This is a genomic window from Clostridium sulfidigenes, from assembly GCF_052067195.1.
Classification (GTDB): Bacteria; Bacillota; Clostridia; order Clostridiales; family Clostridiaceae; genus Clostridium_J; species Clostridium_J sulfidigenes.
This window is the reverse complement of sequence record NZ_JBQHQR010000005.1, coordinates 115344-173014: the sequence shown is the minus strand read 5'-3', so window position 1 is coordinate 173014 and position 57671 is coordinate 115344. Positions and strand designations below refer to the sequence as shown.

Genomic DNA, 57671 nt, shown 5'->3' with positions numbered 1-57671 from the left:
GGGTTCTCTATACTTTATATTTTTTAATACGGTATATCGCATATCTAAAACTTCTAGCAATTCAGGCACTACCTTCTGCTGTAATTTTAATAACTTCTCCATCTTTCACCTCATTGACAAATCGTGTCCCTATGGACACATTTTGTCCCATAAACATTTTAAATTCCTATTTATATTATATGACAATATTCATTGTTTGTGAAGTACTTATGTTAATTTTAGTTTTATATAAGTTATATTTCTACATTCATCTACAATTTATTCAAAAAAAATTAATTCCATATAAATCATAATAATAAATTAATGTTTCATATGGAATATCAAAATCTATATTAATCTTTTTCGTTGAGATGAGGATTTTATTCCTAACTCCTCTCGATATTTGGCTATAGTACGTCTAGATATATCTATGCCTTTTTCATTAACAAGTTTACATATAACTGAGTCAGATAGTGGTTTTGACTTGTCTTCAGATTCTATTATATTCTTTATCATATCTTTTACACTAACAGATGATATATCTTGACTTAAAATGTTTACACTATTAGTAAATAAATCCTTTATTCTCTTAATTTCCCCTGTATGAAGAGCTACATATTTATCTCTAATAGCTCTACCAACCGTAGATTCATGCATATTTAAACTATTAGCTATATATTTAATAGTCATAGGTTTTATATAATTATTACCCTTATCTAGATACTCCTCTTGATTTTTAACTATTTCCTCCATGACTTTACACAAAGTATTTTTTCTATTTTGTATACTTTTAATCAAAAACATCGCACTACTTATTTTGTCTTTTACATAATCTATAGCTTCCGAATCATTACTGCTTTTAATTACATCTTTATATGTATTATTAATTATTAATTTAGGTAATAAATTATCATTCATTAAAACTACATAATCACCACTTATTTTTTTTATATAAACATCTGGAACCAAATATCCAATCTCTTCACCAGTAAAAAATCCCCTGGTAGGTTTAGGTTCCAATTTTTTTATTATATCTTCACATTCTTGAACTATTTTAGCCGCAACTCCAAGTTTTTTCCCTATTAATTGATATTTTCCTTTTGATAACTCATATAAATAATTATTTATTATTTCCTCAACATAATTATTCATTATATTTTTCCTATGCAGTTGAAGTATTAAACATTCACTCAGTGACCTAGCACATATTCCAGGCGGTTCAAGTCCCTGAACTATATCTACACATCTCATAGCAGAATCTTTTGGAATACTGAGTTCTTCCATTAAATTATCTATAATCTTTTCATCTAAATATCCTCTATGATCAATATTATCTACAATATATCTACAAATACACTCATCTTGTCTATCTAAATTACTATGCATAACTTGTTCTCTTAAATAATCCTTAATAGTAGGTTTGCTACTTATAAAATTAAAAGGTGATACCAAATCATCTTCTTCATGTTTGTAGTATGATCTATCATTATAATTATCCATGGCCATGTCTCTAATTAATTCTCTATACTCTCTCAACTCATTATCAACTATTTCTTCTTTAGCTGTTTCTAAATTATTTTCTACTTCCAAAACTACATTTTCTTGTAATTCCTTATCAATATGTTGTAAAAGTTCATAGGATGACATTTGTAATAACTTTATTGATTGTTGCATCTCCATTGTCATAATCAATTTTTGTTCCTGTGATAGCCTTAAATCAAAGCCTAAATTCATAAATATCCCTCCTACTCATCTTAACTAATCATATCATAAATTATATGATATTTCTAACTAAATAGAGTCAATCCATATTTCCCCGACAATAATTTATAAAAAGAGAGTTAGCCTATAACAAACTAACTCTCTAAACTATATTCAATTTAAATTGATTTAAATATTATCTACCATTCTTTTCATATGCTTCTCCCGAAGCAGCTGGTGCATTTGTTTTCCCTACAAAGCCAGCAAGTGCTAACATAGTTAATAGATATGGTATGATTGTAAACACTTCAGATGGTAATGACCATCCAAGCCCTTGGGCAAATATCTGGAATGATTCACCAAAAGCAAATAACAAACATGCTCCAAAGGAACCGATAGGTGTCCAGTTACCAAAGATTACAGCTGCTAAAGCAATGAATCCTCTACCTGCTATCATTCCCTCTCTATATATTGGTGTAATACCAATTGATAAAGCAGCTCCACCAAGACCAGCTAACATGCCTGATAATATTACACAAATGTATCTTACTAGGTATACATTTATTCCCAGTGTATCTGCAGCTTTTGGATGTTCTCCTACAGATCTAATTCTAAGTCCAATAGAAGTTTTGTAAAGTACAAAATGGGCTACAAATACCAATACTACCGCCATTATTACAAACCAGTTTAATCCAGATAAAATATCACCAATAATAGGAATATTCACAATGAATTCTGGTAAGTTGTAAGGAAGAAGGGTTACCAAGTCTGTTTGACCGCCCTTTCCATTGAATAATATATATATCAAGAAACTAGCTAGAGCTGTAGCAAACAAGTTAATAGCTGTACCAGAAATAACCTGGTCTGATTTTAAGTGGATACTAAGAACTGCATGAATTAATGCAAGTAATCCACCCGCTACTAAAGCAAATACTATTCCTACTACAGGACTACCTGTTATATATGTTCCATATACAGCAAAAAATGCTCCTATGGTCATCATACCTTCAAGACCTATATTTACTACTCCTGAACGCTCAGAAAACACTCCTCCTAAGGATGTGAAGATAAGAGGTGTAGCTATTCTTAAAGTAGCTGTTATTAATGAAATGATACTAACAACAATTATATTATCCATTCATTATCTCCCCTTTCTTTTTCTTATTTCCAAAGTAAGTCACAATGTAATCTGTTGCTACAAATATAATAATTACTGATTGAATTAAAAATACTATTTCTTTTGGTATTCCACTAATTTGAAGAGCTCTTGAACTACTATTTAAAGCTCCGAACAATATGGCTGATAAAATACATGCTACTGGATTTTTCTTAGCTAACAATGCTACTGCTATACCATCAAACCCATAGCTAGGAACTACCATAAAATCTTGAATTAAATGTTTCACACCAGCTACATGTGTAGCTCCACCAAGTCCAGCTATAGCTCCTGATAAAACCATAGCTAAAACTGCATTCTTAGCAACATTTACTCCACCATATTCTGCACCATGAGGATTTATACCAACGGCTCTTATCTCATATCCAATGGTAGTTTTCCATAATATAAATGCCATAATAATAGCTGTTATAATACCTATAAATAAACTTATATTAGCTGAGCTTCCTTGAACAAACCTTGCAAGTTTTGCACTTTCTTGTATCATTGGAGTTGCAGCCTTTCCTGGAACTCCGAAGGCCGTTCTAAGTATAATATAGTTGGCTAAAGCGATAGAAATATAGTTCATCATAATTGTATTTATAACTTCACTAGTTCCAAATTTCGCTTTAAGAAATCCTGGTATTCCTCCCCAAATTCCTCCAGCAACTATACCACTTACAATTATTAATGGAATGTGTACTATAGGACTTAATCCTGGTATGGTTCCTACTATAGCAGCTGCAACCATACCTAGTACAAATTGACCACCTACACCAATATTAAATAGTCCACATCTAAAGGCTACAGCATTAGCTACACCAGTAAAAATTAAAGGTGTCACTTCCGCTAGTGTAGCCATGGTATTTCTTTGTGTTCCAAAACTACCAGTCCATATAGTTGAAACTAAATCAGTCAAAGCTGTAAAATATTGAGTTATTGAATACCCTTTTGCCCACATAACAAAAAATACTGATATAAATAAAGAAAGTATAACTGCTACTACAGGAAAGAGTATAGCCTTTATTGTATCCTTAACTTTACTACTCATTTTATTTCTCTTCCCCTTTCTTATCTAAGCTTCCACCAGCCATTAATATACCCAGTTTTTGCTCATCTGCATCTTTTCTGTCTAAAATATCTACTATTTCACCATCATACATAACAGCAATTCTATCTGAAAGAGCTAAAATTTCATCTAATTCTAAAGATACTAAAAGTACTGCTTTTCCTTTATCTCTCTCATCCACAAGTCTACTATGAATATATTCAATAGCACCTACATCTATACCTCTTGTAGGCTGAGCTGCAATTAATAATGTTGGGTCTTTAGAAATTTCTCTAGCTGCAATTAATTTTTGTTGGTTACCTCCAGATAAAGCAGATGCATTTACTTCATTACTCGGTGTTCTTACATCAAACTCTTCTATAAGTGTGTCACAATGTTTTTTGATAGCCTTATAGTCCATCATAATACCTTTATTAAATTCTTTGTTTTTATGAATTCCAAGAATAGAGTTTTCAAATAATGAATATTTTAGTATAAGTCCTCTTTTATGTCTATCTTCAGGAATATGTCCAATACCTGAGTCAATAATTTCTCTAGGAGATTTTCCATATAAATCTTTTCCATTTAATAATATTTTCCCATTATGACCTTTTCTAAGACCTGTAAGTACTTCTAGTAGTTCTGTTTGTCCATTCCCATCTACTCCTGCAATCCCTAAAATTTCGCCTCCATTAACAGTAAATGAAACATTTTTCACAGCAGGAATTCCTCTTTGATCATTTGCAGATAGATTTTCAACCTTAAGAACTTCTCCTGTTAATTCAGATTCTCTTTTTTCTACTACTAAATTTACCTTTCTTCCAACCATCAACTCAGCTAATTCATCAATACTAGTATCAGCAGTATTAACGATACCAGTAACCTTACCTCTTCTAATTATAGTAACCCTATCACTCATACTCATAACTTCTTTCAATTTATGAGTTATAAGAATAACAGATTTTCCTTCTTTTTTCAAATTATCTAATATTTTGCCTAATTCCTCAATTTCTTGTGGAGTTAAAACCGCTGTTGGTTCATCAAGAATTAATATCTTTGCTCCTCTATAAAGAGCCTTAAGAATTTCTACCTTTTGCTGCTGTCCTACAGATATATCTTCAATAACAGCATTAGGATCTATGGAAAATCCATATTTATCTGACAGTTCTTTCACATCATTATAGGCTTTTTTTCTGTCTATACGTAATCCTTTATTGGGTTCACATCCAAGTACAATATTTTCAGCTATTGTAAAGTTGTGAACTAACATAAAGTGTTGGTGAACCATTCCTATTCCAAGCTTTATCGCTTCACTAGGGTTGTTAATTTTAACTAAATTTCCATTAACATAAATATCACCTTTTTCTTGCTGATACAAGCCATAAAGTATATTCATTAAGGTAGTTTTTCCTGCACCATTTTCACCCAACAATACGTGTGTTTCTCCCTGCAATAAATCAAAGTCCACACTGTCGTTTGCAATGGTACCAGGGAAAACTTTAGTTATACCTTTCATTTCAATTACTTTTTCCATTTCCCTTCCTCCTTATAATATTACCTACGTTTACATACTACATTAAAATGCTTAATATTAGTTAAAATACCTATATGTACTTTATAGAATCCATCTCCCATTATACCATAAAAATATTTTATTGAATATTTTTTTTTCATACAACGTCATTCTAATAAAAACATATTAACAAAACTAATAAAAAAAAGCTAGATGTAAAATCTAGCTTTTTTCTTACTCTCTTCTTGCTTATTTATAATCAATAGCTTCTTGTCTTGTAGCAGGTACTTTAATTTTACCTTCTTTAATTTTAGCTTCAAACTCTTCTGCTTTCTTAATTACATCAGCAGCAGTATTGTCTTTAGTTGTTGCAGCCATACCTACTCCGCCTTCAGCAATACCTAACTCAACATGACCTGCTTTGAATGTTCCATCTATAACTGCTTTTGTTGCATCGTAAGTAGCATTATCAACTCTCTTCATCATAGAAGAAAGGATAACATCTTTAAAGTCTGGAAGAGAAACCGCTTGGTCCATATCAACACCAATAGCCCAAACATCTTTTCCTTCTTTCTTTAATTCTTGTGCTCTTTGGAATAAACCAATACCACATCCACCAGCTGCATGATAAATTACGTCACATCCAGCTCCATATAATGATGTAGCAAGTTCCTTACCTTTATTTGTATCAGCAAAAGAATCTGCATATTTAACAGTTGTTCCTGGATTTTTACCATCTGCACTTAAAAGACCTTCAGCAGCTTTTGGGTTAACAGCTTTAACACCAGCAGCAAAACCAGCTTCAAATTTATTAATTGTATCGAAGTCTTTTCCACCTATAAATCCAACTTTGTTAGTTTTAGTAGTTAATCCAGCTATAACTCCCATTAAGAAAGAACCCTCTTCTTCTTTAAAAGTTACTGACATTACGTTATTAGCTTCAACTACAGAGTCTATAATACAAAGTTTTGAATCTTGGTTGTTTTTAGCTACATTAGTAACTGCATCTGCTAATTGGAAACCAATAGCTAGGGTTAAATCAGAACCACCATCTATTAAAGCTTGTAGGTTTGGTTCATAGTCTTCTTTCTTTTGAGCTTCAACTGAAGTGTATTTAACTCCAAACTCTTCTACTGCTTTTTTAACTCCTTCATCAGCTGATTGGTTAAATGATTTGTCATTTAATCCACCTTCATCTGTTGAAAGACCTACTGATACTTCTGATTTAGGAGTATCTTTGCCTTCACTTGCTGTGCCTTTGTCATCGTTTCCGTTACCAGCGCAACCTACAAGTAGGGATGCAGTCATAGCAACCGTTGCCATAAGAGCAACTATTTTTTTCATTTTCATCTTAAACCCTCCTGAAATAAATAAGTAATATAAATATATAAAAATTTTTATTATAGTATGTATTATAACCTAATAAAAAATTTTTATCATGTAAATAAATATATTCAGTATTATTTAATTTCATATATTTATATGCTGAATATACCATAATTATCCGTAAAAATCAAATAAAATTGACTGTAAGACTACAGTCAATTTTATTTTTATTACTTATATTTTAAGATACAAACTCTGCATTCTTTAATACCTGTTGAGCTTTTTCACCGTCTTCATCAGCTACAAGTACTATTGGCCCAGTACAACCCATTCCACTCTCTGAGTATATACCCTCTTTCCAAAGCGCTTTACATGCATTTTCAAGCTCTAGTATATCTATACCTGCTATAGAGAAAGTTACTACCTTTTTAGGTGGCATTTTTACCTCTTCCTCTTCTTGAGGTTTGTTAGCTTTTTTTGTAGTCTTATCTATAAATTCTTTTAATCCAGCTACATTAGCTGACTTAAACTCCTCCCTAGCTATATCCAAAACCTTGTTTTCTGCACAAGTTGCACAGAATCTTAATGCTTCTGCAATAAGCGGTGCTCCTGAAGCTCTAGAAACTATATTAACTAACTTATCATAGTTTTCTCCAATTCCAGGACCATATCCAGCTCCTACAGTTTCATAATTCCCACCTGTAGTAAATGAAGAGAATATCTTAATTAAAAGATTTCCTGTTAATGAATCACAAACCATAACGTCCGGTGTTCCTGCTAAAAGGTCATTTCCTCTCATTACAGCTCCACCATCAGCTCTTAATGATTCAGTAAAGGATATGTCATATCCCCCTTCTTGAGTTTCTCTTAGAATTCTTTCTACTTGTCTAGCACCATCAAGATTTAGTATTCCAACTTTTGGATTTTTAATACCACTAGCTTTAGCTACAGATATCCCAGATATAGCATTTTTAACCATACCCTCAACTCTATTTGTAGAAGTAGTTCCTGTAGTTGTAGCAATTATCATTTCTTTTCCTTTTCCAGGAGTCATTACTTTACCTACTGTAGAAACTCCTATTGGAAAATCAAAGTGTTGTGTAACACAACCATCTAATTCTCCACATTCCAACATAGATGTCATTTTTTTATGACCTTCCTCAGCTGATTCTACTTCTATTACTTCAAAATCAGCATCTACTTTAGGTCCAATTAAAACTATATCAAAATCGCCATATTTTACTTTTGCAAGTTCAGCAGCTTTAACCATCTCTTCGACTCCATGTTCAGAACCTAGTATAGTTAAACCTATTCTAACTTTTTTCTTGAATTGTCCGCTTTTTATTCCTGTTGCTATATCATTAAATACTTCAGCAATCATTGCTTTAGTAGCATTTTGACTCATTTCTACACCCCGTTTCTTTAATAACCTCTTATATTTAAAGAGATAAATTAGTAATTGTTAAGCTTCAGTAGGAGCAATTATCCTTCTGAGTTTTAAGGCTCTATTTATCAGAGTTCATTAAAAAGCTTGCAAAATCCTTCATGGCATCTGCTACCATTGATTTAACTTCTTCTTTACTAACACCTGACTCATTGTCTAGTTTTCCAGTATTCTTTTCAACTAGTATAGAAACTCCATCAAATAAGTTAGTCATTCTTCCTAAGAATAAACTTCCTTTTCCTATAATCATAAAGTTATTTAAAACGCCATCTTTAATGTGATCTATTCCATGTCCGACTATTGGCACTCCAGATGGGATATGTCCTTGAGTTGGAGCGTAACCTTGATATCCATGTTCTTTTATAAATCCTGGTAATTCTTTTCTATCTAATTGCCCCTTCTTAACAGCTAAAGCACCAATCATTTTATAGTTTTGAGTTGGAACATCTCCAGCTCCTGCTGGTTCAGTTATATCTGGAGTTTGCATTTCTGGTGCATACTTATCTACATCTGTTACTTTTAATCCAGCTGCTGTTAATGGATCAAGTACTAATGCTTCAAGTACAGCTTGTGGAGAAGCACCATGACCAATTGTATGTCTTCCAATTATGTCAGTTCTTAAAATTGGACTTACTCCATCATTTTCTGAAACAAGAATAGCAAATCCTCCTAAACAGTCTTCAAGTACTGGTAATTCTTTTTTTATGTGATCCTTACCATTCATTCCAAGCTTAGCAGTAGCTCCACCTGCAATTACTAATACATTTTTAAATATTCCACTCTTAACAAGTGACGCTGCATTTATTAATGCATGAGTAGGTCCTGCACAGAATCCTCTCATATCTGAACCAGTAGCTCCAGAAAGACCTACAACTTCACCTATAGATTTAGCTACGTTTCCGCCACCTCTTTGGTTCATATCTCCTATTGCTTCTTCTGAACATTCTATTATATAACCTATTTCTTCTACAGGAATATCTAAATTGTCAACTAGATGCATTCCAGCAAGTACTCCTGATGATTTAACTGCTAAATTTTCAAGCATATAGTGAGCTGAAAGGTTTGGATCAAACTCATGTGCTCTTCTTACACAACCAACAAGGTTTCCATCTACATATAATCCTTCTGCTCCAGCATTATTAACTAACTCTTCAATTTTAGCCATTTCATCCCCAGTAATTTTTCCTGCTTTTTCTTTTAATAATGGATGCTTAGCTAATTTTTCTTTTATAGTCTCAACAAAAGACTCTTCTAATAAAACTAAGTCAAATACATCAGATATCTTCATTAATCCATAGAATTCATCTTGTGGCATTATTTCGCCGTATTTACCAAATCTATTAGCATTTTCTACATTCTTTCCAACCCATGGTCTTGGCATTTCGCCTAACTCTTCTGGTGTAATGTTTCCTATATAAGTTTGATTTGGTGCATAAGCTACAACATCCTCAAAACTTCTTAAATTATTTTTTATAGCCTTTAAATATTCTGAATCTGGATTTGTTTGTTTTTCTAATGTTTGTGTAGTTCCATTATGTATTACCATATCTGGAGTATTCACTAAAATATAAGATGCTTTCTTTATAACTGGAAAATTCATTTTTAATTCAACCTCCCTTAATAATGTGCCTTTATAATAATTTATTTTGTAATTTGCACAATCTATAATAAATAGGTACAAACTATTCATTGTACATTGTGCAAACTAGGCAATGTCTTATCAATATATTTAGTAATTAGGGGTAATCCCCTAATTACTAAATTATTAATTTTAATTATTCAAATATTTTTTGTCCATCAACTTCTGTTTCAAGAGCTTTTAAAGCTTTTTCAACAAGTTTTCTTCTTAATGCATATTCATCCTCTTTTGTTAAGTTTGGATTTCCAAGTGGATGAGGAATAGCTACTGTAGGAATTATTCTGTTAGCTCCAACAGTTAAAGATACCGGAGTAATAGTACACATGTGAACTACTGGAAGTCCAGCTCTTTCTATTTCTTTAACAAGCGTTGCACCGCAACGTGTACAAGTTCCTCACGTAGAAGTTAATACAACTGCATCTACGCCGTCAGCTATTAATTCTTTAGCTGCAAACTCACCATATTTTTTAGAAGATGCAACAGCTGTACCATTTCCAACTGTAGAATAGAAGTATCTGTGTAATGATCCTATTTTTCCTTCTTTTTCAAGATTTCTTAGAACATCTACTGGGATAACTCTATCTGGATCTTCATTAGCATACACTGGATCATGACCACCGTGTGCTGTTTCAAAAGTTTCTCCAGTTAAATCATTAATTCCTTCTATATCATATTTACCAATTTTAGAAGCTGAAGATGACTCTATGTGATCTGGGTTTCCTTTTGGAACTATACCACCAGATGTAACTATAGCAATTTTAGCTTTAGTTATATCTTTTATTGCTGGCATTGGATCAACTCTATCAAAGTCAGGCATTTTAAATTCTGTAACGAATTCTTCACCTTTTAATTTTTTAACAAGCATATCAACTGCTCTTTTAGATCCTCTTTCAGTTGCAAAATAGTTCTTTCTTATGCCTCTCTCAATGTAGTTCTCTTCTACTGGAGAACCTATTTCTTCTCCCTTAGCTAATTTAATAGCTAATTTAGCCATTTTAGGTAATGCATCTCTCATACCTACAGCACTATTTCTTGTAGATATAAGATATACATCTTTTTTATACATGTCTGCACCTGGATTTTCAATGTACATTCCAGATAATACAGGTATATTTAACTCTTCTTTAACTGATTTACATACATCTCCACATGCAACACCATATCTTCCAGCGTTAAATGCAGGTCCAGCTATAAATAAATCTGGATTATATTTTTTAACCATTTCGATAATTTCAGCTTTTGCATCTTTTGTGTTCTCAGCAAAGTAAGAATCACCGCAAATAACTGTAGCTACTATCTCAACATCTTCTTTCTTTAATAACCCATTTAATCCAAGTCCAGGTCCTACAAACCCTTCACGAACCTCAGGTTTAAAATCAGCTTTTTCTTCTCCGCCTATTCCTGCGTAGAATTGGTTTATATAATGAACAACTTTTAACATAGGTGTTCCCCCTTTCATGGGACTTGCCCTCTAGAAATTCTATTTCTTAGGTCAATTAATTTAACATTTTCTATTAAAATTATTTATTAAAGATATTTACAGAATTGATCTCTTACAGTTTTAACTTCATTGATGATAGCATCAACATCAAGAACCATTTCCATCATTCCGCATTGTTCGTCATAAATAGTTTCATCACACTCTGCTTTTATTTCTGGCTCTACAACGTGGAATACAGATAATCCAAGGTCAACGCCTGCTAAAGGACCTGCAAATGTTGGGTCTCCAGCGGCAACTGTTTCAGCAGATAATCCAGATGCTTCTGCTTCTGCTCCTCCGATTACTACCACCATGTTTTCTGCACCATATTTTTCAGTTAAATCTTTAACTCTTTGTTGGATCTCCAGATCCATTGCACCTGCAGCTGTTCAGACAAAGCACTCTGTTGATGCAAAAACAACTTCTGCTCCTGCTGATTTAACACAAGCCTCTATAGCTGGTCCTGGTATTCCGTCTCTATCTCCTATACAGATAGCTTTTTTTCCTTGTAACATAGTATCTATCTCCTTTTCAATGTACTCATAATCATTAAACTAAACTTTTTAGTTATATTTTAAAATTAATATCCTTTTGCTGTTAAGTAGTTAAATCCTACTTCGCTAGTTGCTCCAGTAATAACTTGGATTTCAGCTTCAATTGATCCATCTTCTCTTAAGCTTCCCATGTGTCCACCAGCAATAGTATTTGCAGCATCTACATGACCAATTACTCTTTTCATAGGTGGTAAAATAACAACTTCGTTAGCATTACCTCCAGTTACTACAGCATCACCCTTTGGAGTTGAGTCTGCTAATGATTGAGACATACCATCTTGGCCAGCATACTCATCTGTAACTAGAACAGTTTTAACACCTTTAGCTGTAACCTTATTACAGTTCATAACTAAGTCCGCATCTGGATTTCCAAATCCTTCTTCAGAAATTATAGCAGCATCTGCTCCTAAGAATTCTACTAACTTAGCAACCATATTTGATGATCTCTCTTTATCAGCTAGATATACGTTTTCATTTGTTATAACGCAACCTAAGAAGTTAAAGTCCTTGCCATGTCTCTCATATAAATCTTCTATTATTGGATGATTCATATGAACATAAGAAGGGTTCTTATCACAAGCAGATACACAGTTTCCACTTACGATAGCTCCGTCAAATACTTCTGTTGGATAAATAAATGTAGGAATTATTTTCTTAGCATCTACACCATATACATAAGTATCATGTAATAATCCTTGTGTTTGAAGCATATATACATATACTACCTTAGGTAACTCTGGATATTGTTGAACTTGTTGTAAAAGTGGTAATGTCTCATAAGATTTCACTTCATCAGGTTCCACATTCTTACCTGCTTTTCCAAGGTATGTAGCTGCTTTAAATCCTATAGTTCTTACTGCTTCTTCATGATCGTGTTGTAAAATTCCTTCTTTTGGTTCACATATAATCACAAGGTTATTTGTTTTTGAGAACGGTGTATATTTAGCACCTTCTCCACTCATATCAACTATACCTTCTTGGAACCCAACTATTTTACCAGTAGTTACAACTGCAGCTCCTTTTAAAACATGTGTTCTTCCAGAACCTACTGTATCTACCTTACTAATGAAACCTGGAAATATTCCACCATTTCCTTCTACTTTAACTCTTGGTTCAACTACGTCTTTTACAGGTATTATTCTAACTTCCTCACCTGGTCTTGCAATATCAAAATCGATACTTGCAATTCTTTCGTCACCAGATACCTCGTTTAATAACTCCTCTTTGTTTACATAAAGAACTCCGTTCTCAACTTTTGTTTCTGGTCCAAATTGAAGATCCTTAATAAATATCTTTCCAATCTCTAGACGCAAAACCTTCACCTCCTAAAAATATATAGGTCACTTTTTATTTATTAGAAGATGGGAGGTAATCCTCCTCATCTAATAACCTTTTAAACCTTGAAAATTGAAATTATAATGTTTCGTAGTATTCTTTAATAAATCCTTCGATATCATCTAGTGTAGCAATTTTATCTGGAGTTATTGTAGCTACACAAGCTCCACCATTGTAAATTTTCATAGTTGGAAGTCCTAGAACTTTTTGTCCTATAGCAACTCTTCTTGCTCCACCTATGTTTAAGCTAGCAAATTTTATTTTATCTTCATACTTAGGTTCTAAATCGTGAACACCTGGCATTAAAGCTATACATATTTCACATTTATCTCCCCAAAAATCTACGAAAACTGGTTTATCACTGTTTAAAACTTCTGACTCAAAATTATCTTTGTTTAATTCTATCATTGTATTTTACCTACCTTTCAGATTATAAATATTTATTAATATATAATTTACCTAAAGTAAATAAATTATATTCTAATGTGAATTTTCTATATAATGCTCTGCATTAGTAGCTGCAATAGCTCCATCTGCTGCTGCTGTAATAACTTGTCTTAATGATTTTTCTCTAACATCTCCAGCTGCAAATACTCCTGGTATGTTAGTTCTCATTTCTTCATCAGTTATTATATCTCCTCTTTCAGTCATGTTTACTTTACCTTTAAACAGTTCTGATATTGGTAAATATCCAACAAATACAAAGCATCCATTAACTTCTAAAGTACTAACTTCACCAGTTTTTCTATTTTTTATAGTTAAGCTTTCTAGAATTTCATCTCCGTTAGCTTCTTCTACAACAGAGTCCCAAATAAATTTGATTTTTGGATTTGCAAAAGCTTTTTCTTGTAGTGATTTAGCTGCTCTTAATGAATCTCTTCTATGAATTACAGTAACAGTTTCACCGAATTTAGCAAGATATATAGCTTCAGTAATAGCTGAGTCTCCACCGCCAATTACAGCGATATCAAGATCAGTAAAGAAATCTGCATCACATGTAGCACAATAAGAAACTCCTCTACCTCTTAACTCTATCTCATTTTTAAATCCACCAAGTCTTGGAGTTGCTCCAGTTGCAATTATTATTGTTTTAGCTTGATATTCACCTTTTCTACATTTAATAACTTTAATATCACCTTCTAAAACAGTTTCAACTACTTCATCTTTAACAAACTCAGTACCAAAATCTTCTGCTTGTTGTCTCATTCTTTGACTTAACGTTGTTCCAGTACATTCTTCAATTGAACCTGGATAATTCTCTAATTCGTCAGTTGTTGTTGCCTGACCACCATATTTTGCTCTCTCAATGATTAACGTTTTCATTCGTGATCTTGAAGCATATAATCCTGCTGATAATCCTGCAGGTCCTCCTCCAATTATTATAGTGTCATAAATTTGTGACATATCAATATACCTCCCTTAGTTAATAGCATGATCTATTAAGTCTGAATCTATTACTTGAAAATCTGTTAATATTTTTTCACTCCATTTTGGAGTGTTAAAATCTCTTAAAAATTTTTCTGTTGTAACTATAGCATTTTCTATAATTTCTAAAGACTGTAAATCAACCCCATTGACAACCTCCGTTGAAACACAAACAGTTCTGTAAGGAGTTTCATTTGGCTTTACACTTCCCATCAATGGATGAGTAAGTATTCTATTACCTTTATGAATATAATTTCTTACCTTTTTTAGTATATCCAACTGCGGTACATCTATAAACTCAACTTTAAACTTTTCTTCAAACTTTTCTTTTGACATAGGATTGTTAGTTACAATAAATAATGGTTCTATCATTTAAATTCCTCCTATTAGGTGCATATAAAAAAGCATAGCGCAAAATATTAATATATTTTGCCCTATGCCTCTGTATTTTAACCTGAGAGTTTTGCTCCTTCGGTGCATATACGCTTTCCAGAGTTTTGTCCGTTTTCGGTCCTTTTGCCTGAGAGTTTCATATTTATTTGGCGAAATAAATACTTGCTTCTTCGGCTACCTAATTTAATAGATTCTCTCCCGAAAATATCATCCAAATTATTATTTTCTTTACTTGCTATCTTTAATACCAGTATATAATATATTTGTCTAATATTCTACATATTTTTATTGTTTTGTTATTTGATTTTTCTATAGTTTCTATAAAGTTTTTTTAATGAAAATATTCTGTCAATTATATCCTACATATATATCCCCTATTAATATGGATAAATTCGTTGCATACCAACGCTTAGAGCATACTCATATACCTATTTTTTTCATTTTTAAAAAAATTCAAAATAAATTTACTTATGATATATTCAAATGATTATGCATATAAACGTAAAAACACATTGATATTTTTTTAACTTTTTAAATATGGTTATTATTTTTTCTATAAATCAATTTCTGTACTTTATTGTTATTAAAATATATTTGAACCGCCCAATGTACAATAAATTTATTTGTATATTATAATTTAAATTATAAATTTTTATTCTGTTTATAATAATATGAAAGGATATGACCTTAAATCATATCCTTTTTAATACACTACTTCATATTTTTAAATCCTATTTGTCTCAATCCCTCATAAGCAATTATAGCAACTGTGTTGGAAAGGTTAAGAGATCTAGTTGTAGTATCTACCATAGGCACCTTTATAAGATTATCTTTATTTTCTTCTCTTATATAATCAGGTAATCCTTTAGATTCTCTACCAAATACTAAAAAATCTCCTTCTTTAAAATTGGGTTCATTATAATATTTAGTTCCTTTAGTAGTACAAAAATAAAATGTTCCATTCTTATATTTTTCCCTTAAAGCTTCATAACTTTCATGAATTTCTAACTCTAACTGTGGCCAATAGTCAAGTCCAGCCCTTCTTACTGCTTTTTCATCCAAGCTAAATCCTAAAGGTTTTATTAAATGCAGCTTACAGTTAGTAAGTACACAAGTTCTACCTATATTCCCAGTATTTTGAGGAATTTCTGGTTGAAATAATACTATGTTTAAGTTCACTATTACGTCCTCCTAAAAATAAGCCTGTTCAGGCTTGATAAAGATATAATACTTCATTTCTATTTCTATGTAAAGTTTATAACTTTAAAAACTTTGTCTAACATTCTATTTTAATATAAACTCTTCAATGACATGAGCAACTCCATCATCTTCATTACTAAGAGTCACATAATCTGCTTGTTTTTTTACAAATTCTTCAGCATTTCCCATAGCTACACCTACCCCAGCAAATTTAATCATAGAAATGTCGTTTTCGTTGTCTCCCATACAAATTACTTCCTCTCTATGAATTCCATAATACTCGCATATTTTCTTTACTGCTTCTCCCTTGGATGTCCCCTTTTTCATAATCTCAAAGCTACTCTCCATAGAACTTACTACTTCAAAGCTTTTTAGATTTAAAAATTCTTCCTTTGCAGCTATAACTCTCTCTTTATCCTCATGTACTACCATAACCTTAATCATATTTCCATTTTCTTCAAATAACTTTTCCCATTCATTTATAATTCTTATGGCTACCTGTCTATTTTTAGGTAAGGTTTCATTTGCTTTACTATATATTAATGCTGAATGCTTTATCTCTTCTGTATATATTGTGTCAGTACTATAAAATTGAGGCATAATATCATACTTTTTTAATAATTTTAAAATGACTCTACATTCTTCTTTATTTAGATACTCTTCATATATAGCTTTATCTAAATCTTTTTCTCTAATATAAGCTCCATTTGAAGCTATAATAGGAGTTTTCACCCCTATTATATCCCCATAATAATTGGCTGACACAAATATTCTTCCTGTGGCAACTACAAATTTAACTCCTTTATTATGAGCTTCATTGATTGCATTTAAATTTCTTTCAGATATTTTCTTTTTACTATTTAATAATGTGCCATCCATATCAACACAAATTAATTTATATTTCATTAGTCCCTCCATAGATTAAATACAAAATACTTATTAATAATGTATTTATACCATTTTTCTCTTTCCTTAATATAATTCTCAATATACATGAAATATTCTTTTTTTTCAAATGTACTTGATAATATTTCTCCATAAAATTCATCATAGACCAAATTTACAATATCTCTTAATCTATTTTGTAGTTCTCTATCCCTTATAGAATCTACAAATTCTAAATCTCCACTACTTTTACTTTTTACTATACCTTGAGTTCTTAGTCTTTTTAAATAATAATTATATAATGGTATCATGCTTTTATTATTAACTATTCTCATCTTATTAATCTCATACAGTCCAGTAAATATAGCTATCATTACAGCTAATGCTCCTGTAGTTACATATATTCCTATATATCTATTTAATTTATCATCTTCTCCTATTTCACTTTCCTCTTCATTAAATCCTGGCTTATTTTTATTAATTTTATTATTATTAGATTCATTATTGGAATTACTTTCTGCTTCTGTATTTTCTAATTCAATTTCTTCTTGAGATTCTTCGTATTCTGTGGGAGTTGGTGCCGAATCTACTATGGCCCATTGATTCCTATAAGGGTTTATAAGTATTTCTGCCCATGCATGAGCGTCAGCATTAGTTACCTTATAGCTACCATCTTCTCCTTTATCATCTGACATCTTAAATCCTTCTACATATCTAGCTGGAACACCTGCAATTCTACACATCATTACTGTTGCAGACGCAAAATAAGTACAATATCCTTTCTTATCTAACAGTATAAAATTACTTACAAAATCGTTATATTCATCATTATCTCCAACATTAGTAACATACTTATAATTTTTCATCAAATAACTTCTTATAGCTAAGGCTTTTTCGTGAGTGGTTAGTTCCTCCACAGTCTTTTCTTTTGCTTGTGCTTCACCAATTAATATATCATCAACTATTTTATATACTTCATCATTAATCGGAGCATCAAGCTGAAGATAATTCATGTAATGTAGCATAAAGTTATTTAAAAAGGAACTTTCTTTGTTTACATACTCCATACCTTTAGATGTATCTATTGATGACATTAAATTTTCTCTATAAGAATAATCATCAACTCCAAACTCCCTTTGAGGCATTATATAATTTTCATTCAATGGAGTTTTTTTATACATAGAATTTTGAATTCCTTCAAGATAATTATCAAAATCACCATAAGATATATAACTAACCTTGTAAGGTTCTTTTATCTCTACATCACTCATAAATATAGGAATTAAATCTACAAACAAATCCTTACTATCATTAATAATATTATTACTATTATTAGGAGTAAAATAAGAAGTAGTTTTAAAGTTTTTTCCTGGAATTATAGTTAATGTTTTTTCTTGAGTCTGAAAACTTTCATCTTTTGTTGGTTGCATAAGTTTATGCATGGGCATATTGGAAGCTTCATTAATCTCAACCTTTCTCATCACTTTATCTTCAGATTTTATCCATGATCTTCCTGTATAATAATCCATAGCCTTTCCTCTTAAATAAAAAGGCTTATCTGATATTACTTTAAACACCTCTCTACGATTTAATGCTATTGATCCTCCTAAAATTGTAGATGAATCACTATACCCACTTTGCTTCATTGAAAAGCTTCCCTTCAAAGCTTCTAAAGAAGGATTTTTTTCCTTTTCTTTTTTTCTTGCAAATTCATTTCTAAAAAAAGTAGTAACACTGTCTACAGTTTTCCCTTTGTATTCCTGTGGTAGCATAAATACTAATCCAGGAATTAGTAAAGCAAGTATTAGTATTAACGTAATCATATATGTTATATTAATATCTATTTTAACTTCTCTTCCTCTATATTCTCTGCATTTTTTAATATATTCTCCTGTTCCTAATGTTATAATAACAGCTGCTAAAAAATAAGGAATGTTAGGAATAACATTTTTATAGAATATTTGATACCAGAAAATCACAAAAACACCTATTGAAAAAAACAAAGGAGTATATATGAATTTTTGAGTTATAGATATAAGCACAGCTATAAGTAAAGGAATTCCTATTGAAAATATATGAATAAACTCCTCAAAGTTAATATTTTTAGCCTTGAGGGCTGCATTATTTATATTTTTTAAATTAAGTGATATTACTTCAATTTCCTTCAATACAAATATTCCAGAAGTTTTATAGCTAATTATCCCTATTAAAATAAAAACAATAATAAAAAAGATTATTTTTTTCCTTATACTATTAAGTACTTTAGAAAAAAACAGGTAAATTAGTATACCCATGGCAAATAGTAGAAGTAAAAATACAAAATTTAGTTCCTCTATTTTAAAACAATCTACTATAAGCTTTATTACTAATGTAAAATTTATAATAACTAAAAAAGATTTTAATATTTTTTCTTCAATCACTCTCATGGCATCACCTTATTTCTTCTATGCTATAACAATTTATACCTTTATTTAACATATGTGAAATAGCATCATCACTAACCTTCGGTATTTTATCTAAATAAAATAATGTAACCTCATATCCCTCTGTAGATAAATTTATAAAGTAATCTATATTTTCTTTACTCATATCATAGGTTACTATGACAACAGCACTTTTCTTATTCACATTATACATAAACTTCTTCATAAAAAGAGGCAACTTACCTCTTCCCTCACTGTACTTACTTACCATATGAGTTTTTAACCCTTCTAAATGCTCTTTATTGCTAATATTAAAAACTTCAGTATTTTCTCCTATAATTATAGCTTGTGAATTAGCGCTTTTCTCCTGCATATATTTTATTAGAGATAAGAAAAACTCTACAAGTTCTTCCTCTCTTACTCCATCTTTATCCATACTAAAAGGATCTTTTCTTAAGTCTAAAAACACATGTATACGAGGACTTTCACTACTTTCATATTCCTTTACAAATAATTTTCCATGTTTTGCAGTAACCTTCCAGTTTACCCTTCTATAACTATCTCCAATTCTATATTCTCTAATATTTTTGATAGTTTCTAAGCTTTCTGGTCCTTTGTTTAGCTCCTGCATTATTGTTTTAGTATTAAACTCTCTTAAATTAGCTCCTTTAATTTTAATGCTCTTCAAAGGGTATATGCTAGGATATACCTTTATAGTTTCTTTATGGCTATAGGAACATTTCCAAGTAAAAACTCCAAATATATCACTAACTATACTCGTTGTGCTACCTAACCTATAGTCACCTCTAATTGGTATTTTTATATCTTTCTTTATAAATTTATTACCATTTATTTTTATAGAAATAATATCTCCTCTATATTTATTCATAATTCTTTTTAAAAGAGAATTTTCAATTTCCATATATGATATTGGAAATATTGAATCATTGTATACCTTTATAATTATATTATTATTTTCACCAGCAATTATTTCCTTTTTATCACTAACTACATCAATATTTAAATTTTTACTTACAAAATAAATATATATACTTGTAATGATCAACACTAAGAGAAGGCAATAAAAAATAGAATAGGGTAAATTTCCTCCTGAAAACAGAGCAAATATATAAGACAGAATAGTTAATATAAAATAGGACTTTTTAATCTTCAACATATACTCTCACCTTTGGAGCTATTACCACATTTAAAATTTCTTCTAAAACATTTTCAGCCTTTATTCCCCTTGCAATGGAGCCATTGGTTAATATTATCCTATGAGAAAGAACTAACTTAACATTTTCTTTAACATCTTCTGGTATTACATAATTTCTATTCTTTATTAAGGCTGTAGCCTGTGCAACCCTAAGTAATGCTAATGAAGCTCTTGTACTTCCACCTAATACTATCTCTTTATGGTTTCTTGTGGCATCAATAATATTTACTATATACTTGTTAATCTCATCATTAACCTTTATCTCCTTAACCTGTTTTTGAATATTTATTATATCTTCTTTTGAAGCCACTGGCATTAATTTATCTAATGGATTTTCTTGTCTATACAAATTTAAAATATAAGCTTCATCCATTTTGCTTGGATAACCAAGATGTACTTTTATCATAAATCTATCCAGTTGAGCCTCAGGTAAAGAAAAAGTTCCCTCATATTCGATAGGATTTTCTGTAGCCATTATAAAAAATGGCTTCTCTACCTCATAGGTTATGCCTCCTTCTGAAACTTGCATTTCTTCCATGACTTCTAATAGTGCAGACTGTGTTTTTGGTGATGTTCTATTAATCTCATCTGCTAACACTATATTTGAAAATATAGGTCCCTTATTAAAAGTAAACTTCCCTGTACCAGCATTGTAAATTGAGATACCAGTAATATCTGATGGAAGTAAGTCAGGTGTAAATTGAATTCTACTATATGTTAAGCTCAAACTTTCTTTTATGGCTTTTATCAAAGTTGTCTTTCCAACTCCTGGTACATCTTCTATTAAAATATGACCTCCTGAAATCATACCTTTCATGATATCATAAATCTCCTTTTGTTTTCCAACTATAACTTTTTCTATATTAGTAACAATATTTTCAATAAGTTCTACATTGTTTTTCATTTTAATCCTCCCAATTTTGTCCCTTATTTTATTCTTACTATTTCGGTAACATGACCAAAAAAACCTTTTAATTTTTTGAATTTTTTAAAAATTTTACCCAGATATAGACATTCTATGCCTATATCTGGGTAATAATTTTAATCTTTTCCTATTCTAACAACAGTATTTTTACTAGCATATATACTTTCACCAACTAAAATCTTTTCTACTATTTCACCATTTTCATATCTAATTCTATAGGTATTTACTATATATCCATTTACACCATTTTTTTCTATCACCATTTTGCCCTCTTCTAAACTATAATCATAAATAATTTCTTTTTTAGGCTTTATTTCCTTTTCAATTTCACTTCTTATTTCATAATGGGGGTCCCGTTCTTCTTCATTAGAAAATATATTAAAAGTTATTTCTTTGTTTTTGACAATAACTTCAAGTAAAATAGGATAGCTATAATTATTTTTAAACTTAAAATCTGAAGCTCCATAAGCTATCATGGCATCCTGTCCCATGGGCACATATGATATTATCTTACTATGATTTTTTCTTTCCGTTATATATAAATTGCTTTTTAGTACGGCATTATATAAAGTTGAAGAAACTTGACATACCCCTCCTCCAATTTCATCTATAAAAACTCCGTTTTTAATTACCTTTGCATATTCAAAACCCTTTCCCGGGGTGGTTGCTCCTACAACTTTATTGAAACTAAATTCATCTCCTGGCATAATTATGGTATTATCTATATACTTAGCTGCCATTTCAATATTCCTACACCTTCCAAAACTAGAATTTATAAAACTAGTTGTATAGGATGCTATCTTAGTATTTATACTTTTTAAGTCATCTTCCATAATCTTAGGAAACACCTTATTAAAATCTGCATTTACAATAATATCACCATCATCCACACTATTATCTATAGCTTCTATAATACTTTTATTTAATGCATCTCCATTTATCTTTCTACCTATTTCATGAGGAGTTATAAGAAATCCACTCCAATCATGGTCTACTGTTGCATTTACTGGTGACTTATTTTGTTCTTTTTCTATACCCTTTAAAAACTTGTTAAAACTATCAACCTTTAGACTTGTTTCCGTATAAAACTCCCCATTTATACCGTTCTTAATATTTTTATATTTACCTATAAACCCACCTTCCTTTCCCCAAAGTAATGCCTTATCAACAACATCTTCTACATTCTCACTAACACCTAGTTCACTAAAAGATATTTCATAACTCTTTTCATCAATTTGAACTTTTACATTTCTATTTACATTTATATCTGTTATATCTTTATCTACTTTAAAAATAGCTTCTTCTTTACTTAAAAGTGAAACATCTATTTTATTAATACTAATTCCTTTATATATTAGATTTTCATGATTTCTAATAATAATTTGTACCTTTATTAATATGAAAGAACTAACAATAAACAATATTGTTAGTAATAGGAAAGTTATTTTCATAAACTTTTTTTTCAAACCATTCACCTCCATATATAAAATATATGAGTCTAAGTAAGTCATTATAATATGTAGTTATAAATTTTCAAAAATAGGCACTTAGATTAAATCCTTAATCTAAGTGCCTATTAAAATTATTTAAGATATATTATATTGTACTATGACATTCTTTTTATTCTTCGCTTCCAGCTTGGAGATAAAATTTCATCTATAATATCTCCCATAACCGCAATCCCGCATAGCCTATCTTCTTCATCCACAACAGGTACAGAGTATAAATCATACTTTACAGCTATAGCTATAGCAACATCGATTTCATCTGTGTCCACCACTTTAAATGGTTGTGTATTCATCATTGACTTTAGTTTAGCATCTGAATCAGATATCACTAAATCAATTAGAGGAACAGCGCCTTGTAGCCTTTCTTCTTTGTCAACAATATATATATAATGAGCTATTTCTTCATCTGGTCTAAGCTCTTTTAGTATATTAATGGTTTCTTTTACAGTTATATCTATATTAAAGGATATAAAATCAGTATTCATTATATTACCAACTACTTCATCCTCATATTTCATAAGATCTCTAATTTCAGTTTCATCATCATCATCTAAATTCACTAATACACGATTGGTAGTTTCTTCGTCCATATCATCTAGCATATTAGCAATTTCATCATTGGGCATAATATCCAATATTTCCCTTGCCTTATCTTCACTCAAATTTTTTAAAATATCCTTTACCATATCATGGTCAACTTCTTCTAAGGTATCTGAAGCTAAATCTATATCTAGTCCATCTATTACTTTAACTCTGTCTTCTAATGATAAATCTTCAAGAATTTTAGCAATATCTGCTGGATGTAACTTACTTAACTTATTGTATGGAGTTGTTAGCTTTAAAGAAGAATCTACCATCTCTAAAGATTGAACACTCTCCCAACTTATTAAATTTTCTTTTGGCTCTTTATTAAATAGAGCATATACATGCTTTATTGGATTCTCAATTTTCATTTTTCTAGCAATTGCTAAAGTACCCGACTCTACTCCAATCACAGTTAAATAGCCATTTCTTTTAACCATTTTCAAATCAACAACTCTAACTATTTTTTTACCATTTACATCTACTATATCTTTATCTAATAAATGTTGAGATAAAAGATATGAATATTTCCTTGGAATTATATCTTTAACTTGTACAACCTTTATAATGAATTTACCATTTTCTTTATACACATCAATATTTCTAAATTCAAAGTTTTCAATTTCTCTTCCATTTTTAATCTTGTATCCAATAGCCCTTGGATATCCATAATCTGTAGTTACATAAATATCTTCTAACTTTCCTATACAATAATTTAATTCATCATAAACCCATCTGTTTAAAATACTACTTAGATAAAATTCTGATAGTCTATCCATGTTATTCCTCCTTCAATAGAGGAATATGTATATAAGTGTCTATAACTTAATAAACAGTACTCCTCTATTTCTATTCGATTTATAAATGTCATCACAGTCCTTACACAACAAAGGCCCACCGTCCATTAATTTCTCACCACCTAATTAAATATATTTATATTACTTATTATAGTCTACATCTTTAATTTTGTAACTATATTATTCAAATTTGGTTGAATTTCTTCATATTTATTTAATATCATGACTTTTCTCTATTTTTATTCAATTTACTATCTTATTCTAAGTCAATCTAATTTTTATATAAAATTTTCCTATGATAGTCCTATTCATATTTGTCTCTTATTATGATAATATAGTTTAATGTACAAATTAGTGCGAGAAAGGAGGTATCTTATTATAAACTTGCTGATATTATTGAAATTAATATTGTCATTAGTATTCTCTTTAAGAATTTAATTACTCGAAGTAAGTTTATATAAGAAAACCTATGAAAAGTAATACACAATTTTTACCTATTTCTAGAGAAGATATGAAAAAAAATCATATTTCTCAACTTGATTTTATAATAATAACTGGAGATGCATATATAGATCATCCATCCTTTGGAACTGCGATAATTGGAAGACTTTTAGAAAGCGAAGGTTTTTCTGTGGGAATTATAGCTCAACCTAGTTGGGACTCTTGTGAAGACTTTAAAAAACTTGGTGAACCTAAATATGGATTTCTTATAAACTCCGGAAATATAGATTCTATGGTAAACCACTATACTGTTGCTAAAAAGAAAAGACATGATGATCTTTATTCTCCTGGTGGTAAGGGTGGTTATAGACCAAATAGAGCTGTTATAGTGTATTCAAACAGAGCTAGAGAAGCATATAAAAATACACCTATAATTATTGGTGGTATAGAAGCTAGTCTTAGAAGATTTGCCCACTATGACTATTGGGATGATAAAATTAGAAAAAGTATAATTCTTGATTCCAAGGCCGATCTTTTAATATATGGTATGGGTGAAAAACCTATAGTTGAAATTGCCAATTTATTAAGATATGGAAAACCAATTAATCATATTACTTCAGTTAGAGGAACTTCTTACGTGACCAATAAATTAGATGACATTAAAGACTATATATTGTTGCCTTCATTTGACGAAATTACTTCTGATAAAAAAGCTTATGCTAACAGCTATTTTCTTTCTTCTAGAGAACAAGACTCCGTATGGGGTAAGCCCTTAGTAGAGCCTTATGGTGATAGATTTGTAGTTCAGAATCCACCTCAAAAACCTTTAAGTACTAGGGAAATGGATAGGGTTTATAATTTACCTTATACTAGAACTTATCATCCTATTTATGAAGAAGCTGGTGGTATACCTGCTCTTAAAGAAGTTAAGTTTTCTATAACTAGTCATAGAGGTTGTTATGGAAGTTGTTCCTTTTGTGCTCTAACTTACCATCAAGGTAGAGTTATTCAAAATAGGAGTCAAGATTCTATAGTATCGGAAGCTAAACTTTTAACTGAAGATAAAGATTTTAAAGGATATATACATGATATTGGTGGTCCAACAGCTAATTTTAGACAGAGGGCTTGTAAAAAACAAATTGAACATGGAGTTTGTAAGGATAGGCAGTGTATGTTTCCTACACCTTGTAAAAACTTAATAGTAGATCATACTGAATATTTAAGTCTTCTAAAAAAAGTTAGAACCTTACCTAAGGTAAAAAAAGTTTTTATTCGTTCTGGTATCAGATATGATTATCTAATATACGATAAAAATCCAAAATTTTTTAATGAACTATGTGAACACCATATAAGTGGTCAACTAAAAGTAGCTCCTGAACATATAAGTGATAAGGTACTTTGTGAAATGGGTAAACCTTCTAAAGATGTTTACGAAAGGTTTATAACAAAATATCATGCCATTAATAAAAAATTAGGAAAGAAACAGTTTGTGGTACCCTATCTTATGTCTAGTCATCCTGGTAGTGATTTAAATGCTGCCATAGAGCTAGGACAATATATAAAATCCATGGGACATATGCCAGAACAAGTTCAAGACTTTTATCCTACACCAGGTAGTTTATCAACTACCATATATTATACTGGTATAAATCCATTTACTAATAAAAAAGTTTATGTAACCAAAAGTCAAAAGGAAAAAAATATGCAAAGAGCTCTTTTACAATTTGGGAACCCTGAAAATCACAATCTAGTTAAATCAGCTTTAACTAGTTGTCATAGAGAAGATTTAATAGGTAACGGTAAGAATTGTCTAATTCCAACTAATCCTATTATAAAAAGAAAGTCTTCTCAAACTCCTAATAATAAGGAAAAAAGTAATGTAAAGAACACTAATTTAAAAAAATCATCTAAAAATACTACCCCAAATAAAAGAGCTAAGAAAACTTCTTATAGAAAATAACTTATTATCATTCATCTAACTGATAAAGGCTATTTAAGATTTTAATTAAACATAAATCTCAAATAGCCTTTTATTTTATATCTATCTTATGCCTTTTACTATTCTCTGTTTAAAAGTTCCAATGCTTCCATAAAGTACTATCATCCATGATAAATCACCTAACAACAAATAACCTATATTCTCACTGCTTTGTAATGTTACTGCAGTGGTTCCTACAAATACTAGAGAAGCTATACCAATTAATGCTGCCCCCCACTTTACACTATGCTTATACCTAAAGCTTTTTATCCCCATAAAAAACGATAATCCATTAATACACAATAATATTTTATATGGTAACAGATTACTTAGAATAACATTATATCCATAGGATAATGATATATAATACTCCATAGGAACTTTAAACATACATATCAAATAAATAACTATGCCCATAATAAAAATTCCATAAAACCATTTTATATCCATCCTTGTATTTCTATAAAAAACATATAAACAAGTATATATAATTATAGGAATATATATAATGTTTAAAAACACTAAATTCTTCATTAAGTATACACTTTTCATGTTATCTGCTAGAAGAAGCACTAGTAAGCTAACTATTCTTAATATAATTAGGATAAAAGATATGGTAAGTACTTCTTTTATTTTAACAGGGCAATACCTTATGCTTGAGGTTATAGACTCATAACTCAAAAATATCATGGCTAAAATTAAAAACAAATATATATAAATATTCAAAATCCACACTCCAAAATAATAATTATACTTATATATATTACTTTTTGATATGTTTTATGAAAACATTACTCCTCTTTATATCCTATTATTTTAATAGACCTACGTTCACAGGTGATTTCAAGTGGAAAATCAGGGCCTTTTTCTCCATCAATATCTGTAGCTATATTCTCATTACACTCTATGGTTAGCTCTTTACATTTGAAATAAAGTATTCCATCCATATCAGCAACTTGACCTTTTTTCATCATAATAATTAAATTATTAAAAGCATTTTTCAAAATTTCCTTTTTTATAACAACCACATCTAATAATCCATCATCTGCTTCTGAGTAATCTGCAAATTTAATATTTCCTGCTGTTTGACCATTAAATACTAGTATAGTATATATTTTACCTTCAAAATTTACTACTGGAGAAGTAATCTTAACATCTATTTTTTTTAGATTTTTAACCTCTTCTGCAGCTTTTACATAATAAGCTAGCTTTCCCATTGCATTTTTAAGACTATTATCAGTTTTTTGAGATATATCTGTAAACAGTCCTGCACTAGCCACATTTACAAAGTATTTATCATTTATTCTACCAAGATCAAAACGCTTGACTTTTCCATCTAAAATTTGCTTACAAGCAGCAGATATATCATTAGGCACTCCTAAGTATTTAGCAAAATCATTAGCTGTACCTACTGGTAAAAAACCTACAGGAATATCCACATTATTTTGCTTCATTTTATTTATTACTGAATCAATAGTCCCATCTCCACCTGCTATTAGTATATACTTATAGCTTTCATCTATTTCAATGAGCGCATCTCTAATATCAGAATCATGACTAATTCTAAAAGGTTCTATAGTATATCCATACTGTTGATGAATTTTGATTACCTTATCTATGTTGTTTATTATTGAATTTTCTCCCGAGTAAGGATTATAAATAAATTTAACTCTTTTCATAATTTCCTCCTATATCATTTATAAACAATATAACTTAATTATGCCCATGAATATTATTTATAATTATATATAATACTTTATTTACCTTAATCTATATCATATTACCATTTTAAAAACCTTTTTTCAAATTTTAAAATTTATTCATACTTTTTTATATTTAACAATTAATTTTTACTTTCACTGCATATATATTTTACAATGGTAACCAAAATGTATATAATAAAATAGAGGTGATAGTGTGAATAAATCTATTATCCCAAATTCTATGACTTTGGGTAACTTAATTTGTGGAGTTTTATCAATACAATTTACTATAAATAATGATTTTACTACAGCTGGAATTTTAATCTTATTAGGAGGAATCCTTGATAGATACGATGGTACTGTAGCACGTTTTTTAAACACTCATAGTGAACTGGGAAAAGAACTTGATTCTCTAGCGGACTTAGTTTCCTTTGGCGTAGCTCCATCAATTTTAGCCTTTTCCCTATATGGATTTAGTAATTTTGGACTTTTAGGTAAAATTTTATTAGTATTATTCCCTGTGGCAGGAGCTTTTCGTTTAGCTAGATATAATTGTACAGATTTTAATAATGTTTTTACTGGCATACCTATAACTATAGCTGGTAGTTTACTAGCTGTACTTGAGATTTTTTCTACGGTAAGACCCATCCCATCAATCATTCCAATGGTATTTATGACATTGCTTTCATACCTTATGGTTAGTCATTTTCAAATTAAGAAAAAATAAAATAGTAATATTAAAAGCGACTATTAAAAATAGTCGCTTTTAATATTACTCATGAATATATTCTAAACCACATAATAGTATGAAAGAGTAACCACTAAATATACTGCTATAAGTAACGCCCCTTCAAACCAATAGGTCTTACCATCTTGAAACACAAAATAAGACATTCCCATAGCTATAGACATGGTTACTATTTGAAAAGTTGAAAACAGTAGGTTTACTTGGAACCCCATAAAGGAAGAGCAAATAACTAATATAGGAATCACAAACATAGTAATTTGTATACTAGAACCTATGGCAGTTTCTAGACTAGCATCTATTTTATTTTCTAAAGCACATACTATGCTTGATGCATTTTCACCAAAGGAGCCTAAAAGTGGAATCAATATTATTCCTAAAAATTCTTGTGAAATTTTATATTCTTCAACAATGGCATTTACACCACCAACTAATCTTTCACTTATAAAATATAAAAGTATAGTTACAATAATAATTAACCCAAATACTTTTCTAGTGTCGTTCTTATCACCATTCTTAGGTAACATTTTTTTTTCATCTAATATAAATAAATTACTATGGGTATATAAGGAAAATATTAGCCCTAATATATATACGCATATCAATACAACACCTATGATTAAACTTATTTTTTGAAAACTACCATTATCAACAATAGAGTATCTATTTAAAGCGGATACAATTATTATAGTAAACATAACTAAAAATAACATATTTAAATTTGTACGTGCAATTATTTTATTAAATTTTTGTTCCCTATATTTTATACCACCACAAAACACTGCAATTCCTAACCCCAGTAGCATATTTGTAATAACAGCACCTAAGAGCCCTGCCTTTGCCATGGAAATCATACCATACTTTATAGACCAAAGTCCCATCATAAGTTCTGGCACATTACCTGCTGTAGCTGAAATAAGGCCGCCTCTTTTTTCACCTATATAATCTGATATTTTTGAAGTTCCTCTTCCTAATAAAATGGCTAAAGGGATCATTACTAATGAATACATTATAACATTAATTATGTTAGAATTTATATTTATAAAAAGCAGTACAATAGAGATCAATACTATAGTTAATGTCACTACTTCTTCTTTTCCAATAAAATCTTTTTTCTTAAAGTCTTTCATATTTTCCTCCACAATATAACATAGATATATATTTACTCTATTCATTTTATAAAGAAACAGTTACACCTATATTTTTTGCTAAAGGTGTAACTGTAATGAAATACTTTATTTTAGTTTTTTATTTATTAGAAAATACTTTTTCTTTTAACTTTTGACCACATGGAGTTACTGCAAGACCACCTAAGGCAGTTTCTCTTAATTCACTAGGCAAGGCTCTTCCTATTTTGTACATAGATATGACTGTATCATCAAAAGGAATCTTACTCTCAACACCTGCCATTGCCACGTCTGCCATGGTAAGGGCACTTACCGCTCCTGCTACATTTCTTTTAGCGCATGGTATCTCAACTAATCCCGCTATTGGATCACAAACTAAGCCTTCCACATTTTTTATTACCATAGCCCCTGCATCAAAGGCCATTTTAGGAGTTCCTCCCATCATTTCTACAATGGCAGCTGCAGCCATAGCAGCTGCACTACCACATTCTGCTTGACATCCACCTTCAGCACCTGCTAGAGTTGCATTTTTAGCAATTAAAATCCCAACCCCCGAAGCTGTAAATAAAGCAGTTATCATTTCATCATCAGTTTTATTTAATTTCTCCCCTGCTGTAATAATAGCTGCAGGTATAATACCACAGCTCCCTGCAGTAGGTGCTGCTACTATTCTTCCCATGGCTGCATTAACCTCAGAACAAGATAATGCTCTTGCCATAGCTTTAACTATAAAATCACCACATAAGGTTTCTTTTTCTTGGAAGTACTTTCTAATCTTAGTTGCATCACCACCTATAAGACCGCTTATAGATATAATCTCTTTATCCATAGCTTCTTGAGTTGCAGACTTCATAACTTTTAGATTTTCTCTCATCATTTCAATTAATTTTTCCCTAGAAGTTTCTGAAGATTCCAGTTCCTCTCTTATAGTATATTCTGCAATGGTTATGTTCTCTTTATTACATAATTCAATTATTTCTGTTGCCTTTGATAAAAACATTAAAGCTACTCTCCTTTCATTGGTGGTAATATTTCCTCTACATTTTTCACATTTTCTATCTTTCTTATTTTATCTACCACTTGATGATTCACTATCCCATCAGTTTCAACCACCGTTGAAGCTTCTAATCCCTTAGCTTTTCTATATACATTCATTGAAGCTATATTTATATTTTCATTAAATAAAAGATTGCTAACATTATATATCATTCCTGGTACATCGAGATGAGTAATTATAATAGTTGGATATTCTCCTGTAAAATGGATGCTTTGTCCATCTAATTCGAATATAACAATATTTCCTCCGCCTATGGATGAACCTGTAACAGTGGTTTCTATTCCTTTGGAATCCTTCATTACAAATTTAACTGTATTAGGATGTACATCACCTAGATCCGTTTCTTCAAAGGTAAATTTTACTCCTCTTTCTTCTGCTATAGTAAAAGACTCTTTTAATCTATAATCCCAGGGATCCATTCCTAAAATTCCAGCTACTAGTGCCCTATCTGTACCATGTCCTTTATAAGTTTTTCCAAAGGAGCCATGAAGTAAAAATTTAACTTCCCTAACATCATCTTCTGCAATCTTTGCAGCTAATTTTGCAAGTCTTGCAGCTCCTGCTGTATGTGAGCTTGAAGGTCCAATCATTATAGGACCAAGAATGTCAAACACGCTATAACTTTTCATAATTTCCTCCTATAAAATACCACTATAGAATATACTAAAATTTAATATTTCATTGACTCCTGAATTAATAGTTATTACTTAGTATATCCATTTTATATAATACCATTAGTTAAAGATTAAAAATATGTAACTTTTAAATAAGAATTATGTAAAAATATATCTATAATATTTATACCATAAAACTTATTGACAATATATATATTTTTTCGATATAAATAGAGCTCGGTAATAGTGTTTTTTTGTATACCATTATTACCTAGCTCTATTTAATTAATATTCATTTTAAATTTAATATTGATAAAAACAACTTCCCCCTATAAATTCTGTAATTAAAGAATTTGTTGGAACAACATCCTTATCTACTTCTTTAAAAAAATGTAAAAATTCTATAAGTCTTCTTGCTTCATTGTAGACTGAACTTTCTGGTTTCACTTTATACAGCTCTTCTAATGCATATTTCTTTAAAACTGCTAACTCATATATAAGTGCTGAATTAAACATTACATCTGCATCTTCTTGATAAGGAAATATATTCTTATCTTCCCCTCGTCTTATAGAAGACCACATTTTCAGTGTATATTCTACATCATATCCTCTTGACAAATAATCTCTAACTATTCTTCTAATCATCCTTACATCCGTTGTTGCTATTCTATTGTGAGCATCCATATTTATTTGAGTTAATGGACTAATATATACTTTAAATTTATGATTATGAGGAATTGAAGCTGTTAGGACTTCATTTAAGCCATGTATTCCCTCAATTACTATTACTCCCCTATCTGGAAGCTTCACTTTATTTCCTAACCACTCTCTTTTACCTGTTATAAAATTAAAGGTTGGAAGCTCAACTTCTTCTCCATTTAAAAGCATCTTTAGTTGTTCATTAAATAACTCTAAATCCAATGCAGTTATACTTTCAAAATCATATTCTCCAAATTCATCCTTTGGAGTAAGCTCTCTATCTATAAAATAGTCATCTAATGATATTGGTACTGGAATTAATCCATTAACTCTCATTTGAATTCCCAACCTCTTACAAAATGTAGTTTTTCCTGAAGATGATGGTCCAGCTATTAATATTAACTTTATATCACGATTTTTCTTTATTTTATCAGCAATATTAGCTATCTTCTTTTCGTGCAAAGCTTCTGCAACTCGTACTAAAGTCACAATATCACCATGTTCTATCTCATCATTTAAAGCACCTACATGGGCTATATTTAGTATATCTCCCCATTTCTCAGCTTCATAGAATATCTTTGCTAACTTCCTATGTTTTTCAAATCGTGGAATTTGGGTTGGCTCTTCTTGAGTTGGAAATCTAAGAATAAACCCTGGATCATAGTAAATTAAATCAAAATATTTTAGTATATCTGTATTAGGTATCATTGGTCCATAAAAATAACCAATTTCTTCACCCAACTTATAAATTATTATGCTGCTCTCATTTACATTTTTAAAAACACTAACCTTATCATCCATGCCAGTTTCTCTAAATAAATCTATAGCATCTTCCTTACTATAATTTTTCTTTTCAATTTCCATGTTAGCATCTACTATCTCAAGCATTCTATTTTTTATGGCATATACATCATCTATGCTTAGATGTATGTCTTTATATATTTCACCAAATAATCCTTTACTTAAAGAATGTTCTATGGTTATTTTACTATCTGGAAATAAATCTTTGGTAGCTTTTATTAAAACAAATTGTAAACTTCTTATATAGCATAGCATTCCTTGTTTATCTGTAATATCAACAAATTCTATATCACAATCCTTCTCAAGAACAGTTGATAACTCCCTAAGTTTACCGTCCACTTTAATCAAAACTATAGGTACTTTATTGTCATAGCCATATCTTTTTATCAAATTATAACACGTTATTCCTCTATGAACTTCTATGATTCTTTCTTCTATTCTTATCTTAATTTTATCCATACTCTCACCTCTATTATAATTATTTAGTTATCATATATTATTTCCTAATCCCTTAATTAACTAATAAAATCATAATCCTAATAAAATTTAAACTTAAATTATATTATATATTTGGATTACTTATTATATTACATAATTGTAAATATGAAACCAACAAACCACAAATAATTTATTATATTCTGTGCATACTATATTTAGCATTATATTAGAAATATAGGTGATATTTATGTTTATACTTATAATTAGAACAGTTATACTATATGTTTATTTAATTTTCATTATGCGAGTTATGGGTAAAAGACAGCTTGGACAGTTAGAACCTGTAGATTTTGTAGTTGCACTAATGATTTCTGAACTTGCAACTCTCCCTATGGGCGATAACCGAATTCCGCTAATATATGCTATAGTTCCTATAACTACTTTAGTTTTTCTTCAAGTAATGACTTCCTTTTTAGAACTTAAAAGTGAACACATTCGCTCTATTCTAAACGGTCAACCTAGTATACTTATAAAAGACGGACTAGTAAATGTGAAGGAATTAAAGCAAGTTAGATATAATCTTGATGACCTTTTAGGTGAGCTTAGACAAAATGGTTATTTTAATTTACAAGAAATACATTATGCAATTTTAGAAACTGATGGTTCTCTATCTATTGTTCCTTACAAAGACTATGAACCACCTACAAGGGAAGATTTTAATATAAAAATAGAAGATGAGCCTCTTCCCATTCCCGTAATATTAGATGGTGTTATAAACAAGGCCAATCTTAAGTCTATTAAAAAAGATAATTATTGGTTAGAAGAAAAACTAGCTAAAAATAATATTAAAAGCTATAAAGATGTGCTCATTGCAATAGTTTATTCAAATAACCAAAAGTTCTACTTTCAACTTAAAAATCAAACTACTAATGCTAGTGATAATGAAAAAGAGAGTTAAGGAGGAGTTCCTATACAATGAAAAACATGATAGCAACATGCATCATCTTCTTTCTAATGATATTCATTCTTTTTTTTGCCAGCAAATATATAGTATTAACTTGTGATAAGCTTTTAGATGTTTCATCAGAAATAGAAGAAAACATAGTAAATGATAATTGGGATGAAAGCTATATGTTGTCTTTTGAATTGTTAAACATCTATGAAGGACACGTGGCAAACTTAACTTTATTTTTAAATCATACAGACTTTGATAACATTTATAGTGAAGTTATAAAGCTTAGTCAATATTCTAAATGCAAAAATAAAGATGAAGCTCTTTCATCTATTCACGTGGTAAAAACTTTAATTAACCAAGTAAAAGAATTAGAATCTATATCAATAGGAAACATTTTTTGATAAGTTTTTGGTTACGATTTCAAAATGTGGTTTTCTATATAGCATTTAACTAAAGATTGAACTATAATAAAATTATAGACTTAATCTTATAAATAGAAGGGTGGAATAATGTTATGGCATTAGTAACTACTAAAGAAATGTTTAAAAAGGCTTTTGAAGGCAAATATGCTATAGGAGCTTTTAATATTAACAATATGGAGATAATTCAGGGAATTGTAGATGGAGCTAAAGCTCAAAACTCTGCTGTAATACTTCAATGCTCTAGTGGAGCTATAAAATATATGAGACCAGCTTATTTAAGACATATGGTACTTGCTGCTGTTGAGGAAAGTGGAGTTGATGTAGCTCTTCACCTAGACCACGGCGATTCTTTTGAACTTTGTAAAGAGTGTATAGACAATGGATTTACCTCTGTTATGTTTGATGGTTCTCACTATGATTATGAAGAAAACGTAAGACTTACAAAAGAAGTTGTAGAATATGCTCATGCTCATGGAGTTGTCGTAGAAGCTGAACTAGGTAAACTCGCTGGAGTTGAAGATGATGTAAATGTATCTGCTAAAGATGCTACTTACACTGATCCAGACCAAGCAGTTGACTTTGTTAAGAGAACTGGTGTTGATTCATTAGCAATAGCTATTGGAACAAGCCACGGTGCATACAAATTTAAAGGCGAAGCTAAACTTGACTTTGAAAGACTTGAAACAATAACAAGAAAATTAGAAGAAGTTGGTTTTGAAAAATATCCAATAGTTCTTCACGGTGCTTCTGCTGTAGATCCAAAATATGTTGAAATGTGTAATGAAAATGGTGGAGACATAAAAGGTGCTAAGGGAGTACCTGTAGAAATGCTAAGAAAAGCTTCATCTATGGCTGTTTGCAAAATTAACATGGATACAGACCTAAGACTTTGTGTTACAGGTTCTTGTAGAAAAGTATTTGCAGATAAACCAAGTGAGTTTGACCCAAGAAAATATCTTGGAGTAGCAAGAACTAATCTGGAGCAATTAGTAGAAGATAAAATTACAACGGTTTTAGGTTCAATAGACTCAATGAAATAAGATAAAAAAAACATGGAACTTTTATTCCATGTTTTTTTATTCTGTCTACTTTTCAGTATAATTGATAATATGTTTTATTTTCATATTAATACTACCATCACCGACTCTTTCAATTTCGAATCTATTAATATCATTATAAGCTTCTTCTGATATATATAAATCTATATCTTTATCTATTTTTAGCCTAACTCTCTTCAATTTCTTTTCTACCCACTGCTTATCTAAATCTACAGTTTCACTTACTCCACTTTCAATTGCAAAGGTTCTAAAGTTTTCTTTTAGAGACTGATTTTCTTTAAAAACTTCTTCTGCAAAATTATTCAAGTCTATAGAATCTTCTTCTCTGAGCCTCTTCTTAACTTCTCTACGTACTGTTTCTTGTCCTTCTGCATTTTCACTAAGGGCATTTTGAGTCCATTTTTCTGCTACTTTCAAAAACTGCTTTGTCTTATCTCTTTCATTTTCTACTATAGTACAGCCTAAATAATTATCTATAAAATAATTAGCTCCATATTCTTTATTTTCTTTATTGCTTTTACTTTGCTTATCAATTACTAATAAATCATAAGGATTATCACTAGCCATAGCTTTAATAAATGCACACTTTTGTATCCTTGAACTACTTGAAGGTAGTCCTGTAAATTGAGGTATTATATCTATTCCAATCTTTCCATCTACAAACTCTACATTGTGCATATAATTTTTAATATAGTCCATCTTAAATATACCTATAAATGCTCCATACTCTGTAGTAAAGGATACAGTAAGCAAATCACAGGAAGGTATGCTCCCCTTTGATCTCATCAAGATAAACATCTGACTAGCTAACTCCTTAGATACATTGGTTAGATTATTTTCTCCATTCAAATATTCTTGACATACTTCCTTTACAATATTTCTCTCCTTATTAAAAATAGCATATTTAAGTTCCTCATCCTTTAAACATCTTTGAATGTGTTTAAAAATAAAAGTATACACCTCTTCTGTTAATTCTAAGGGATACTCATTTAAAACTGGCTCATCGGAATTGTTATCTAAAATATGAATAATAGCTTCATTTATATTAATTTCATTTATATACTCCATCACTTACCTCCATAAATTTTAGTATACATATCTTTATGTATATTTACTATTCTAGTATATCTACTATAGATTTTTAACAGTATAAGAATAATTATATATTTTTTTTTAACAATATCAATAAAATTTGTTATAATCTTAAACATAAGGTATAATGTCATCATTAAAGAAAAAGGGGTGCTATCCTTGGAAGAAATGGAAACAAGAATCTTAAAGATAGATGTAGATGAAATAAAATCTAAACTTAACAGTCTAGGCTGTGAAAAAGTTAAGGATGAAAATCAAGTTAATAACCTCTATGATTTTCCAGATAGAAGACTGCTAAGTAAAAAAGGTTATGCTAGAATTAGAATAGTGGAAGATAATTTAAATAATATAATAATAAATTATATGACTACAAAAAAACTTCTAAGCCAAGAAAAGTATAAGGTTATGGAAGAAAATGAAATTGTTATAGACAATAGCACCATTGGAAGTCAAATCTTCACCTCCCTTGGTCTTGAACTAGTAGAATCAATAAAAAAACATAGAGAAAGTTATAAATATAAGAATTCTCTTATTGAAATTGATATAAATGATAAGAGCTTTTGTCCCTTTCCTTATTTAGAAATAGAATCAACGGATGAGGAAGAAATAAAAGAAATTGTAGCTTTACTTGGATATACTATGGAGGATACCACCTCTAAAACAATCTTTGAAATATTAAATGGAGAAGGATCAGTAAAAGGAGTATAATGTTTGGTTATGTAACACCCTATAAAATGGAATTAAAAATTAAAGACTATGAAATGTTCAAAGCTTACTATTGTGGGTTATGTATATCTATAAAAAATAATTTTTCTAATTTATGCAGAATGACTTTAAATTATGATATGACTTTTTTAGGTATACTTTTGGATAGTTTAGAATACAGTAAACATAAGTATGTAGTTACTAAATGTATAGCTCATCCTATGAAAAAAAAGCCTAAGGTTATAGATAATAGAGCTTTAGATTATGCTGCCTTTTGTAACGTGTCTCTAGTATACTACAAATTATTAGATGATTATAATGATGATAATTCTCTAAGTAAAAAGTTTATTTCTATGTACATAAAAAAATTTATAAATAAATCTAAAGAGGACTTATCTCCAATTTTAGTTAATATAGAAGAAAATATAAAGAAGTTAAGCTTCCTTGAGAAATCCGGAGAAATCATATCTATTGATGAACTCAGTGACCCTTTTGCATCTTTAACAGCTTTTATAGTATCTTACTATTATAAAGATGAGACCTTTTATAATGAACTATATGATTTAGGTTATAATCTAGGGAGATGGATTTATATAATAGATGCCTTTGATGACTTAAAGGAAGATATGGAAAAACATAAATTTAACGCCATTAACAAAGCCTTCAATGTTGAAAACCTACCCTATGAAGACTTAATTATTAAAGAGGGCAATAGAATAGAATTTAACCTAATAATGAGTGCAAATTCTACTTCTGAAGCTTTAGATAAACTTCCGATAAATAAAAATAAAGACTTACTATTTAATATATTACAACTAGGACTTATGAATAAAATCGAAACTATAAAATCAAGGAGTGACAAGAAACATGAAAAATCCTTATGAAGTACTTGGAGTTAAAGAAAATGCCTCTCAAGATGAAATCAAAAGAGCCTATAGAGAGCTAGTAAAACAGTATCATCCAGACAAGTATGTTGATAACCCGCTAAAAGATTTAGCAGAGGAAAAACTTAGAGAAATAAACGAAGCTTATGATACATTAAGCAAAAAAAGTAATTTTAACAATAGCTCCTCTAACTATGGAAATACTTCTTCAAACTATGGTGGAAGTTCTAATAGCTATAATGATCCCAATCTTCAATCTGTTAGATTGGATATTAATAGAGGAAATATTGGTGGTGCAGAAGCAAAACTTAATGCCATAACTAATAGAACTGCAGAATGGAACTTTTTAATGGGGGTTGTACACCTTAGAAAAGGTTGGTATGACAGCGCAAATAATTTAATAAATACAGCTTGCAGAATGGATCCTAATAACTTTGAATATAAACAAATGCTTAATCAATTAAACCATACACAGAATACCTATAGAAGTAACTATTATGGACAAAGAAATAGCTCTAATGATATGTGTAGCATCTGCTTTAAAATCTGGGCTCTAGATACATGTTGTGAATGTATGGGTGGAGATTGTATTTAGCTGTTGTTAAAAGGAGGTTACTATGAAAGAAAATAAGGCTTCTAATATAGCAAAGGGCGGTATGCTTATTGCTTTGACTCTTATTATCTTGTATGCCGCTAATTTTATTACCTTTAACACTTTATTCTTATTAGGCTTAACTTCAGCACTTATTCCCCTGGGAATACTTATTGCTGATATGAAAACTACTTTATTAGTATATATAGGCTCCTCTGTATTAGCTTATTTCATAATCCCAGACAAAACTCTTTGTCTTTTTTATGTGCTAATCTTTGGTCCCTATGGCATAGTAAAATTTTTTATAGAACAAAAAAGAAATACACCTATAGAAATCACATTAAAACTAGTTTATTTTAACGTGATAACCTTTATAGCATTTCTTTTATATAAACAATTATTTATGGCTACTATTCAAATGCAATACCCTTTAATAATTATATTTATAGGTGGTAATGTAGCCTTCTTTATATTTGACTATGTTCTTACGGTATTCATAAATAGTGTGAGAACTAAAAAATTTAAATTTTAGGGATATAATATTCAAATCCCTTGACATTTACTTCACTCTTAATGTATAATTTTTAAAAACTTAATTATTTATTGCAGTGATAAGGAGTAGTAATATAATTACTTATTTGAAGAGAGCTACAGCTTGGTGTAATGTAGTAATAAGCTTATATGAACTTGCCTGGGAGCTTACTTGTTAAAAGCAAGTACGGATTTAACCGTTATATTATCAAGGGAGACCTTTATGGTCTAAATAGAGTGGTACCGCGGAATTATAGTTTTCGTCTCTTTCATAAGAGATGAAAGCTTTTTTTTATTTAAAATAATATTTGATATTTATCAAACAAGGAGGATTACTATGGCTAGATATGGAACTGCTACAGATAAAAAATGGCAGGAAAAATGGGAAGAAACAAACCTATATAAATTCGATGAAAACAATATGGATAAAAAATTGTACGTTCTTGAAATGTTCTCATACCCTTCAGGAAGCCAATTACATGCAGGACACTGGTTTAACTACGGACCAGTAGATTCATGGGCTAGAATGAAGAGAATGCAAGGATATAATGTATTCCAACCAATGGGCTTTGATGCTTTTGGTCTTCCAGCAGAAAACTTTGCAATTAAAACTGGGATACATCCTAAAGACTCTACTGATAAAAATATTGAAACTATGGAAAAACAACTTAAAGCAATGGGTGCAATGTTCAACTGGGAAAATGAAGTTGTTACTTGTAGACCAGATTATTATAAGTGGACCCAATGGTTATTCCTAAAATTGTATGAAAAAGGTCTTGCTTACAGAAAAAATGCTCCAGTAAACTGGTGCCCTAGCTGTAACACAGTACTTGCAAATGAGCAAGTTGTAGAAGGTCATTGTGAAAGATGTGAAAGTGAAGTAACAAAGAAAAACTTAACTCAATGGTTCCTTAAAATCACAGACTATGCAGATGAGCTTTTAGAAAAACTTGATGGTCTTGATTGGCCAGAAAAAACTAAAGCTATGCAAAAACACTGGATTGGAAGATCAACTGGTTCAGAAGTAACTTTTAAAGTTAAGGATTCCAACATTGAATTCAATACATTTACCACAAGAGTTGATACTTTATTTGGAGTTAGCTACGTTGTTCTTGCTCCTGAAAATGAATTAGTTGAAAAGCTTACTACAGAAGAAAATAAGGCTGCTATTGAAGCTTATAAAGAAACATCTGCAAAGCAAAGTGATATAGAAAGACAGTCTATCTCTAGAGAAAAAACAGGAGTATTCACTGGTTCCTATGCTATAAATCCTATAAATGGCCGTGAGATTCCAATATGGGTTGGAGACTATGTACTTAATACTTATGGTACAGGTGCAGTAATGGCAGTTCCAGCTCATGATGACCGTGATTATACTTTTGCACAAAAATATAATCTTCCAATAGAGAGAGTTATAGAAGGTGGAGATGCTCTTCCATTTACTGAATATGGCCCAATGATAAATAGTGGAAATTTTGATGGTCTTAAGGGAGAAGAAGCTAAGGATGCAGTGGTTACTGAGCTTGAAAAGTTAGGTCTTGGTAAAAAACAAGTTAACTACAGACTACGTGACTGGCTAGTATCTAGACAAAGATATTGGGGTGCTCCAATTCCAATGATTCATTGTGATAAGTGTGGAACTGTTCCAGTGCCAGAAGCTCAATTACCTGTAGAACTTCCATACAATGTAGAATTTGCACCAGATGGGAAATCTCCTCTTGCAAAATCTGAAGACTTTATAAATGTAACTTGTCCTAAGTGTGGAGGTGCTGCGCACCGTGATGAAGATACTTTAGATACCTTTGTATGTTCATCTTTCTATTATTTGAGATATGCAGATAATAAAAATAGTGAAAAAGCATTTGATAGTGAAATAATAAATAAGATGCTTCCAGTAGATAAATATGTAGGTGGTCCTGAACATGCTTGTATGCACCTTCTATATGCAAGATTTATCACTAAGGCTCTTAGAGATATGGGACTTCTAAACTTTGATGAACCATTCCTATCATTAACTCACCAAGGCTTAATCCTAGGACCAGATGGACAGAAAATGAGTAAGTCTAAAGGTAATACAATATCTCCTGATGACTACATTAAAGAATATGGCTCTGACGTATTTAGAATGTACCTAATGTTTGGATTTGGATACACTGATGGCGGAGCTTGGAGTGATGATGGATTAAAATCTATTGGTAGATTTGTAGATAGAATAGAAAGAATTCTTGAAGCATCAATTTCAGAAATTAACTGTAACAAGTCTTCTAAAAATGTAATAGAAGCACCTGAAAAAGAGCTTAACTATTGGAGACACTTTGCAATTAGAGGTGTTAGTGAAGATGCTGAAAAGCTTCAATTCAACACTGCCATTGCAAGACTTATGGAGTTTACCAATGCTCTAAATAAGTATCTAAATGAAGCTGTTAAAAATACTGATTTCTTAAAAGAAGTATTAGTTGATTATATTAAGCTTTTAGCTCCTTTTGCTCCTCACTTCAGTGAAGAACAATGGGAAAACCTTGGAATGGGTTACTCAGTATTTAATGAAAAATGGCCAGAATTTAATCCAGCTGCTTTAGTTAAAGATGAAGTAGAAATTGCTATTCAAATTAATGGTAAAATTAAAGCAAAAATAAATGTTGCAACCTCTTCTTCTGAGGATGAAATAAAAGAAGCATCTTTAAATGATGAAACAATAAAATCTAACCTTGAAGGAAAAACTGTAAGAAAAGTTATAGTTATTAAAGGTAGACTTGTAAATATAGTAGCTAACTAATCACAGAAATAAGGAATAGATTGCTCCTGCTAATCTATTCCTTATTTTTAATTGATTCTTTTATCTTCTACAATCTTTCCATCGAATAAGGTTATAACTCTATCCGCTCTCTTAGCTATATCCTTATCATGAGTTATCATTACCAAGGTTTGATTATATCTCTTTATAGATGAAGTAAGCAAATCTAGAACCTCATTACTATTTTTACTATCTAAATTTCCTGTTGGTTCATCTGCAAAAATTATTTCAGGCTTATTAGCAAGTGCTCTAGCTATAGATGTTCTTTGCTGCTGCCCACCTGATATCTCTCCTGGTAGATGATTGGCTCTATTCTCTATATCTAAAGCCTTCATAATTTCCTTAATATGACCATCATCAACTTTTTTGCCATCCATAAGTAACGGTAGCTTTATATTCTCTTCCACTGATAGTATGGGAATTAAATTAAACGCTTGAAATATAAACCCTATATTTCTTCTACGAAAAGCAGACAAATCATTTTCATTCATAGTATATATATCCTTATCATTTACATATACATGTCCACTTGAAGGTCTATCAAGAGCTGCTAATAGATGCAAAAGTGTACTTTTACCAGAACCACTCGGACCTACTATAGCTGTAAATTCACCTTTATTTATAATTAAATTTGTAGGTTTAAGTGCTACAACCTTACTATCTTTACTTCCATATTCCTTTCTTAACCCTTCAGTTCTTAATAATTCCATATGATATAACCTCATTTCCTTCTCACTATATAATAATTAACTTTCTCCAATTTATTCTATATCTCTAATACTTTCTACGATACTGGACTTAAATAAAATCTTAGATGGCAATACCGCTGCCACTATAGTAATTATTATAGTTACTGCTAATGTACTTATAACATTAAGTACTGGAAAGCTCCAAGTTATTTCTTGTCCAAAAATTACTTTTGACTTTGACGCAATTATTATAGAAATTAAACTTCCTAATACTACTGCAATTCCTCCAGAAACAACTCCATATATAGCTCCTTCTCTCCTTATAATCTTTTTTACTTGTTTTTCACTTAATCCCATTGCTCTCATAAAACCAAATTCTTTTTTTCTCATAATAGCACTCATATTCATGATATTAATAAGATTTATTATACTTACTATAGCTACAACTATAACTACACTATACATAGCAAATACTATTTGAATATTATTTCTTTTCACCTTTTCTAATTCTTCTCTAAAAGATAATATTTCCAGATCCCTTTCATCATTTAACTTCTCTTTTATTAAAGCTTCTGTTTTTTCATAATCAGCTCCTTTATCCAAAACTAAATCAAAATGTTGATATCCATATACATTCATATAGTCTTCCATAGCTTTTTCACTTACAATAACCATGGCTGATGCCTCTTTGTCAATACTTTTGAGTGCTTCTTCACTAATAATGGCCCCTACCTGAAAATCAGGCATACCAATTCCTAAAAAAGTTCCTGAAACATCAAACTTAGCACATTGTAATCCAAGTATATCTCCAACCTTAATATCCGTATAATTATTTCCATTTAAATGTTGAGCAAGAATCAAAACCTTCTCTTTTTTCATTTTTTCTATATCAATGTCTCCTTCAATGATATATTCCTTTAGTTTTTCCAAATCTTTGTCAGAGTATCCATAACTTTCAATGCCCAATTCATACCTGTTTTGTTCTAGTAATTGATTTAAAAATCCACCCATTTTAGCTTCCGTTTCTAAATGCTTTATTCCATCTTCCGTAAACATTTCTTTAGGAAATTCTATAGTTGTAGATTTCTGTTTTGTTTTTGAAACAATCTTTACTCCTGGTATAGAACTTACTTTTTCATCCAATATCCCCATTTTAGAATTAAGTTTGAAATCAGCTCCAAAACTATCTTTGAAAACTGCTACTGGATTTGTTGAACCTATAATATAATTTATAACCATAAACATAGTTATAGTTATTATCAATGATAGTGAAGTAGTTAAAAATCTTTTCTTATTTCTTAACAAATTAGTATACGCCATACGCCCTTCAAAACTAACTCTCCGTGAAATGTTCTTCTTCCCCTCTAATGATGCTCTTATTTTATTTCCATCTAAATTTAAGTTATTACTTCCTGAAATTGCTCTTACTGGAGATATTATGGAAGCTTTTTTAGCTGGAAAATATGACCCTATTAATATGGTTATTACTCCTATAAATATTGCTATAAGCAATATTTTAATATCCATACTAAAAACAGATCCTAGATTATCTATTCCTGTTGATATTTTTATAATTAATCGTGTTACCCAATTCCCAAGTAAGATACCTAAAGGTATAAATACAATAGCCATAAGAAATCCTTCACCCAATATCATCATTTTTATTTTCCAAGGAGGACATCCAATAGCTCTAAGCATGCCTATCTCTTTAGTTCTTTCTGATACACTTACATTAAATATGTTATAAATAATGATACTAGAGATTATCATTAATACTATAAATATAAAATACATGATGGAATCATACTTTTTATACTGGTCTTTTAAATCTAATTTTGCATAATTTAAAGAAAAATCACCTTGACTATAATCTGATTCTACGAATTTCTCTACTGCTGTTTTAGGAGAAAACCTTGGATTTACAGTGATATATGCTCTACTCTCAGCCTCTTGAGTTGTTACTTTATTCCTATTTAATAATTCTTCTGCGTAAGTGGGTGTTATATATGCCTTCCCTTCTCCAGGTGCATAATAATTTCTATACGTATTTTTAAATAATCCAGTTATAATAAACTCAGCTTCATCATCTTTATAAAAAAACTCTGTATTTCGACCTCTATAGGTAATTTTATATGGAATCTTTATCTTATCACCTATATTATATTTTTCTGGGAATAAATCCAACATCCATTTTTCTATGGCTATTTCATTATCCTTCTCTGGATATTTACCTTCAATAAGTTTAAAGTTTAAAATTTCAGTAGCATTGTCATCATAAGATGCTATTTCTAATGTATTTTCAGTATTAGGTATGTCATATCTTCCAACTGGTATAACTACCGTCATATCTTCTATCATATTATCCTTACTTAATTCATCAAAATTAAAGAATCCTCTTGTATATAAATCCATATCATATATACCTCCAGAATCATCTACCATTTTCTGATATAATGATTCTTTTAACGCCTCAGATATAGTGCTTAAAGAAACTATAAGAGCCATAGAAAGCATTATTCCCAATGCTATAAACACAATTCGTTTCTTATTTTTTATAATATACCTAGGAATAATTGACCAAAAGCTTTTCATGTAATATTCCACCCCTATTCTACTTCCCAATTATATGCTTTATACTGTATTTAATTAAATCATGTTAATTTAATTCTATTTATAATTTCCTCACCTTATATTATTAATTTTACATATGTTTTAATTAATTGTAAAATCATGTAGTTATATGTTTAATTTTCCTATATAAAACTATATAATAAATATATATTTATTCTCACTTATACTATAAAATCTAATTTGTTTTTTTTAATGTTCTCACAAAGAACATTTTTAATTTTAGCAAAAGGAGTACTCTATGAATAAGTTAGGACATAAAATAAAAATCTTAAGAAAAGCTGCTAATCTTACCCAGGTTGATTTAAGTTGCGATATTTTAAATCGTACATCATTAAGCAAAATTGAAAATGGCAATTTAAATCCATCTTTACCACAGTTAGAACATATTTCAGATAAATTAAAAATAAGCATCTCTGATTTAATAAGTGATGATGATATTTCTTTATTAAAATTTAATTTACCTAATAATAATTTGAATCTTAAAGAATTATATGACAATAAGAAATATTTTGATATAATTGATAAAGGTAATGAACTTAAACTATCTGACTTTAATTCATGTTTCTATTTAGGAATGAGTTATTATAAGGCAGATTTAAAAAAAGATGCACGTAAGTATTTAAGTAGATGTGAAATCTTATTTAATAGGCTTTCTGAGGCTGATAAATACATATATGTAGAGAGTTTATGTATAACCCTTAATTCTCTAAGGAAAATTGAAATTAAATCTTTTAGTGATGACTTAAATTTAGAGTATCTAAAAAAAACTTTAAATTATTTAAATTTATATAATCAAAATAGATGTGAAATTTATTTTATAATAAATAATAATATAAGTGCATGTTATTTATATAGAGAACAATATGAAAAAGTTATATTGTTTATTGAAGATTTTTTAAAAACAAATGTTAAAGTTAATTCTCCTACAGTACTATGTTCTTTTCATCTTAACCTTAGCATTGCTTATTTTTCAATGAAAAACTATGTAAAAGCTATAGAATATATAAATAAATCTATATTCTTTTATGAATATATTGGTGATAATCTTGAGGCAGGTGAATGTTATTTAAATTTATTTAATTCCTATCTATATAATAACCAGCCTAATAAATGTAATGAACTACTAGAATTTTTATTTGAATCCTATGGTAATATTAGACTTATAAATACTTATAAAGTATTAGAATTAACCTTACTTTACAATATTAATGATATAGAAAAAATTGTTAATAAAAGCAGAGAAATAAGCTATACAGGATTAACATATAAATCAAAAATGGATTATGATTTTATTCTTGCTAGAACTAATTTTATTAATGGAAACACTAAATCTTCTTTGAGACATTATAATAAATGCTTAAAGTATATGATTGATAACAAAAAATATCTAGATACCTATCTAGCATATAGCGATATGTTTAGTATTACTGAAGATGTTAAATATAATATAGAAGCTACTAAATATAAAGATATATATGACAATGAAAAATATAATCATATGCGTCCCAATTTAACTTCTCCTCATTATTTTTCTTATATTAACAAGTAGTTTAATTTAAACTTAGTCAACCTCACAAATATTCAATTATTTAAGTCTATCTCTATAAATCACAGGGTTTAAAGTTCATTAAAAAACAGAGTATTAAAGGTAGACTTGTAAATATAGTAGCTAATTAATCACAGAAATAAGGAATAGATTGCTCCTGCTAATCTATTCCTTATTTTTAATAAAATTAGTATAAAGTTTTTAACCTTAACCTACGTTATTAATATTTTGTTCATAGCTATTACTATTAACATTATTTGAAATTAGTTTGTATATTACTAAACCACAAAGAAGGAATACTACTCCTGTTATTATAAATACATTTACTATTGAAATGGAATCTATAGCCCATCCACAAATTGAAGACATTATAGGTGAAGATGCTAATATAACTGTTGATGAAAGTGCTCCTACCCTACCATAGTAGCTAACATCACAAGTCTTTTGGATGTCTGTAGATGCCCACATCATTATTATAGAACCAATAATACCCACTAATAAAAACATGGCTAATGCTATATACCTATGATTAAATAGACATACTAATAATACCCAAATTCCCATTATAGTAAAACTATATAAGTATGCATTTCTCAACTTTAAATTTTTCTTCACTAACATAGGATATATTACTGCCCCCAATATAGTTCCAATGGAGAATGTTGTCATAAAATATCCAGACCAAGCTTCTCCAAGACTTAAATGAACATCACTAAAAATAGGTAAAAATGATGTTAAAGGGATTATTCCACAATTTATTATAAATATAACTATAAGCATTATAGTTATGTGTTTATTTGAAGCTATATACTTTCCAGCATCCCTTAAATCAAATAATATTTCCTTTGGATTGGTAATATTTTTATTTTCAACCTTAGGGAGGGATATAATTAGTGCTGCAATAGCTGATATGAAAAATGTTACTGCATCTATAACAAATAATATTTCTTTATTTAAAGCTACCATAATAACCCCTGCTACTGCATAACCTATAGACCTCATTATAGAATTAGTAGTGGTAGTTAAACTATTTAAAAGTGGTAAATCCTCTTTAGGTGTTATTTGAATACTTGCTACTCCATAGCATGGCTCATAAAAACTCTCAGCTATTGATGCTACACTTGCTAAAATATAAATATGCCATATATTTATTATATTAAAATACATAAATACCGGAATCAATATTAAGGCTACCGCCCTCACTAATTCACATATAAACATTATTGTTTTTTTATTGTATCTATCTACAATTACTCCTGCAATTGGTCCTATAACTATATTAGGAATTCCACTAAATAACATAACCGTTCCCATAGCAAGTCCAGACCCTGTTAACTCATACACTAAATACATAAGTGCTAAGCTTTCAATAGCATCACCAAATCTAGATAAAGCTCTTGAAATCCATAAAATCATAATACTTCTGTTTCGTAATATTCTATTCATATGCTTCCTCCCTTATTTCATCTCTCGCAATATATTTTACATATGTTTTAATTAATTGTAAAATATTGTAGCTATATGTTTAATTACTTTATGAAAAATTATATAATATAAGTACATTAATTCTCACTAATACTGTAAAATCTAATTTGTTTTTTTAAATGTTCTCGCAAAGAACATTTAAAATTTTAACAAAAGGAGTATTCTATGAATAAGTTAGGGCATAAAATAAAAACCTTAAGAAAAGCTGCAAAGCTTACCCAAGTTGATTTAAGTTGTGATATTTTAAATCGTACATCATTAAGCAAAATTGAAAATGGCAATTTATACCCCTCTTTACCACAGTTAGAACATATTTCAGATAAATTGAAAACAAGTATATCTGATTTAATAAGTGATGATGACAATTCTTTACTAAATTCTAATTTTACTAATAAAAATTTGTATCTTAAAGAATTGTATGACAATAAAAAATATTTTGATATAATTGAAAGATCTAGTGAACTCAGACTTTCTGACTTTAATTCATGTTTCTATTTAGGTATGAGTTATTATAAAACTGAATTAAAGAACGATGCAAAAAAGTATTTAAGTAGATGTGAAATCTTATTTAATAGGCTTTCTGAGGCTGATAAATATATATATGTAGAGAGTTTATGTATAACTCTTAATTCTCTAAGAAAAATTGAAATTAAATCTTTTAGTGATAACTTAAATTTAGAGTATCTAAAAAAAGCTTTAAATTACTTAAACTTATATAATCACTGTAAGTGTGAAATCTATTTTATAATAAATAATAATATAAGTGCATATTACTTATTTAATGAGGAGTATGAAAAAGGTATCCATTTCATTGAAGACTTTTTAAAAAACAATATTAAAATTAATTCTCCCACTATGTTGTGTTCTTTTCACCTTAACCTTAGCATTGCTTATTTTGCAATGAAAAACTATATAAAAGCTATAGAATATATTAAAAAATCTATATTCTTTTATGAGTATATTGGTAATAATCTTGAAGCTGGTGAATGTTATCTAAATTTGTTTAACTCCTATCTATATAATAACCAGCCTAATAAATGCTGTAAACTTCTAGAGTTTTTATATAAAACTTATGATGATGTAAGACTTATAAATATTTATAAAATATTAGAATTGACCTTATTTTACAACCTTAATGATATAGAAAAAATTGTTAATAAAAGTAAACATATAAATTATACATCACTAAGGTATAAAACAAAAATGGATTATGATTTTATTCTTGCTAGAACTAATTTTATAATTGGAAACTCTAAGGCTTCTTTGAGGCACTATAATAAATGTTTAAAGTATTTAATTGAAAATAAAAAACATTTAGATTTGAATCTTGCATATAGTGATATGTTTAGTATTACTGAAGATGTTAAATATAATATAGAAGCTACTAAATATAAAGAATTATATGATAAAGAAAACTATAATCATCCACATCCAAATATAACTTCTCCACATTATTTTTCTTATATTGACAAGTAATTAATCTGTCTTTAATTTAAACATACTTAGCCTCATATACATTGAACAGTATACTTTTTAATAGCCAAATCACAGCTTTTAAGATTAATAAAAAAAACAGAGGAAAATCTCCTCTGTTTTATTTTTCACTATGATTTATTGGTAATTTTCTTTCACTATTATCAGAATTTTTACCTTCTCTTATGGTTATGCAACTATGTCTTGCTTCTTTATCTTTTATGGTAATGGGCCTAACATAAATATCATCATACCATATTTTTATTAGATAGGTCTTATTTGGTGGTAATGGACCAAATAAAAATTGACCATATTCATCTGTAAAAGTATGGGTTATAGGTAATATACTTAATGGGTCATTTGGATCTTCAAGTATGATTAACTTTACTACTGCATCACTAATTGGTTTATTATTCTTATCAATTACTCTACCATAGATAACACCTCTGTTATCATCACCAGTTTCAACCTTAGCATCTACATACTTATCTCCATAAGTAGTTGATTGAAATTTAATTAATTGCTCACTCATTTTATACCTCATGAAATATTGCTTATATCATCATATGAGGAATATAAAACTTTTGTACCAATGAATTATTTGTACCTTTCAAGAACCTTTTTAGTTTCTTCTAATAGGCTTGTAAGTTCAAATACGTCTCCTACTTCTAATAACTTATTAAGCTCTTCTGTAAACCTTGATGCTTCTCCAGTTTTCCCTAGGGAAGATATAGTTAATATATTTTCCACTATATTACTTACTAAAGAAGATTTTACCTCAAATAGCTTTTGAGCATCCTTTATTTCATCTTTTATTGCTAACATTTCTGTATCTAAGTTAAAGGCTGCATCTGCTGCATTTTTAAGCTTTCCTTTAATGTCTATTGGTATAGCATGCTTATATTTATAGTTTAAAGAATGTTCCACTGTAGCCCAGAAGTTCATTGCCAAAGTTCTTATTTGAAATTCAGCAAGCACTTCACACATTCCAGATGCCATATTTACTGGATACTTTATAATCATATGGTAACTTCTATAACCACTAGATTTTACATTAGTAACATAATCTTTTTCATAAATTATATGCATGTCTTTTCTTTCACGTATTATATTTACTACTTTATCTATATCATCTACAAATTGGCACATGATTCTCAGTCCAGCAATGTCTTCCATTTCATACTGGATTCTATCTAAAGGTATATCAAATTTATTAGCTTTCTCTAGTATACTGGAAACCTCTTTAACCCTCCCCGTTACAAATTCAATAGGTGAGTATTCATTTTTCTTTCTTAATTCTCTTCTTATACTTCTAAACTTTACTTTTAATTCCTCTACTGCTTGGTCGTATGGAATTAAAAAACTCTTCCACTCAATAACTGCCATATATGTCATTCCTTTACTAACCAATTCTATTAATCCGTATTTAATTATATCATATAATGGTATTTTTTATGGTATTTTATATGACTTTTATTGAATTTTTTATTAATCTAAAATCTTAATAGGAGTAAACTCTATATAATCACAGGATGTTAAAATATACTCAACTCCATCTTTTTTTCCTTCAAAAACATTTAAAAGTCCTCCACCATGAAGATGTCCATAGATTACCTTATCCACTTTATATTCCTTAAACATTTCTAAAAATTCATTTTCCTGCATATTAGGAAATATAGGTGGATAATGAATCATACATATTATTTTTTTAAAACCACTTTTTATGGCTGCATCTATGGAAAATCTTAATCTTATAAGTTCTCTATCATAGATTTTTTTATCGTGAGAATTAAATTTGGGATTATTCTTTAAAATCCATCCCCGACTTCCACATATAGCATAATCCTCATATGCGAAAAAATTATTTTGGATAAACTCCATCCTCTTAAACATAGAATTAAGCTTAGTAATTCCAGTCCACCAATAGTCATGGTTTCCCCTAACAAATATTTTTCTCCCCGGAAGATTATTTATAAATTCTAAATCAGCCTTGCCATTTTCCATATTCATAGACCATGAAATATCCCCTGCTACTAATACTGTATCTTCATCTTTCACAATTCTAATCCAATTTTCTTTTATTTTTTCATCATGATTGCTCCATTTTTCCCCAAATATATCCATAGGCTTTTCTCCTGTTGAGGCTAGATGAAGATCTGAAATTGCATATAATGCCACTTAACCACCTACTATCTATTTCATAATCTTTTTATTTAAATTTATTTGTACTTATTATCTATCTCCATAACATAGGCTATAACCTTTGCCACTACATCATAAAGCTCATAAGGAATTTCACTATCTATATCAACTTTAGTAAGCATATCTGCAAGTTCATCATTATATACAATAGGTACATCACTTTTTTCTGCTTCTTCAAGGATTTTATCAGCTACATTACCCATACCTGCTGCTGTAACCTTTGGAGCATTCTGCCCATATTCATATTTTAAAGCTGCTGCTTTTTTTCTCTTTCTATCTTCCATATAAGCACACTCCTAGCTAAACTCTAGTATTAATTGTAGTGAAATCATCATCTTCAAAGAAACTTCTGCAATTTGAAAAAGAAAAATCATGTTTTTTCTCTTTTATAAAAATATTAAACATATACTTACTATCAATTAAGTCATTAATTAACTTTCCCTTAAATCTTTCTAATATCTTTACATATGTGGCTTCACTCTCTATTTCAATAGTGGCCGAATTTTTATTAACGGTTAAATAAGCATCTACCTTTTCCATATTTACAGTGGCTACACTAGCCGCTATTTTAATATTTTCAGTATCTAACTTTTTTCCTTTACTTCTTTCATCCTTAATAATCAGCTTACAATCATATTCCTTATCTTTCATATCCAGTGGAACATTAAGAAAATAATAATTATTATTTATTGTATTAAACATTTTAAACTCTTGAAACTTGGTTTCTAAGTTTTGAATCACATTATTAAAAGTACTAGTTTCTTTCTGGGATAACTTAATTAATTCCATTAAATCATTTTTTATAAAGGATATCTTTTCTCTTAATTCATCCTTTACCATAGTGCTAGTTATACTTCTATCTACCATGATATCTGATTTAAGCTGCTTAAAGAGTTTATTAGTGCTATCTACTTCGTCCTTGCCGTGGGATGCCATTTTCCCCAGTAGATCCTCTTCATCATTGACTATTCCTATTGTTCTTTCATTTATAATATCATTAGAATGCTTTACTTCTTTGTTTACCATCTTTTCTGAAGATAATATAGCTTCTTTATTTTCTAAGCTTTCCTTTATTGATACCATAGGTTGAGAACTATCTTTTTCAGAATATATTAATTTATCACCTTCACTAATAGTTGAATTTCTATTAACAATAACTTCTCCTTGTGTATCTTTATTAATATTGCCAATAATCTGCTCTTTAATAACATTGGTAGTTTCCTTTATCTCTGGTAAAATACTGTATTCATTAGAGATAACCTTTGAAAAAGCTTTGATATTATATTCATTTAGCTTTATATCCAGAGCTTTCATAACAAATACGTCATCTATCTTTAAGTTCTTAATTTCATTTAAAACTCTACCTAAAGTTGCTTTTATTTGTTCAGCTTCAGAACTATTATTTTGTATTCCTTTAGCTTCTATAAATTTATCAATGAATTTATTTAACTCCTTAGGAGAATTATTGCTTTGATCTATAAACTCCTTAAGTCCCTTAATTTCTAAAAGATTTTCTTCTGTAATTGGAATATTGTTCTTAAGCATAGATTTTAATATAGGCACATCCTCTTTGCCTACTGGAAAATCTAAGTTTTTAAGTAATTCTTCCATTAATGGATCTTTAATAGCTGAGTCACCATTGTTCCCAAGGCTATCTATAACATTTGATTCTAATATTCTAAGAAGAAATTTTCCTCCTTCAAATCCATCTAGTTGAAATTTAAACATATAATCATCTAAATTTTCTTGAAGTATATCTCCATCTACCCTTGCCGGAAATACTCTTCCATCAAGTAACTTTATTATAACATCAGTTGTACTTCCCTCTAACCTTAAAATTCTAGCAGAAAATGAATCTCCTTTTTTAAAGGTGAGCTTGTTAAAATCATCTCTTGTTGTATAGTTTTGTACCATATTAATTTTCCATACATTTGACATAGACTTCACCCCCTATTAAACTAATCGTATCATTTTCAGTTTAGTGAAGTATATTACAAAAACAATGAGTATACCATTAGGCATACTCATAAATTTTTTTACTAAGCTATCACTAATTTATAGAATTTCTTCTTTCCTCTTTTTATTAAGGCATATCCATCCTTTTCTAGGTAGCTTTCATTAAATGTTTCATTAACATCTTCTATTTTTATATCATTTATAGTAAGTCCACCTTGCTCTATAAGTCTTCTTCCTTCTTTCTTAGATGGAACAATACCTGTTTGTGCTATTATATCAAGAATTAAAGCAGCTTTCATATCTTCAGCAATTTCTACTGTAGGTACATTGCTCATGTCTACTCCACCACTAAATAGAGCTTCTGCAGCCTTTTTAGCTCCCTCTGCTTCTTCTTCTCCATGGATAAGTTTTGTAACCTCATAAGCAAGAACCTTTTTAGCTTCGTTAATTTCTGCTCCTTCTAAAGCTGAAAGTCTTCTTACTTCATCCATTGGAACAAATGTTAGTAGGCATAGACACTTCTCTACATCTGCATCATCAATGTTTCTCCAGTATTGGTAGAATTCAAATGGTGATGTTTTATTAGGATCAAGCCATACTGCTCCATTGGCTGTTTTACCCATCTTATTTCCTTCACTATTTGTAAGTAGTGAACATGTCATACCATAAGCTGATTTACCTTCTTTTCTTCTGATAAGTTCCATTCCTGCTAAGATATTTGACCACTGGTCATCTCCACCTAATTCCATTGTGCAATCATATTTTTTATTCAATACATAGAAATCATATCCTTGCATTAGCATGTAGTTAAACTCTAAGAAGGATAATCCTTTTTCTAATCTTTGTTTAAAACATTCAGCAGTAAGCATTCTATTAACTGAGAAGTGTGAACCTATATCTCTTATAAAATCCACATAATTTAAATCTAAAAGCCAGTCTGCATTATTTTCTAGGATTGCTTTATCATCACTAAAGTCTATTAGCCTTGAAAGTTGACCTTTTATACAAGATATATTGTGATCAATTTCCTCTTTAGTTAGCATTTTTCTCATATCTGTTCTACCTGATGGATCACCTATCATTGCAGTACCACCACCAACTAAAGCTATGGGTCTATGCCCTGCCTTTTGCATATGAGACATAAACATCATAGCAATAAAATGTCCTATATGAAGACTATCTGCTGTGGGATCAAATCCTATATAAAAAGTTACCTTTTCCTTTGCAAATATTTCTTTCATTTCTTCTTCATGTGTTAATTGTTTTAAAAATCCACGTTCCTTTAAAACGTCATATACATTGTAATTTTCCATAACTTCCTCCAACATCTTATAGTTTTTTTACTTTAATCTTCGGCTATGATTTCAATTTTAACAAATATTATTAAGAAACTAAAAAAGTCCCTAGTATAAAAATACTAGGGACGAAAATTTCCGTGGTACCACCCAAATTTATAATTTAAAATCTTTAAAAGAGTTTAAATCATTCTCTTCCTTAATAACGTTAGGAAACCGTAACAGCCTACTACTACTACTACTTCGACCTAAGACTCTAAAATGTATTTCATTAAAATCCTTTACTGATTTACACCGTCCATCAGCTCTCTTTAAAATTCATTTAATTACTTCTTTTCTTCATCGTCTCTTACTATATTCTATTTTAAATACATATTACTATTATTATTATCATTTTTCAAGAGTAAATACTAATTTTCTCTAAACAACATATTTTTTAATAGTATCTGGTATATTATTTTCTTCACAACTAACGTTGGCATAAAAGTCAACTTTAAATTTTTCTGATAAATATTCTAATTTATTTAGTATTGAACCAAAATCATCTGCATCATTACATATGTCACTCAAAATACCGTCTATAAATATACTTTCCACATCATAGTCTTTAGATATTATGCCACATATAAAACCGTAAAAATCTTTGTAATTATGAATATTAAAGTCTTTAGAACATATAAACCTTATGTTCTTATGAATACGTAGGAGTCCTCTTGTGTCATCATCGATATACACTAGATTTCCTTTTGAGTTACTTACCTTTGAATTAGCTAAATTCATTAATGCTTTTGTTTTCCCAGAGCCTTTTTCTTTACAAAATACTTGAATCATTTTAAACGCCCCCAAACTTTTTAATAAAATACATTAACTTTAATAGTTATATTATATAATATTCAGAATATTTAATCAATAGTTCCTATTAACTTATATATTTCTGTTATTTTAATTATATGTGAATAATTAGTACATTATTATTATTTTATATACATAATAAATTATTCTTAAATATACCTTCTTAAAACCATAAGTAATAAAAATGCCTTAAAGTTTACTTTCATAAAAATCTAGTACACTTTAAGACATTTAATTATTTTTCTGTTATATAATTTATGGTAATTTTATTCTATGCCTACTACATCATATCCTTCTTCTTCTATAGTAGCTTTTAAAACATCATTACTTTCAGTAGCTTCTACTAAAGCATATTTCCCCTCTAAATTAACTTCTAC

Annotated in this window: 50 protein-coding genes, 1 pseudogene, 1 riboswitch and 2 other annotated features (2 of these 54 cut by a window edge); of the genes and pseudogenes, 12 read left to right on the top strand and 39 right to left on the bottom strand. The window is 29.6% G+C overall.

Going from position 1 to position 57671, the window contains the following annotated elements; genetic code table 11:
• The 21 genes from ACTNBA_RS07955 to ACTNBA_RS07855 all read right to left on the bottom strand — a co-directional run.
• A protein-coding gene (locus tag ACTNBA_RS07955; RefSeq protein ID WP_441073333.1) for a sugar-binding transcriptional regulator crosses the window boundary here: on the bottom strand, nt 1-102 show its start. It extends 939 nt beyond the left edge of the window; the window shows 102 of its 1041 coding nt (coding positions 1-102); its start codon is at nt 100-102; its stop codon lies beyond the left edge, outside the window.
• A 225-nt stretch (nt 103-327) separates the two neighbouring features.
• Nucleotides 328-1713, bottom strand: coding sequence for an RNA polymerase factor sigma-54 (gene rpoN / locus ACTNBA_RS07950; RefSeq protein WP_441073332.1), 1386 nt, complete (start codon nt 1711-1713; stop codon nt 328-330).
• A gap of 163 nt (nt 1714-1876) precedes the next feature.
• Nucleotides 1877-2818, bottom strand: coding sequence for an ABC transporter permease (locus ACTNBA_RS07945; RefSeq protein WP_441073331.1), 942 nt, complete (start codon nt 2816-2818; stop codon nt 1877-1879).
• Entirely contained in the window at nt 2811-3887 is a 1077-nt protein-coding gene (locus tag ACTNBA_RS07940; protein WP_035132389.1) for an ABC transporter permease, read from the bottom strand. Before ACTNBA_RS07940 ends, ACTNBA_RS07945 begins: the two co-directional genes overlap by 8 nt.
• A 1-nt stretch (nt 3888) precedes the next feature.
• Nucleotides 3889-5418 carry an ABC transporter ATP-binding protein gene (locus tag ACTNBA_RS07935; protein ID WP_441073330.1) on the bottom strand — a complete coding sequence of 510 codons (1530 nt, stop codon included), beginning with the start codon at nt 5416-5418 and terminating at the stop codon, nt 3889-3891.
• Between the two features lie 228 nt (nt 5419-5646).
• Nucleotides 5647-6747 carry a BMP family lipoprotein gene (locus ACTNBA_RS07930; RefSeq protein WP_441073329.1) on the bottom strand — a complete coding sequence of 367 codons (1101 nt, stop codon included), beginning with the start codon at nt 6745-6747 and terminating at the stop codon, nt 5647-5649.
• Nucleotides 6748-6964: 217 nt separating this feature from the next.
• The gene (grdD, locus tag ACTNBA_RS07925; protein WP_441073328.1) at nt 6965-8128 is read right to left on the bottom strand and encodes a glycine/sarcosine/betaine reductase complex component C subunit alpha; all 1164 of its coding nucleotides are present in this window, start codon (nt 8126-8128) and stop codon (nt 6965-6967) included.
• A 100-nt stretch (nt 8129-8228) separates the two neighbouring features.
• Complete coding sequence (gene grdC / locus ACTNBA_RS07920; RefSeq protein WP_441073327.1) at nt 8229-9767, bottom strand: glycine/sarcosine/betaine reductase complex component C subunit beta; 1539 nt, start codon at nt 9765-9767, stop codon at nt 8229-8231.
• Nucleotides 9768-9942: 175 nt separating this feature from the next.
• The gene (gene grdB / locus ACTNBA_RS07915) at nt 9943-11247 is read right to left on the bottom strand and encodes a glycine reductase complex selenoprotein B (protein WP_441073326.1); all 1305 of its coding nucleotides are present in this window, start codon (nt 11245-11247) and stop codon (nt 9943-9945) included.
• 86 nt (nt 11248-11333) lie between these two features.
• Nucleotides 11334-11801 carry a glycine/sarcosine/betaine reductase complex selenoprotein A gene (gene grdA / locus ACTNBA_RS07910; protein ID WP_441073325.1) on the bottom strand — a complete coding sequence of 156 codons (468 nt, stop codon included), beginning with the start codon at nt 11799-11801 and terminating at the stop codon, nt 11334-11336.
• A 65-nt stretch (nt 11802-11866) separates the two neighbouring features.
• Entirely contained in the window at nt 11867-13153 is a 1287-nt protein-coding gene (locus ACTNBA_RS07905) for a glycine/sarcosine/betaine reductase component B subunit (RefSeq protein WP_035132408.1), read from the bottom strand.
• 100 nt (nt 13154-13253) lie between these two features.
• The gene (locus tag ACTNBA_RS07900; protein ID WP_035132410.1) at nt 13254-13583 is read right to left on the bottom strand and encodes a thioredoxin family protein; all 330 of its coding nucleotides are present in this window, start codon (nt 13581-13583) and stop codon (nt 13254-13256) included.
• Between the two features lie 72 nt (nt 13584-13655).
• Nucleotides 13656-14579, bottom strand: coding sequence for a thioredoxin-disulfide reductase (trxB, locus tag ACTNBA_RS07895; protein ID WP_441073324.1), 924 nt, complete (start codon nt 14577-14579; stop codon nt 13656-13658).
• Nucleotides 14580-14594: 15 nt separating this feature from the next.
• On the bottom strand, nt 14595-14972 hold the full coding sequence (locus ACTNBA_RS07890; RefSeq protein WP_150844068.1) for a GrdX family protein: 378 nt from the start codon (nt 14970-14972) through the stop codon (nt 14595-14597).
• A gap of 126 nt (nt 14973-15098) precedes the next feature.
• Nucleotides 15099-15204, bottom strand: a riboswitch (glycine riboswitch).
• A 500-nt stretch (nt 15205-15704) separates the two neighbouring features.
• On the bottom strand, nt 15705-16172 hold the full coding sequence (locus ACTNBA_RS07885) for a tRNA (cytidine(34)-2'-O)-methyltransferase (RefSeq protein ID WP_035132416.1): 468 nt from the start codon (nt 16170-16172) through the stop codon (nt 15705-15707).
• A 105-nt stretch (nt 16173-16277) separates the two neighbouring features.
• A complete protein-coding gene (locus ACTNBA_RS07880) occupies nt 16278-17099 on the bottom strand; it encodes a Cof-type HAD-IIB family hydrolase (RefSeq protein ID WP_441073323.1) in 822 nt (273 codons plus the stop codon).
• Nucleotides 17099-19498: a transglutaminase-like domain-containing protein gene (locus ACTNBA_RS07875; RefSeq protein WP_441073322.1), complete on the bottom strand. Its 2400-nt coding sequence runs from the start codon at nt 19496-19498 to the stop codon at nt 17099-17101. The genes ACTNBA_RS07880 and ACTNBA_RS07875 overlap by 1 nt, the downstream gene beginning before the upstream one ends.
• 10 nt (nt 19499-19508) lie before the next feature.
• Nucleotides 19509-20570: a DUF58 domain-containing protein gene (locus ACTNBA_RS07870; protein ID WP_441073321.1), complete on the bottom strand. Its 1062-nt coding sequence runs from the start codon at nt 20568-20570 to the stop codon at nt 19509-19511.
• A 94-nt stretch (nt 20571-20664) separates the two neighbouring features.
• Nucleotides 20665-21621, bottom strand: coding sequence for an AAA family ATPase (locus ACTNBA_RS07865; protein WP_035132421.1), 957 nt, complete (start codon nt 21619-21621; stop codon nt 20665-20667).
• A gap of 137 nt (nt 21622-21758) precedes the next feature.
• Complete coding sequence (locus ACTNBA_RS07860) at nt 21759-23108, bottom strand: VanW family protein (protein WP_441073320.1); 1350 nt, start codon at nt 23106-23108, stop codon at nt 21759-21761.
• A gap of 140 nt (nt 23109-23248) precedes the next feature.
• Nucleotides 23249-24511: a magnesium transporter MgtE N-terminal domain-containing protein gene (locus ACTNBA_RS07855; RefSeq protein ID WP_346848968.1), complete on the bottom strand. Its 1263-nt coding sequence runs from the start codon at nt 24509-24511 to the stop codon at nt 23249-23251.
• 487 nt (nt 24512-24998) lie between these two features.
• Between ACTNBA_RS07855 and ACTNBA_RS07850 the strand changes: the two genes are divergently transcribed.
• Nucleotides 24999-26930, top strand: a complete 1932-nt coding sequence (locus ACTNBA_RS07850; protein ID WP_441073319.1) for a YgiQ family radical SAM protein — start codon at nt 24999-25001, stop codon at nt 26928-26930.
• An 81-nt stretch (nt 26931-27011) separates the two neighbouring features.
• On the opposite strand, the gene ACTNBA_RS07845 is transcribed toward ACTNBA_RS07850, so the two are convergent.
• On the bottom strand, nt 27012-27323 hold the full coding sequence (locus tag ACTNBA_RS07845) for a hypothetical protein (RefSeq protein ID WP_441073318.1): 312 nt from the start codon (nt 27321-27323) through the stop codon (nt 27012-27014).
• A 416-nt stretch (nt 27324-27739) separates the two neighbouring features.
• Entirely contained in the window at nt 27740-28627 is an 888-nt protein-coding gene (locus tag ACTNBA_RS07840; protein WP_441073317.1) for a YegS/Rv2252/BmrU family lipid kinase, read from the bottom strand.
• Nucleotides 28628-28865: 238 nt separating this feature from the next.
• On the opposite strand from ACTNBA_RS07840, the gene pssA reads away from it, so the two are divergent.
• The gene (gene pssA / locus ACTNBA_RS07835) at nt 28866-29378 is read left to right on the top strand and encodes a CDP-diacylglycerol--serine O-phosphatidyltransferase (protein WP_035132430.1); all 513 of its coding nucleotides are present in this window, start codon (nt 28866-28868) and stop codon (nt 29376-29378) included.
• Between the two features lie 62 nt (nt 29379-29440).
• On the opposite strand, the gene cax is transcribed toward pssA, so the two are convergent.
• From cax to ACTNBA_RS07815, 4 genes are all read right to left on the bottom strand, one after another.
• Nucleotides 29441-30526 carry a calcium/proton exchanger gene (gene cax / locus ACTNBA_RS07830; RefSeq protein ID WP_441073316.1) on the bottom strand — a complete coding sequence of 362 codons (1086 nt, stop codon included), beginning with the start codon at nt 30524-30526 and terminating at the stop codon, nt 29441-29443.
• Nucleotides 30527-30644: 118 nt separating this feature from the next.
• Nucleotides 30645-31523: an L-serine ammonia-lyase, iron-sulfur-dependent, subunit alpha gene (gene sdaAA / locus ACTNBA_RS07825; protein ID WP_346848963.1), complete on the bottom strand. Its 879-nt coding sequence runs from the start codon at nt 31521-31523 to the stop codon at nt 30645-30647.
• A 5-nt stretch (nt 31524-31528) separates the two neighbouring features.
• Complete coding sequence (gene sdaAB, locus ACTNBA_RS07820; RefSeq protein WP_346848962.1) at nt 31529-32209, bottom strand: L-serine ammonia-lyase, iron-sulfur-dependent subunit beta; 681 nt, start codon at nt 32207-32209, stop codon at nt 31529-31531.
• A 288-nt stretch (nt 32210-32497) separates the two neighbouring features.
• Entirely contained in the window at nt 32498-34153 is a 1656-nt protein-coding gene (locus tag ACTNBA_RS07815; RefSeq protein WP_441073315.1) for a nucleoside kinase, read from the bottom strand.
• A 226-nt stretch (nt 34154-34379) separates the two neighbouring features.
• Here ACTNBA_RS07815 and ACTNBA_RS07810 point away from each other — a divergent pair, with 226 nt between their 5' ends.
• From ACTNBA_RS07810 to fba, 3 genes are all read left to right on the top strand, one after another.
• Complete coding sequence (locus ACTNBA_RS07810) at nt 34380-35090, top strand: DUF421 domain-containing protein (RefSeq protein ID WP_441073314.1); 711 nt, start codon at nt 34380-34382, stop codon at nt 35088-35090.
• Between the two features lie 17 nt (nt 35091-35107).
• Nucleotides 35108-35488 carry a DUF4363 family protein gene (locus ACTNBA_RS07805; RefSeq protein WP_150844052.1) on the top strand — a complete coding sequence of 127 codons (381 nt, stop codon included), beginning with the start codon at nt 35108-35110 and terminating at the stop codon, nt 35486-35488.
• A 113-nt stretch (nt 35489-35601) separates the two neighbouring features.
• Nucleotides 35602-36549, top strand: coding sequence for a class II fructose-1,6-bisphosphate aldolase (gene fba, locus ACTNBA_RS07800; protein WP_441073313.1), 948 nt, complete (start codon nt 35602-35604; stop codon nt 36547-36549).
• A 45-nt stretch (nt 36550-36594) separates the two neighbouring features.
• Here the strand turns inward: fba and ACTNBA_RS07795 are convergent, their stop codons facing one another.
• A complete protein-coding gene (locus ACTNBA_RS07795) occupies nt 36595-37635 on the bottom strand; it encodes a nucleoid-associated protein (RefSeq protein WP_346867679.1) in 1041 nt (346 codons plus the stop codon).
• Between the two features lie 183 nt (nt 37636-37818).
• Here ACTNBA_RS07795 and ACTNBA_RS07790 point away from each other — a divergent pair, with 183 nt between their 5' ends.
• From ACTNBA_RS07790 to leuS, 5 genes and pseudogenes are all read left to right on the top strand, one after another.
• Complete coding sequence (locus ACTNBA_RS07790; RefSeq protein WP_035132448.1) at nt 37819-38367, top strand: class IV adenylate cyclase; 549 nt, start codon at nt 37819-37821, stop codon at nt 38365-38367.
• Nucleotides 38367-39248 (top strand): DUF5685 family protein, encoded by an 882-nt coding sequence (locus ACTNBA_RS07785; RefSeq protein WP_346867681.1) that lies wholly within the window; start codon nt 38367-38369, stop codon nt 39246-39248. Before ACTNBA_RS07790 ends, ACTNBA_RS07785 begins: the two co-directional genes overlap by 1 nt.
• Nucleotides 39232-39853, top strand: a pseudogene (locus tag ACTNBA_RS07780) (J domain-containing protein). Before ACTNBA_RS07785 ends, ACTNBA_RS07780 begins: the two are co-directional and overlap by 17 nt.
• A 12-nt stretch (nt 39854-39865) precedes the next feature.
• Nucleotides 39866-40372: a hypothetical protein gene (locus tag ACTNBA_RS07775; protein WP_441073312.1), complete on the top strand. Its 507-nt coding sequence runs from the start codon at nt 39866-39868 to the stop codon at nt 40370-40372.
• Between the two features lie 67 nt (nt 40373-40439).
• Nucleotides 40440-40642: a binding site (T-box leader), on the top strand.
• Nucleotides 40643-40708: 66 nt separating this feature from the next.
• A complete protein-coding gene (gene leuS / locus ACTNBA_RS07770) occupies nt 40709-43147 on the top strand; it encodes a leucine--tRNA ligase (protein ID WP_441073311.1) in 2439 nt (812 codons plus the stop codon).
• A 47-nt stretch (nt 43148-43194) separates the two neighbouring features.
• Here the strand turns inward: leuS and ACTNBA_RS07765 are convergent, their stop codons facing one another.
• Complete coding sequence (locus tag ACTNBA_RS07765) at nt 43195-43875, bottom strand: ABC transporter ATP-binding protein (protein WP_441073310.1); 681 nt, start codon at nt 43873-43875, stop codon at nt 43195-43197.
• Nucleotides 43876-43926: 51 nt separating this feature from the next.
• Nucleotides 43927-46446 (bottom strand): ABC transporter permease, encoded by a 2520-nt coding sequence (locus ACTNBA_RS07760; RefSeq protein WP_441073309.1) that lies wholly within the window; start codon nt 46444-46446, stop codon nt 43927-43929.
• A 277-nt stretch (nt 46447-46723) separates the two neighbouring features.
• Here ACTNBA_RS07760 and ACTNBA_RS07755 point away from each other — a divergent pair, with 277 nt between their 5' ends.
• Nucleotides 46724-48034 (top strand): helix-turn-helix domain-containing protein, encoded by a 1311-nt coding sequence (locus ACTNBA_RS07755; RefSeq protein ID WP_441073307.1) that lies wholly within the window; start codon nt 46724-46726, stop codon nt 48032-48034.
• A gap of 204 nt (nt 48035-48238) precedes the next feature.
• Here the strand turns inward: ACTNBA_RS07755 and ACTNBA_RS07750 are convergent, their stop codons facing one another.
• Nucleotides 48239-49477: an MFS transporter gene (locus ACTNBA_RS07750; RefSeq protein WP_441073306.1), complete on the bottom strand. Its 1239-nt coding sequence runs from the start codon at nt 49475-49477 to the stop codon at nt 48239-48241.
• A gap of 204 nt (nt 49478-49681) precedes the next feature.
• On the opposite strand from ACTNBA_RS07750, the gene ACTNBA_RS07745 reads away from it, so the two are divergent.
• On the top strand, nt 49682-50992 hold the full coding sequence (locus ACTNBA_RS07745) for a helix-turn-helix domain-containing protein (RefSeq protein WP_441073305.1): 1311 nt from the start codon (nt 49682-49684) through the stop codon (nt 50990-50992).
• 118 nt (nt 50993-51110) lie between these two features.
• Here the strand turns inward: ACTNBA_RS07745 and ACTNBA_RS07740 are convergent, their stop codons facing one another.
• The 8 genes from ACTNBA_RS07740 to ACTNBA_RS07705 form a co-directional block, all read right to left on the bottom strand.
• A complete protein-coding gene (locus tag ACTNBA_RS07740) occupies nt 51111-51521 on the bottom strand; it encodes a carboxypeptidase-like regulatory domain-containing protein (protein WP_441073304.1) in 411 nt (136 codons plus the stop codon).
• A 65-nt stretch (nt 51522-51586) separates the two neighbouring features.
• A complete protein-coding gene (yjbM, locus tag ACTNBA_RS07735; protein ID WP_346869007.1) occupies nt 51587-52375 on the bottom strand; it encodes a GTP diphosphokinase in 789 nt (262 codons plus the stop codon).
• Between the two features lie 102 nt (nt 52376-52477).
• Complete coding sequence (locus tag ACTNBA_RS07730; protein ID WP_441073303.1) at nt 52478-53167, bottom strand: metallophosphoesterase; 690 nt, start codon at nt 53165-53167, stop codon at nt 52478-52480.
• Nucleotides 53168-53208: 41 nt separating this feature from the next.
• Nucleotides 53209-53475, bottom strand: coding sequence for an EscU/YscU/HrcU family type III secretion system export apparatus switch protein (locus ACTNBA_RS07725; RefSeq protein WP_346848949.1), 267 nt, complete (start codon nt 53473-53475; stop codon nt 53209-53211).
• Nucleotides 53476-53491: 16 nt separating this feature from the next.
• Entirely contained in the window at nt 53492-55129 is a 1638-nt protein-coding gene (locus ACTNBA_RS07720) for a hypothetical protein (protein WP_441073302.1), read from the bottom strand.
• A 101-nt stretch (nt 55130-55230) separates the two neighbouring features.
• Nucleotides 55231-56460 carry a tyrosine--tRNA ligase gene (tyrS, locus tag ACTNBA_RS07715; protein WP_035132465.1) on the bottom strand — a complete coding sequence of 410 codons (1230 nt, stop codon included), beginning with the start codon at nt 56458-56460 and terminating at the stop codon, nt 55231-55233.
• Nucleotides 56461-56563: 103 nt separating this feature from the next.
• Nucleotides 56564-56794: a binding site (T-box leader), on the bottom strand.
• A gap of 68 nt (nt 56795-56862) precedes the next feature.
• Nucleotides 56863-57273, bottom strand: coding sequence for a hypothetical protein (locus tag ACTNBA_RS07710; RefSeq protein ID WP_441073301.1), 411 nt, complete (start codon nt 57271-57273; stop codon nt 56863-56865).
• A gap of 287 nt (nt 57274-57560) precedes the next feature.
• Nucleotides 57561-57671 carry the 3' portion of a heavy-metal-associated domain-containing protein gene (locus ACTNBA_RS07705; protein WP_035132469.1) on the bottom strand. Its footprint extends 93 nt past the window's final position, so only the last 111 of its 204 coding nucleotides appear in the window; its start codon lies off the right edge, out of view — the gene reads right to left on this strand; the stop codon is at nt 57561-57563.

Excerpts from the sequence above, each read along its gene's own strand:
- grdC (WP_441073327.1), bottom strand. The coding sequence starts at position 9,767 with ATGAATTTTCCAGTTATAAAGAAAGCATCTTATATTTTAGTGAATACT.
- ACTNBA_RS07775 (WP_441073312.1), top strand. The coding sequence starts at position 39,866 with ATGAAAGAAAATAAGGCTTCTAATATAGCAAAGGGCGGTATGCTTATT.
- ACTNBA_RS07720 (WP_441073302.1), bottom strand. The coding sequence starts at position 55,129 with ATGTCAAATGTATGGAAAATTAATATGGTACAAAACTATACAACAAGA.
- ACTNBA_RS07935 (WP_441073330.1), bottom strand. The coding sequence starts at position 5,418 with ATGGAAAAAGTAATTGAAATGAAAGGTATAACTAAAGTTTTCCCTGGT.
- ACTNBA_RS07940 (WP_035132389.1), bottom strand. The coding sequence starts at position 3,887 with ATGAGTAGTAAAGTTAAGGATACAATAAAGGCTATACTCTTTCCTGTA.
- cax (WP_441073316.1), bottom strand. The coding sequence starts at position 30,526 with ATGAAAGACTTTAAGAAAAAAGATTTTATTGGAAAAGAAGAAGTAGTG.
- ACTNBA_RS07865 (WP_035132421.1), bottom strand. The coding sequence starts at position 21,621 with ATGAAAAACAATGTAGAACTTATTGAAAATATTGTTACTAATATAGAA.
- ACTNBA_RS07765 (WP_441073310.1), bottom strand. The coding sequence starts at position 43,875 with ATGGAATTATTAAGAACTGAAGGGTTAAGAAAGGAATATGGAAGTAAA.
- ACTNBA_RS07840 (WP_441073317.1), bottom strand. The coding sequence starts at position 28,627 with ATGAAAAGAGTTAAATTTATTTATAATCCTTACTCGGGAGAAAATTCA.
- ACTNBA_RS07855 (WP_346848968.1), bottom strand. The coding sequence starts at position 24,511 with ATGGATAGACTATCAGAATTTTATCTAAGTAGTATTTTAAACAGATGG.
- ACTNBA_RS07740 (WP_441073304.1), bottom strand. The coding sequence starts at position 51,521 with ATGAGTGAGCAATTAATTAAATTTCAATCAACTACTTATGGAGATAAG.
- ACTNBA_RS07845 (WP_441073318.1), bottom strand. The coding sequence starts at position 27,323 with ATGGAGTATTATATATCATTATCCTATGGATATAATGTTATTCTAAGT.
- ACTNBA_RS07725 (WP_346848949.1), bottom strand. The coding sequence starts at position 53,475 with ATGGAAGATAGAAAGAGAAAAAAAGCAGCAGCTTTAAAATATGAATAT.
- ACTNBA_RS07815 (WP_441073315.1), bottom strand. The coding sequence starts at position 34,153 with ATGGATAAAATTAAGATAAGAATAGAAGAAAGAATCATAGAAGTTCAT.
- ACTNBA_RS07795 (WP_346867679.1), bottom strand. The coding sequence starts at position 37,635 with ATGGAGTATATAAATGAAATTAATATAAATGAAGCTATTATTCATATT.
- ACTNBA_RS07945 (WP_441073331.1), bottom strand. The coding sequence starts at position 2,818 with ATGGATAATATAATTGTTGTTAGTATCATTTCATTAATAACAGCTACT.
- ACTNBA_RS07745 (WP_441073305.1), top strand. The coding sequence starts at position 49,682 with ATGAATAAGTTAGGGCATAAAATAAAAACCTTAAGAAAAGCTGCAAAG.
- ACTNBA_RS07755 (WP_441073307.1), top strand. The coding sequence starts at position 46,724 with ATGAATAAGTTAGGACATAAAATAAAAATCTTAAGAAAAGCTGCTAAT.
- ACTNBA_RS07760 (WP_441073309.1), bottom strand. The coding sequence starts at position 46,446 with ATGAAAAGCTTTTGGTCAATTATTCCTAGGTATATTATAAAAAATAAG.
- leuS (WP_441073311.1), top strand. The coding sequence starts at position 40,709 with ATGGCTAGATATGGAACTGCTACAGATAAAAAATGGCAGGAAAAATGG.
- ACTNBA_RS07810 (WP_441073314.1), top strand. The coding sequence starts at position 34,380 with ATGTTTATACTTATAATTAGAACAGTTATACTATATGTTTATTTAATT.
- ACTNBA_RS07930 (WP_441073329.1), bottom strand. The coding sequence starts at position 6,747 with ATGAAAATGAAAAAAATAGTTGCTCTTATGGCAACGGTTGCTATGACT.
- rpoN (WP_441073332.1), bottom strand. The coding sequence starts at position 1,713 with ATGAATTTAGGCTTTGATTTAAGGCTATCACAGGAACAAAAATTGATT.
- tyrS (WP_035132465.1), bottom strand. The coding sequence starts at position 56,460 with ATGGAAAATTACAATGTATATGACGTTTTAAAGGAACGTGGATTTTTA.
- ACTNBA_RS07880 (WP_441073323.1), bottom strand. The coding sequence starts at position 17,099 with ATGAAATATAAATTAATTTGTGTTGATATGGATGGCACATTATTAAAT.
- grdD (WP_441073328.1), bottom strand. The coding sequence starts at position 8,128 with ATGAGTCAAAATGCTACTAAAGCAATGATTGCTGAAGTATTTAATGAT.
- sdaAA (WP_346848963.1), bottom strand. The coding sequence starts at position 31,523 with ATGTTTTTATCAAAGGCAACAGAAATAATTGAATTATGTAATAAAGAG.
- sdaAB (WP_346848962.1), bottom strand. The coding sequence starts at position 32,209 with ATGAAAAGTTATAGCGTGTTTGACATTCTTGGTCCTATAATGATTGGA.
- ACTNBA_RS07900 (WP_035132410.1), bottom strand. The coding sequence starts at position 13,583 with ATGATAGAATTAAACAAAGATAATTTTGAGTCAGAAGTTTTAAACAGT.
- fba (WP_441073313.1), top strand. The coding sequence starts at position 35,602 with ATGGCATTAGTAACTACTAAAGAAATGTTTAAAAAGGCTTTTGAAGGC.
- ACTNBA_RS07890 (WP_150844068.1), bottom strand. The coding sequence starts at position 14,972 with ATGATAGAACCATTATTTATTGTAACTAACAATCCTATGTCAAAAGAA.
- trxB (WP_441073324.1), bottom strand. The coding sequence starts at position 14,579 with ATGTCACAAATTTATGACACTATAATAATTGGAGGAGGACCTGCAGGA.
- ACTNBA_RS07785 (WP_346867681.1), top strand. The coding sequence starts at position 38,367 with ATGTTTGGTTATGTAACACCCTATAAAATGGAATTAAAAATTAAAGAC.
- ACTNBA_RS07850 (WP_441073319.1), top strand. The coding sequence starts at position 24,999 with ATGAAAAGTAATACACAATTTTTACCTATTTCTAGAGAAGATATGAAA.
- ACTNBA_RS07805 (WP_150844052.1), top strand. The coding sequence starts at position 35,108 with ATGAAAAACATGATAGCAACATGCATCATCTTCTTTCTAATGATATTC.
- ACTNBA_RS07750 (WP_441073306.1), bottom strand. The coding sequence starts at position 49,477 with ATGAATAGAATATTACGAAACAGAAGTATTATGATTTTATGGATTTCA.
- ACTNBA_RS07710 (WP_441073301.1), bottom strand. The coding sequence starts at position 57,273 with ATGATTCAAGTATTTTGTAAAGAAAAAGGCTCTGGGAAAACAAAAGCA.
- yjbM (WP_346869007.1), bottom strand. The coding sequence starts at position 52,375 with ATGGCAGTTATTGAGTGGAAGAGTTTTTTAATTCCATACGACCAAGCA.